The following is a 54,919-nucleotide window of genomic DNA, read 5'->3' as shown; positions in this document are numbered from 1 at the left end:
CCGACCAGCGGCACCCGGCCCACCTTGCCGCCCGCGTCGGCCAGGTTGTCGGCGATGCCGGTGCCGGCACCCTCCAGTTTCTGTCCGGGTACGCCCAGTTTGAGCACCAGGTCGTGGACCCACAGCCCGGCTCGGATCCAGGCGTACACCCAGATCACCACCGCGAGGTCGGTGAGCAGTTGTCGGATGGCGTGCGGCAGCCGGTCGGCGTAGAGCTTCACGCCGCCTATTTTGGTTCGGCGCAGCCGTTCGCGCAGGTTCCGAAGATCTCGAGGGTGTGCGACACGTCCGCGAACCCGTGCTGAGCGGCCACTTTGTCGGCCCAGGACTCGACCGCCGGACCCTCGACCTCGACCGTCCGGCCGCACGACCGGCAGACCAGATGGTGGTGGTGACCCTGGCTGCACCGGCGGTAGAGGTGCTCGCCGCCGGGCGGGCGCATCACGTCGATCTCGCCCGCGTCGGCCAGCCCCTGCAGGGTGCGGTAGACGGTGGTCAGCCCGACGCGTTCGCCCCGGTCCCGCAGCATGGCGTGCAGGTCCTGAGCACTGTGGAAACCCTCCACCTCGGCCAGCACGGAACTGACCGCGCTGCGCTGCCGGGTGTTGCGTACCACCTCATTCACGAACGGGCCTCCCTGGCATGGCTGACGGCGTCGGCGACGATGTGGGCGATGTGCTCGTCCACCAGCGAGTATGCGATCTCGCGCCCCCGTCGCGCACCACGCACCACCCCGGCGCCGCGGAGCACCCGCAGATGTTGCGACACCAGCGGCTGCGGGGCACCGAGCTTTTCCACCAGCTCGTGCACGCAACGCTCGCCAACACCCAACTCTGCCACAATCGCCACCCGGATCGGCGCCGAGAGCGCGCGCAGCAGCTCGCCCGCGCCCTCGTAGGACTCGTACCCGGTGGTCGTCAGCTCAGCCATGCAGCACCACGTCCGGTGGCTCTTTCTCTTCGGTGCGGTGGCTGCGCGTGCGTTGCCTGAGCGCGCCGGCCACGGTCAGGGCCAGGAACAGGGCCAGCGCCACGATCACGATGGTCGCCCCCGGAGCGGTGTCGATCTCGACCGACACCAGCACGCCCGAGGCCGCGGCGACCACACCGCCCACCATCGCCACCGCCATCGTCGTCCGGAACCCGCGGGTCACCTGCTGCGCGGCCGCCACCGGCACCACCATCAAGGCCGAGATCAGGAGCAGGCCGACGGTACGCATGGCGATCGTCACGGTCACGGCCGTGGTCACGGCCAGGAGCAGATTGAGCGTACGCACGGGAAGGCCGGAAACCCGCGCGTACTCCTCGTCGTCGCAGACCGCGAACAGCACCGGCCGCAGCAGCAGCATGGCGGCGAGCACGGCCACGCCGAGCACCGCGATCACCACCAGGTCGGTGCCGGACGTGGTGGTCAGCGAGCCGAACAGGTATTGCACCAGGTTGGCGTTGCCGGCGTCGTCGGAGAGCCCGACCAGCACCACGCCGCCGGCGATGCCGCCGTAGAACAGCAGGGCCAGGGCCAGGTCGCCGGAGGTGCGTCCGCGTTCCCGGACCAGTTCCACGCCGACCGCGCCGACCGCCGAGACGATCACCGCGGTGAGCACGGGCGAGTTGTCGGTCAGCAGGCCCACGCCGACGCCGGTCAGCGCCACGTGCCCGATGCCGTCGCCGATCAGCGACAGCCGCCGCTGCACCAGGTAGATGCCGAGCGACGGCGCGGTGACCCCGATGATCAGGGCCCCGGCCAGCGCCCGGAGCATGAAGTCGTAGTGGAGCAGGTCCATCAGTTGCGTACTCGATCCGTCGGGGCCACACAGATGCCGGCGCGCTCCGCCTCGGCGTGCGGGTGGACGTGGTCGTGCCCCGGCTCGGCGTGGTGCCCGGCCGGGTCCGGCGCCGGGCCGTCGTGCGCGATCCGTCCCTCGTGGACGACCACGGCCCGGTCGATCAGCGGCCGGAGCGGGCCCAGCTCGTGCGCGACCAGCAGCACCGTCCCGCCGCGCTCCCGGAACCGGCCCAGCGTGGCCGCGAACGCCTCCTGGCTGGCCGCGTCGACCCCGGCCGTCGGCTCGTCCATGATCAGCAGGTCCGGTTCGCCGGCCAGGGCCCGGGCGATCAGGGTGCGCTGCTGCTGGCCGCCGGAGAGCGTCGACACCGGGTCGCCGGCCCGGTCGGTCAGTCCGACGTCGGCCAGCGCCGCGCGGACCGCGGCCCGGTCGGCCGCACCGGGGAAGCGCAGCACACCCCGGCGGGCCAGGCGACCGGCCGCGACCACCTCGCCGACCGTGGCCGGGACGCTGCTGCCGGCGCCGACCCGCTGCGGCACGTAGCCGACCCGGGCCCACTGGCGGAACCGGCGGCGCGGGGTGCCGAACAGCGCGATCTCGCCCCGGGACAGCGGCACCAGGCCGAGCACGGCGCGGACCAGCGTCGACTTGCCCGACCCGTTGGCGCCGAGGATCGCCACGACCTCTTTCTGAGCGACGTTGAGACTGACATCTCGCAGAACCTCGCGAGCGCCGTAGCCCACGGCGGCGTGATCCACCCGCACCGCATCTGTCATCTTGAGCACCCTAGAGCCTGAGTGAGCGCGGCGAGATTCGCCCGCATCATCGAGAAGTAGTCGGCGTTCGGATCGGTCCGGCCCTCGATCGGGTCGAGCACCGCGGTCCGCGCCCCGACCTCCTGGGCGATCGTCTCGGCGACCTTGGGGCTGACCAGGGTCTCGAAGAAGATCGTGGTGGCGCCGGTGGCCCGGGCCTCGCGGGCCACCCCGGCCAGCCGCTGCGGCGAGGCCTCGGCCTCGGGCGAGATCCCGGTGATGCCGACCTCGTGCAGGTCGTAGCGGGCGGCCAGGTAGGCGAAGGCGGTGTGGCTGGTGACGATCTCGCGGCGCTGGCAGGTCTTCAGCCCGGCCGCGTAGTCCCGGTTCAGCTGATCCAATTCGGCGTGTACGGCCTGAGCGCGTGCGCGGTGGTCGGCGGCGTGGGCGGGGTCGACCTGGGCCAGGCGCTCGCCGACCCGGTCGGTGATGGTGGCGAACCGTACCGGGTCGAGCCAGATGTGCGGGTCCTTGCCGCCCTTGAGGTGTTCGTGGTCGCCGGTCGCCGTCAACAGCTCCACCGTGCCACCGACGTCCAGGCTCTTGTCGTGGGCCTCCTGGGCGACGGCCTGGTCGACCGCCGGCTGGAAGCCCTCGAGGTAGACGACCAGCTCGGCGTCGCTGATGCTGCCGACCTGGCGCGGGTTGAGCTCGACGTCGTGCGGCTCGGCGCCCGGCTTGGTCAGGTCGGTGATCTGGAACTGGCCGCCGCCGACGCGCTCGGTCAGGAACTGCAGGGGATAGAACGCGGTGACCACCTGGGGCCGGTCGTCGCCGCTGCCGCTCGCGCCGGTGCCGCAGCCGGCCGCGAGCAGCAGCAGTAGGGCGGCGATCGCGAGGCGCGTTCTCATACCAGCCACTGTCGCCGACAATGACAATGATTGTCAAAAGCGCATGGGTCAGACGCTTTTGGCGACCACCGTCGCGAACAGCAGAACGAGCAGTACGACCCGGACGACGCGGGTGGCCGGCTTCTGCACCGGCCAGGTCGCGAACGTGAGGCCGGCCAGGCCGGCACCCAGCACGAACAGCACCGCCCCGCCGATGATCCCGGGCAGGAACAGGCCGGCCAGCAGCAGCGCCAGCGCGGCGACGAAAGCCTTGGTCGGGCTGACCCGGGACAGGCGGCGAAGCAGGTTGTCGGACGGTGTCAACGGGGGGCTCCTGATCTGACGTGCGTACGCTCGACGCCATGCTCGTGCTCAACCAGTTCGTGGTCCCCGACGGCGCCGAGGACGGCTTCGCCGCACGGGGCCACGCCGCCCTCGCCGCGCTCGCCGCCAGCCCCGGATATCTCTCCGGGCGCCTCACCCGTGCGCTGGACGATCCCGCGCACTGGGCCCTCGTCACCGAGTGGGAGTCCGTCGGAGCCTACCGGCGCGCCCTCGGACGCTTCGACGTCAAGGTGCACGCGACGCCCTTCCTCTCCGAGTCCCGCGACGAGCCCTCCGCCTTCGAGACGCTGGCCGAGGCCGCGCCCGGTGCCGAGGTGACAGTGGTCGCCAGCGACCGGGCCGCCGAACCGTGGCGCTGACTACTACGCTGGATTCATGACCCAGGTTCCGCCGGCCTATCCGGGCGCCCCTCCGGGCAGCGCCCCGCCGGCCTATCCGGGCGCTCCACCCGGCAGCGCCCCGCCGGCCTATCCGGGTGGTCCTCCCAGCAGCGCGCCGCCGGCACCGGCCCCCGCGCCGGTCACGTCGGCGCCCCCTCCGCCGCCCGGTCCTGGAGTCGTCCCCGCCTTCCCGGCCCCGCCGACCGAGGGCCGTCGCCGGCGCATCGGCCTGGGCCTCGGGCTCGGCGCCGGCATCCTGGTGCTCGCCTGCGGCGGCGGGGTGGCCATCCTGGCCGGGCTCGGCGTGGTCATGACCAACGCGCTCAACGAGCAGGCCAAAGTCGTCATCGGCAACTACCTCGACGACGTCAAGGCCAAGCGATACTCCGAGGCGTACGACTCACTCTGCGCCCGCACCAAAGCCACGGTCACCAAGAGTGAATTCACCAGCGACGCCCAGACCGCCCAGCCGCTGCAGTCCTGGCGGGTCGGCGACCTCGACCTGGCCAGCGTCGACCTGGCCGTGCCGGTCGAGGTGACCTACGCCGGCGGTGGCAGCGGGCGCCTCGAGGCCCACCTTGGCCAGAACCGCGAGACAGGCCAGTTCGAGGTCTGCTCGGTCGAGGAGTAATCTCCGGAGCTGTCCGTTTCCGGTAATCCGACGTCCCCGCCGACAATCCAGCCGGCGTAGGAGGAACATGCCCGCCGACCGTATCGACGCCGTCGTCAGCCTGGCCAAGCGCCGGGGCTTCGTCTTCCCCTCCAGCGAGATCTACGGAGGCACCCGTTCGGCGTGGGACTACGGTCCGCTCGGCGTGGAGCTGAAAGAGAACGTCCGCCGGCAGTGGTGGAAGGCGATGGTCCAGGAGCGCGACGACATCGTCGGCCTCGACTCCGCCGTCATCCTCGCCCGCGACGTGTGGGCCGCCTCCGGTCACCTCGACGCCTTCGTCGACCCGCTGACCGAGTGCCAGTCCTGCCACAAGCGCTTCCGGGCCGACCATCTGGAAGAGGCGTACGAGGCCAAGCACGGCAGCCTCCCGTCGTCGCTGCAGGAACTGAACTGCCCGAACTGCGGCAACAAGGGCACCTTCACCGAGCCGAAGATGTTCAACGGCCTGATGAAGACCTACCTGGGCCCGACCGAGAGCGCCGAGGGCCTGCACTACCTGCGCCCCGAGACCGCCCAGGGCATCTTCGTCAACTACAACAACGTGGCCACCGCCGCCCGCAAGAAGCCGCCGTTCGGCATCGCCCAGGTCGGCAAGAGCTTCCGCAACGAGATCACGCCGGGCAACTTCATCTTCCGTACGCGCGAATTCGAGCAGATGGAGATGGAGTTCTTCGTCGAGCCCGGCAGCGACGAGAAATGGCACGAATACTGGCTCGAGCAGCGCTGGAACTGGTACCTCGGGCTCGGCCTGACCGAGTCCAACCTGCGCCGATTCGAGCACCCGCAGGAAAAGCTCTCGCACTACTCGAAGCGCACGGTCGACATCGAGTACCGCTTCCAGTTCGGCGGCACCGAGTTCGCCGAACTCGAAGGCATCGCCAACCGCACCGACTTCGACCTCACCACGCACAGCAAGCACTCCGGCGTCGACCTGAGCTACTTCGACCAGGAAAAGCAGGAGCGCTGGGTACCGTACGTGATCGAGCCCGCGGCCGGCCTCACCCGCGCGGTGCTGGCCTTCCTGCTCGAGGCCTACGACGAGGACGAGGCGCCGAACACCAAGGGCGGCGTGGACAAGCGCACGGTGATGCGCTTCGACCCGCGCCTGGCGCCGGTCAAGGTGGCGGTGCTGCCGTTGTCGCGCAACCCGGAACTGTCGCCCAAGGCCAAGGAACTGTCGGCCCTGCTGCGCAAGCGCTGGGTCGTCGAGTTCGACGACTCGCAGGCCATCGGGCGCCGCTACCGGCGGCAGGACGAGATCGGTACGCCGTTCTGTGTGACAGTCGACTTCGACACGCTGCAGGATGATGCGGTTACTGTGCGCGATCGGGACACCATGAAGCAGGAGCGGGTTTCGCTCGATCACATCGAGGATTATTTGATCAAGCGGTTGCCTGGCTGTTAGTGGTTGGGCTTTGGTGGCTGCGTTTTTGGTGGCTGCGTTTTTGGTGGTTGGGCTTTTGGTGGTTGGGCTTTTGGTGGTTGGGTCTTTGGTGGTTGGGTCTTTGGTGGTTGGGCTGGTTGCATACGGCTGCTGAGTTTGCTGGTCGTCGCTTCGCTCCTCCGGCATTTCGCCCTAAGGGCGGCCGGCGACTTGGCCACGAAAAGCACTTCGGCTGTGCCTCGTACTTTTCGCGGCCAAGTCGCCGGCGGGGCGAAATGCGACTTTGGTTGCGGTTGCGCCGGCGTGGGTGGGTGGGGAGCTTGTCGCGCGCTCGCGCTTGGTTTGCGTACTGAGTGGCGAGGGTGACGCGAAGATGGCGGCGGGTTAGGAAGATGGCGGCGGGTTAGGTGGCGGTTCCACCCGCGGGCGTCCCACGGCCGTGCCGGTCGCGAGGTGCTCTACTGGCGCACCGCGCAGGCGTCCCACCCGCAGGCGTCCCACCCACGGGCGCGGCTACTCAGGCGGCGCGGGGGCTTGGGGTGTGCGGGGGAATTGAGGGTGAGGCTTGCGGGGGGCGAACGCGTTCGTTACGATCGTGTTCGTGAGTCCTCGACGGGAGCCGGTCAGCCGGCGGGAACGGCCGGCCAAGCCGGCGCTCAGTCGCGACGGGGTGGTCGGGCTGGCCTTTCGGATCATGCGGGAAGAAGGGCTGGAGCGGGTCACCATGCGGCGGCTCGCGAGTGAGCTCGACACCGGGCCGGCGTCGCTTTACGTGTATGTGCGGAATACCGCTGAGCTGCACGGCGCGCTGCTTGACGAGTTGCTGGCCGAGCTCTTCGTGGAGTCGGAGACGCTGGGGGCGCCGGCGGATTGGCGGGACCGGCTCATCGACCTGTTGAGCCGGTTCGCCGAATTGCTGTTCGGCTATCCGAGTCTGGCCCGATCGTTGCTCGTGCTGATGCCGCACGGGCCGCGCTACCTGCGGCTGGTCGACACCGTGCTCGGGCTGCTGCTCGAAGGCGGGGCGTCGCCGCGGGCGGCCGCCTGGGGGGTCGATGTGCTGGTCGCGCACGCGGTGGCCACGGCGGCCGAGCACGGGACCAGGGACGAGTCGGTGACGGGGGCGGACGAGTTCGACACACTGGCCACCGTGGCCGCGTCGGCTTCGGCGTCGGATTATCCGCACCTCGACCGGGTGCGGGACGAGTTGTTCTCCGGCACCGGCGGGGAACGGATGCGGTGGTCCTTCGAGGTTCTACTGCGCGGCATCGAGTCGGCTCCATAGCTAGAAGTGGTAGCCCTGGGCGGCGTTCGGGGCCCGGATACCGCCCAGGGCCACCGCTGGTTGGGTTTGGCCATTGGTGGGGTCCGGGGGCGGGTAACGCCCCGGGTTACCGCTGGATGTGTTGGCCGTTGGTGGGGTCTGGGGGCGGTAACGCCAGGGAATCACTGGCTTTTGGTTGGCCGTTTCGAACGTGTTCGTTACGAACGTATTCGTCAGGAGGTAGTCATGGAGAAGGTCACGATTGTGGGGGCGGGGCTGAGTGGGCTCGCGCTCGCGCGGGTGCTTCAGCGGCACGGGATCGCCGCCGAGATCTATGAGGCGGACGCCTCGGCGGCGGCCCGGACGCAGGGCGGCATGCTCGACATTCACGAGGAGAACGGGCAGGTCGGGCTGCGCGCGGCGGGGCTGATGGCCGAGTTCGAAGCGATCATCCACCGGGGCGGTCAGGCCGTCCGGGTCCTCGACCGGGACAACACGCTGCTGTTCAGCGAAAGCGACGACGAGACCGGCGGGCGGCCCGAGGTGGACCGGGGCGAGCTGCGGCGGATCCTGCTCGAATCGCTGCCCGACGGCACCATCCGGTGGGGCATGAAGGTCACGGGGGTGCGGGCGCTCGGCGGCGGGAAGCACGAGGTCTCGTTCGCGGATGGCACTCGCACCACGTCTGAGCTGCTGGTCGGCGCGGACGGCGCCTGGTCGCGGGTGCGGCCGCTGGTTTCCGGTGCTTCCCCCGCGTACACCGGCATCTCGTTCGTGGAGATCGACCACCACGAAGCCGACACCCGGCACCCGGGCCCGGCCCGCGTCGTGGGCGGGGGAATGCTCTTCGCCGTCGACCGGGGGCAAGGCTTTCTCGCTCACCGCGAGCCCGACGGCAGCCTGCACATCTACGCCGCGCTGACCAAGCCGGCGGGATGGATCGAAGACATCGACTTCACCGACCCGGCCGGCGCCAAGAAGCTGCTGATCGACGAGTTCGCCGGCTGGGCGCCGGAACTGCTCGCGCTGATCGCCGAGGGGGACGGCCCGCTGACCCCGCGGACCATCCACGCGCTGCCGATCGGGCACCGGTGGGATCCCGTGCCCGGCGTCACATTGTTGGGGGACGCGGCCCATCTGATGTCGCCGTTCGCGGGGGAGGGGGCCAACCTGGCGCTGCTCGACGGGGCGCGTCTGGGCGAGGCGATCGTCGCGCACCCGGATGACGTGGCGGCAGCGCTGGCCGCGTACGAGGAAGAAATGTTCTCGCGCAGCGAGCAGTCGGCCCGGGAGGCGGCGATGGGGCTGGACGCGGTCCTCGGCCCGTCCGCGCCGCACGGGCTGGTCGCGTTCTTCGCCTCCGGGGAGGGCGCGTGACCGCGATCGCGGTGATCCTGGCCAGCACCCGGCCCGGCCGCAGGGGCGAGGCGGTCGCGCGCTGGGTGCTCGACCAGGCCACGACCCGCGACGACGCGACCTTCGAGCTGGTCGACCTGGCCGAGCACCACCTGCCGGCGGTCGACGAGCCGTTCCCGCCCGCGCTCGGCCGCTACACGCTCGACCACACCCGGGCGTGGGCCGCCACGGTGGCGCGCTTCGACGGCTACGTCTTCGTCACGCCCGAGTACAACCACGCGATGCCCGGGACTTTGAAAAACGCCCTGGACCGGGTGTACGCCGAATGGAACTCGAAGTCGGCCGGTGTGGTCTCGTACGGTGTCGAGGGCGGCATCCGCGCGGCCGAGCAGCTCCGCCTGGTGCTGGGGGCGCTGCGGGTGGCCGACGTGGGGCCGCAGGTCGCCTTCAACGTCTTCACCGACTTCGAGGGGCCCGATCTCCGCCCGTCCGACCGTCATGCCGGCGCGCTCAGTGCGGTCCTGGACGACGTTGTGACCTGGGGCTCCGCCCTGGCGCCGCTCAGGTCCCGTTCTCGGGGCTGAACTCGAAGCCGCCGGGGCGGCCGTTGCGGTCGGCGATCAGGCCGGCCAGGATCGCCACAGCGATCTCGGGTGGGGTCCTGCTGCCGATGTTGAGGCCGGCCGGGCGGTGTACGCGGGCGATCTCCCCATCCGGTACGCCCAGATCGCGCAGCAGGGCCACGTGCGGGCCCTCGTGGTGGGGGTTGCCGAGGATCCCGATCCAGCGGGTACGCGCGGCCAGCGCCTCCTTGAGCAACTGGCCGATCTCGGGCCGGTGGTGGTCGGTCAGGATCACGTCGGTGTGCTCGTCCAGGCCGGCCGCGGCCAGGTCGTGAACCAGCTGGTCACCGTGCGGGCGGGCGACCGGCGGGACCTGCGCCGGGTCGGGCTCGACCAGGATCGAGTGGAAGCCCAGCTCCACCGCCAACCGCAGCATGAACTCCGACGTCGGGGTGTGGAAAACAGCCACGAGTTTGCGAGGGACCACACTGACACCCTTCCACAGCCACGTGGCAACCTTGAACGGTGACCGAGCACTCGTTGTCCCGCCATCCTCGCGGCTGCCGCCCCGGCCGGCCGTGTCTCGTGGGGCGGCCGCGCTCATGACGCTCGAGCTGGGCACGCATGCCGTGACGCCGCCGGTGGTGCTGGCGCCGATGGCGGGCATCACCAACGTCGCCTTCCGCCGGCTCTGCCGCGAGCAGGGCGGCGGGGTGTACGTGTGCGAGATGATCACCACGCGCGCGCTGGTCGAGCGGATCCCCAAGACGCTGAAGATGATCGCGTTCGCCGAGGACGAGTCGTTCCGCAGCCTGCAGCTCTACGGCGTCGACCCCGACGTCACCGCGGCCGCCGTGCGGATGATCGCCGACGAGGGCCTGGCCGACCACATCGACCTGAACTTCGGCTGCCCCGTGCCCAAGGTCACCCGGCGCGGCGGCGGTTCCGCGCTGCCGTGGCGGCGCAAACTCTTCGGCCGGATCGTCAAGCAGGCGGTCGAGGCGGCCGCTCCCGCCGGCATCCCGCTCACGATCAAAATGCGCAAGGGCATCGACGACAACCATCTGACGTACGTGGAAGCCGGCCTGATCGCCCAGGACGCCGGGGTGGCCGCCGTCGCCCTGCACGCCCGCACCGCCGAGCAGCGCTATTCCGGCAAGGCCGACTGGGAGGCGATCGCCACCCTGAAGCAGGCGCTTGATGTCCCGGTCCTCGGCAACGGCGACATCTGGGAGGCGAGCGACGCCCTCCGCATGGTCGAGCAGACCGGCTGTGACGGGGTGGTCGTCGGCCGTGGTTGCCTGGGCCGTCCGTGGTTGTTCGCCGACCTCGAGGCCGCCTTTACCGCGTCGGCCCCGGCTGCTCTTCCCGCTGCGTCGGGTGAGGCCGGTCTGGGGCGGGCCGACTCGGCCGGTCTGGGGCGGGCCGACTCGGCCGCTTTGGGGCGGGCCGACTTGGCGGCTTCGGGCGGGGCTGCTTTCGGCCGGGCCGATTTGGCGGCTTCGGGCGGGGCTGCTTTCGGCCGGGCCGATTTGGCGGCTTCGGGCGGGGCTGCTTTCGGCCGGGCCGATTTTGCTGCTTCGTCGGGCGAGCCTTTTGGTGCCGGCGTGCGTGGTCTGGCCGCGCCTGCCCCGACGCTGCCGTCGCTGGGCGAGGTCGCGAAGATCATGGCGCGGCACGCCGCGCTCCTCGTCGAGGCGCTGGAGGACGAGAAGCACGGTTGCGCCGACTTCCGCAAGCACGTGGCCTGGTATTTGAAGGGCTTCCCGATCGGCGGCGACCTGCGCCGCAGCCTGGCCATGATCTCGTCGCTGGCCGAGCTCGACGACCTGCTGGGCCGGCTCGACCCGTCCGAGCCGTTCCCGCGCGAGTCCCTCGGCCAGCCCCGCGGCCGGGTGAACGCGCCGGGCAAGGTGTCGCTGCCCTACGGCTGGCTGGACAGCCGCGACGACGACTCGGTGCCTGAGGGCGCCGAGATGGAGAACAGCGGCGGATGAGCAGGCTTCGGACCACGACGGTGGACGATCGGCGACCTACCACCGCTGGTCTGAGTGGTAGCTCTGGGCGGCACGGTGGTCCTGCGGAGTGGAGACGACGCTGAGCCCGGCACGCGAGACGGTGGCCGCGATTCTCGGCGGGTCCATCGGGTACGAGGCCGGGCTCGACCTGCTCACCGTCGGCCCGGTGACCGAGGTGGACGCCGCCCTGTGGACCACGATCGCCGACACGGTCGCGCGGCTCACCGACCACGGCTGGCAGCCGGCCGAACTGCACCGGGTGGTCGCCCGGCGCGGTGACCCGCACCAGGCCCGGCTGGTCGTCGACGCGCTCGCGGCCCGGCTGGCGTCGGTCCAGCCCACCAGCCCAAGCCCGTCGGATCAGGCGGGTGGTGCGCGTCGGTCGGATCAGGCGAGCGGTGGGCGTCGGTCGGACCAGGGGAGCGGTGGGCGTCGGTCGGACCAGGGGAGCGGTGGGCGTCGGTCGGATCAGGCTCGTGGCCGGGGTGGGCCGGAGCGGGTGGTCGATTCGCGGTGGTCGGAGCAGGCGCGTGAGCTGGGGGCCGAAGTGTGGTGGTCCGGGTCGGACGATCACCTGCGGGCGGCGGCGACGCGATGGCGGGTCGATCGGGTCGCGCTGCTCGACTCGGCGCTGGATATGTTACGTACGTTGCGGAGCCTTCCGGCGATCGAGGTGCTGATCCCACCGCCGGGGACGGTTGCGGCGCGGCCGGCCGGGGACGCCGACCCGCGGCTGCTGAACCGGGTTCGGGCGCTGCTCGCCAAGGCGGAGGCGACGGCGTTCCCGGCCGAGGCCGAGAGCTACACGGCGAAGGCCCAGGAGCTGATCGCCCGCTACAGCCTGGACGCCGCCCTCGCCGCGGCCGACGTCGCCGAGGTGGTTCCGTTCGCGCGGCGGATCGGTGTCGACCATCCCTACGAGAGTGAGAAGGCGTCGCTGCTCGACGCGGTCGCCCGGGCCAACCGCTGCCACACCGTGTGGTCGCCCGAGCTGGGCTTCAGCACGGTCTTCGGCTTCGACGCCGACCTGGCCGCCGCCGAGCTGGTCTACACATCGTTGCTGGTGCAGAGCCACCGGGCGATGATCGCGGCCGAACCCCGCACCGGCAAGGCGCGGATCAAGGCGTTCCGCCGCTCCTTCCTGATCTCCTACGCCGTCCGCATCGGCGAACGCCTGGAGTCGGTAACCGCCGCCGCGGCGGTCGAGGCCGGCACCAACGTCCTCCCGGTCCTGGCCTCCCGCGACGCCCAGGTCCGCGAAACGATGGACCGCGCCTTCCCGAAAACCGTCCGCGCCCGAGGTTTCCGCGTCGACAGCGACGAGGGCTGGCACTCCGGCCGCGAAGCCGCCGACCGCGCCAAGCTCACCTGACGGCGCGGAGGCCGGGACGGGAGGGACAAGGCGGCACGGCGCGGCGCGGCACCATACAGCACTCAACCAAAAGGAAGCGGGGAGGGCCGGTCCCCTCCCCGCCGGTCAGACGTCGAGATCGGCTTCGATCCGCTTGAGCTGGTGCCGGGCCATGGCCAGGTTGGACCGGTCCCGGCGCAGCGCCACGTAGAGGAACAGGCCCTTGCCGGAGCGGCTGGTCAGCGGCCGGATCAGGTGGTATTGCGTGTCGAGGGTGATCAGGATGTCCTCGATCTTCTCGGTCAGGTTGAGCATCTCCATCGCGCGGAGCTTGGCCCGTACGACGTCGGTGTTGCCCGCGGCCGCGACCGTCAGGTCGAGCTCCTTGCCGCCGCCCGCGGTGCCCAGGGCCATGCCGCTGGTGTGGTCCACGAGGGCGACGCCGATCGCGCCGTCGATGTCCATGATCTCTTTGAGTGCGGTGTCCATGTCGGGCATGGGAATTTCCTCCGTCTTGCTAAGGGGTCAGCCGGCGGCTTGCCGGTGCCGGATGCTGGTGGGCAGGGTGGCCATCGGGGTACGCCGGGCCAGCGGCGCCGACGGTCCGGGCTGGTGCGGGATGTCCGGCCGGGCGGGCCGGACGACGTCCAGGGTGAGCAGCGCGACCAGCCGCCGGACGCTGCGGCGGGCCTCCAGGTGGACCATCGCCAGGTTCGCGTTGCCGGTGGTCACGACCGTGAGCAGGGCGTCGGGGCCGGCGGCGTACGAGGTGATGTATCCGCCGTCGCACTGCACCACCGACTCGCGCAGCTCGCCATGGTCGACGGCGTGCGCGAAGCGGCGGGCCAGCGCCAGATGGGCGGCCGCCAGCGCGGCCAGACTGTCCGCCTCGATGCCCTGGGCGTCGTGCGCGACCACCATCCCGTCCGTGGTGGCGAGCACGCTTCCGGTCAGTTCCGGCAGCCTGTTCCGAAGATTGCCGAGCTCGTCGAGCACTGCCGGATTCACCATCCTCGGCCTCCTCTCTCGTTCGGTGGTGCGCGCGTCACCGCAGTGCCCGCAATGCGGTCCGGATGCGTTTCAGCAGGACCTCGTCGGCTCCGGCGGGCTCCGGAGGGGGTTCGCCGGCGAGGTCCTTGGGGAGCTTGGCGCCGGGTTTCCGGCGGGCCAGGCGCGGTGGGCGATAGACGGTGCCGTTGGTCACCGGATCACCCGTGTACGGGGGTTCCTCGATCGCCGTGGCGGTGCGTTGCCGGGTCACCACCGCGGGAGACAGTGGCGGGTCGTCCAGCGTTACCACCGGCCGGGTGGCCGGCGTCGCCGGTGCGCTGCCACGCGCACGTGGCAGGCGTACCCCCTCGGTCTTGTCGGTTTGAACAGGCCGTTCGATCAGGCCCAGCGCGGCCAGTCTCCGCAGCTCCTGGATGGTCGCGTAGCCGGCCCGGCCGAGCAGCTGGGCCAGATCGGCCGGCGTGCGCTGGCCGTCCGCGTGCACCAGCAGCTCCCACTGCAGGGCGGTGAGCGTGACCCGCTCCCGGGGCGCCCGCGGCACCGGGATGACCGGCGCCGCGTCGACCTTGCCGTGCGGGTAGATCTCGTCCAGCAGCCGGGCCCGCCGCCGCGCCTCCCGGTTGACCGCCGCGGCCTCGACCCGCACCACCGTGCCCAGCCAGTGCCCGGCGCCGGCCCGGAACTCGACCGGTGCGCTGGCCGGGGCGAGCGCGAAGTACGCGGCGTCGTAGATCGCCCCGAGCACGCACAACTCCAGCTCGCCCTGGGTCAGATGGCCCTGGTCGAGCAGCAGCCGGCCGACCCGCGCGCCGGCCGTACCCGCGTCCAGCGCCGCCTGCCAGGTGCGCCCGGCCAGCCGCCCGGACGCGGTCAGCAGCTCACCGACCCCGGGCGCGGCCGGCGACTCGGCGTAGACCACCGCGCCGTCGTGCAGGTAGACGGCACCCCCTGGAGAACCGCCGGGGTGGCCGTCGACCACCAGCGCTCCGGTCTGCCGCTCACCCGCGACCTGCGTGAGCAAGCGCCCGGGAGCCGCGGTCCTGGTGGGGCTCACGTCTATCCTTCCGGCCGAGGATGTACGGGTCAGGTGGCGACGAGCTCCGCCGCCAGGGTCTGCATGCGCCGCCGGGCCACCGCGAGGTTGCCGTGGATCCGGTCCAGCCACACGTACAGCACCAGGCGGCTGTCGAAGTCGGTCCGTACCAGCCGCAGCAGGTGGTACCCGCCCGCGGTGGTGATGATCAGGTCTTCCAGCAGGTCGTGCGGGACCGCCGAGACGAACAGGGATCGGCTCGTCGCGGCCTGGACCACGTCGGCCGTTCCGGCTGCCGCGGCCTCATGGTCGGAGTTGGGTGCGGCCCCGGTGGTGGCGACCGGGAACCCGGTGGTGTAGTCGACGATGCTCGCCCCGACCGCGCCGGGGATCGCCATGGCCTCCTGCAGGCAGTGCTCCACGCCGGGCACGTCTCTCCTCAGCGTTGTGTCCGTTCCTCCGATGACGGTCCGGCAGCCTCGCCGTCGCCGTCACCGTGGGCCATCCTGCGGGCACCGTGAGACGTGAAGTCGCACCCCGTGTGCGTCCTGTTCGGCCGGTTTCACGAAGCCTGGCCGACCGCGGCCCGGATCCGTTGCCGCGGCCCGGGATCCGCGGGGATGATGCCCAGCCAGTGCCGCTCGCCATCGACGAACCGCACGGTCGCGCCGTCACTGCGCAGCACCGCCCGGGTCGCCTCCCGGACGGCCGACGCCACGCGGCCGGCGAGCTCGTTCCGGCCCAGGTGCCCGTCCCGGATCAGGATCGGCCCGACCCGGCAGTCGAGGCTTCCTTCGGCGTACGCGGCCCGCCACGCCCCGGCGGCCAGCCGGCCCGACGACACCAGCCGCGCCCCGACGCCGGGGCAGGCCGGCGACTCGGCGTGCACGATCTGGCCGGCGAGGAGGAACAGCACCCCGCCGGGCGAGCCACCGACGTACAGGGCGCCGGACCGGCCGGCCCGGGCGAGCTGGTGCAGGACGCGCCGCAGGGACACGGAATCCACGTCGGCTCCTTGGGTAAACGGTGTTTCGAAGGCCGAAGGCATCGTGTTCGGCCATCGAGACTCGTCGCCGGACCGCCGGTGCGTTGTTCCGCGCGTAACCCGGCCGGTGATGGCGCGTAACATGATCGCCACCTTCGACAGGGCTGCAGGGGGATCTATGGGCGTTCGGTGGGAACAGATCGTGGTCGACTCGGAGGACCCGGCTCGGCTGGCCCGGTGGTGGGCCGAGGCGCTGGGCTATCGGATCGTGCACGAGGCGCCGGAGGAAGTGGAGATCCGGCGTACCCCCGACGAACTTCCCGGTCTGCTCTTCACTCCGGTGCCGGATGCCAAGACGGTGAAGAACCGGCTGCACATCGACCTGCGCCCGGAGGACCAGGAGTCCGAAGTGGAGCGGCTGGTCGACATGGGCGCCCGGCCGGTGGACATCGGGCAGAGCAACGTCGGCTGGGTGGTGCTGGCCGACCCCGAGGGCAACGAGTTCTGCGTGCTGTCGTCCCCCAAGAAGGACGCTCAGTAACGGAACTGGCCGATCAGGCCCTCCAGCTCACCGGCGGCCGAGCTGACCCGCTCGGCCGACGTGCGGGTGGTGTTGGCGTCCTCGGCGGTCGACTCGGACGAGCGGGTGATGTGCGCGACCGTGCCGCTGATCTCCTCCGCCGCCGCCGACACGTGACCGACGTTGCCGGTCATCAGCTCGGTGGTCGCCGACTGCTGCTCGACCGCCGCCGCGATGGTCCGCTGCCCGTCGTCGATGTGCTCGATGATCTCGGTGATGGTGGCGATGGCGGTGGCCGTACGCTCGGTCATCTCCTGAATCGCCCCGATCTTGGCGGTGATGTCGCTGGTCGCCTGCGCGGTCTCCTGGGCCAGGTCCTTCACCTCGGTGGCCACCACCGCGAAGCCCTTGCCCGCGTCACCGGCCCGGGCCGCCTCGATCGTCGCGTTCAGGGCCAGCAGGTTGGTCTGCTCGGCGATCTGGGTGATCAGCTTGACGATGTCGCCCACCTCGCCGCTGGCCGCGCTCAGCGCAGCCACCGCCGCCGCCGTCTCGGTGGCGTTCTCGGTCGCCCGGGACGTGGTCACCGCCGCGTCCGACGTCTGCCGGGCGATCTCCCGGATCGACTCGGCCAGCTCACCGGTCGCCGTGGTCATGTCGGTCACCGCCACCGACACCTGACGGGCGGCCGCGTCGGCGTTGCGGGCATGCGCCGACGTCTGCTCGGCCGACCCGTCCAGTTTCCCGGCCAGGCCGCGCAGGTCACCGCTGGCCGCGGTCAGGGCGGCCACGCTGTCCGCGGTCGCCGCGACCGTTGTACGGACCGCGCCCACCGCCTCGTTCAGCGCCTCGGCCATCTCCCCGAACTCGTCACGTTGCGTGACTTCGGCCCGGACTGTCAGGTCACGCTGCGCCATCGCCCGTAGTGCCTCCAGCATCCGGCGCATCGGCCGGCGGATCGCCCGGATGGTCAGCAACGCCGCCAGCACGTTGAGTACCACGCCGGCGGCCGTGCCACCGACCACGAACCAGGCCGCCTTGGTCGCCGACCGCCGGCCGTCCACGCCCGCCTCCCCGACCGCGGTCAGCATCGCGTCGTCGATCGCACCCAGATCCTTCTCCAGGGCCTCGAACTGGGTCAGGAAGCCGTCCAGCTGCGCCTTGTCGCCGGCCGCGATCTGCCGGGCGGTATCGCCGTAGGTGACCACGGCCGGACGGACCCGTGCGTATTCCGCGCGCAGGGACGCCGGGGCGCCGGCGGCCGCCGCGTCGAAGTTCGTCAGCATCGTGGTGGCATGCTCGTCCGCCTCGCCGGCCGCCGAATCCGTCCCGGTGTACATCGCCGTCATCACATCGGCCCGCAGACCGTCGTGCATCATGTCCGCGTTCCACTGATGGCTCATCGCGTCGCTGACCCGGGTGATCTGCCGCGCGGCCGCCGCCTGCCCGTTCGATCCCCAGGTGGCGGCCCCGGCGACCAGGAAGGCGGCGACGACACCGGCGATCGTCATCAGCAACAACCGGGCCACGATGGTCAGCTTGAGTCCCACAACTATTCAGTCGGCATGTCACGCCCGGCGCTTAGGCTGATCGCATGGATGGCGAGCGCTGGGCGCCGGAGCCGGCGAAAGACAGCGGGTACGGTCGCACCCAGTTCGAGCGTGACCGCGCTCGCGTGCTGCACTCGGCCGGGTTCCGCCGGCTCGCCACCAAGACCCAGGTGCACACGGCCGGGTCGGACGACTTTTTGCGTACCCGGCTGACCCATTCCCTCGAAGTCGCCCAGATCTCCCGCGAGATGGGCGCCCGCCTGGGCTGCGACCCCGACGTGGTCGACACCGCGGGCCTCGCGCACGACCTCGGCCATCCACCCTTCGGCCACAACGGTGAGAAGGCGCTCGACGAGGTCGCCCAGGCCTGCGGCGGCTTCGAGGGCAACGCGCAGACGCTGCGGGTGCTGACCCGGCTCGAGGCCAAGGTCCCCGGCGCCGGCCTCAACCTGACCCGGGCCTCGCTCGATGCCACCAGCAAATACCCCTGGCTACGCCAACCCGGAAACCACAAATTCGGGGTGTACGCCGATGACGTGCCGGTTTTCGAGTGGATCCGCCAGGGCGGCCCCGGTGGCGAGCGCCGTTGCCTCGAGGCCCAGGTGATGGACTGGGCCGACGACGTGGCCTACTCGGTCCACGACGTGGAGGACGGCGTACACGGCGGCTATATCACGCTGCGCCACCTGCTCGACGACGCCGACGAGCGGGCCGCCCTGGTCACCGACGTTGCCGAGGTCTACTCCTCGTCCCCGCCGGCCGAGCTGGCCGGCTCCCTCGACCTGCTGCTGGCCGACCCGGTGGTGACCGCGGCGGCCGACCATGACGGCACGTTCGGCAGCCAGATCGCCCTGAAGCGGATGACCAGCGTACTGACCGGCCGGTTCGTCGCCTCGGCGGTCGGCGCCACGATCAGCCGGCACGGCTCCGAGCGGATGCGCCGTTACGAGGCCGACCTCATCGTCCCGCGCACCGTCCGTAACCAGTGCGCCCTGCTCAAAGGCATGGCGTTGCGCTACGTGATGCGCCTCCGCGCCGCCGAGGACTGGTACGGACGCCAGCGCACCATCCTCAAGGATCTCGTGGCGGCCCTGTCCGAGCGGGCCCCCGACGGCCTCGACCCGGTCTTCGCCCCCCTCTGGAAGCAGGCCCCCGACGATCCCGCCCGCCTCCGCGTGATCATCGACCAGGTCGCGTCCCTGACCGACCACGCCGCCGTCGCCTGGCACCGCACCCTGGTCTGACCGCTCGCCGGCCGCCGTCTCGGTACGGCTTTCAGGCCGCCGTCTCAGTACGGCTTTCAGGCCGCGGTCTCGGTACGGCTTTCAGGCCGCCGTATCAGTACGGGTCTCGGGAAGCCGGCTCAGCACGGGCGAGTTCGTCCTCCACGAACGCCGGCCGGGCCAGCGTGATCGCCGGAATGGTCGCCGCGAGAGCGACAGCGAGCAGAAACAGCAGCGGCAGGGTCCACCCGCGGCTCGCGTCGTGCAGCAGCCCGACGAGCAGCGGACCGAGCGCGCCGAGCGCGTACGCGATCCCCTGGGCGAAGCCGCTCAGCGCGACAGTGCCCTCGTGGGTCCGGGTGCGATCGTTGATGAGCACGAGGCAGACCGGGAACAGGATCGACCCCGAGCCGATGAGCAGCACCCAGAGCAGGGTGAACGTCGCGGGCGCGAGCAGCAGGCCGAGGTAGCCGAGCGCGAAGCTCGCGACACCGGCGCCGATCAGCCCGCCGGCATTACCCAGCCGGGCCACGAGCAGCGGCGCGACGAGCGCGATGGGCGTGCTGACGATGCCGGTGACGGCGAGCAGCACACCGGCCTCGGTCGGCGTCGAGCCGGCGATGTCGCCGAGGATCTCGGGCAGCCACGCGAACGCCGCGTAGGTGCAGATCACGCTGGCCGAGAACACGACGGTGATCGACCGGGCCACGCGGGCCCGCCACAGCCGGGTGACCCGGGCGGGAGGCGGGGACCCGACGGCGGTGTCATCCGAGAGTCGCCGGCGGCGTTCCCGCGCGATGACGACGAGCCACGGAACGAGCGCGACCATCGAGGTCACCGACCACATGCCGAGCGAGAACCGCCAGCCCATCCGCTCGGCCACCGGAGCCGCGACCGCGGCCGGCGCGGCCGTGCTCACGCCCACGATGCCGACATAGACGGCGGTCAGCAGCGGAATCCGGTCGGGGAAGTAGCGCCGCACGATCGGCGGCAGCAGCACATTGCCGATGCCCGTGCCGGCGAGCGCGACGACACTGCCGGCGAGCAGCACCGCGAAGCCCGGTGCGAACGCGCGAACGACATGCCCGAGGGTCATGAGCAGCAGCGCGAGCACGATGCCGCCGCCGAGCCCGACGCTCCGGGCGACGCGCGGCGCGACGAACCCGGATGCCGCCAACAGGATCGGTGGCAACGTGCCGAGCAGCCCGACGCCGATGTCCGACATCGGGATGTCCGCCCGGATGTTGCCGAGGATCGGCGACATCGCCGCCACCGCCTGCCGCAGGGTGAGCGCGACGAGCACGATGCCCAGCAGCGCGGTCACGCGCCCGGCCCACAATGTAAGGACTGGGTGCCGTTGCATATCCTTACCCTAGTACGTGGCCGGGAGTCGGTGGCGGAGCCCACCGGACCCTCGTGGCGGTCGGCCGGGCCCGCGAGGCAGGATGTAGCGGTGGCCAGGGTCAAGGATGAGGACATCGCGCTGGTCCGCGACCGCACGTCGATCGCCGACATCATCAGCGAGACGGTGACGCTGAAGTCCGCGGGCGGAGGAAACCTGAAGGGCCTGTGCCCCTTCCACGACGAGAAGACCCCGTCCTTCACCGTCAGCCCCGCCCGCGGCGTCTACTTCTGCCTCGCGGGCGAGACGCGGGTGATCACGGATCAGGGCGTACGTGAGATCCGAGAGCTGGCCGGCGGCCGGCATCGCGTCATCACCACGCACGGCCGGTTCGCGGAGGCGCCGTTCCACTCGTTCGGCGAGCAGCCGCTGCTGCATCTCAAACTCTCGCGGAACGGGCAGAAGAAGACGATCCGCGCGACCGCCGAGCATCGGTGGTTCATCCGTGCGCGCACCACCAAGGGCGAGACGCGCGTCGAGCGCACCACCACCCAGCTCCGCGTCGGCGACCGCCTCGCCCACGTCTTCCCGCTGGCGCTGTGGAAGCGTGACGGTGGCCACCAGCGGAGCCTCTCACCATTCGGCGTGGCCCGGGGCATAGTCTTCGGCGACGGGACCCTGCTGGGCGAGGGCAGCGTCGCTTTCCTGTACGGCGGTAAAGACCGCGAGCTGCTCAAGTGGTTCCCGCTCAGCGACACGTACCAATCACCCGAGGGGTTGACCGTCGCGGGCATGCCGGCTTACTTCAAGACCGAGCTGCCACCTCTCACCGAGTCCCTGGCCTACCTCTACGGATGGCTGGCCGGCTATTTCGCCGCCGACGGTGACGTGGCCGCCGACGGCTGCATCTCGCTCAACTCGGCCAACCGGGAACATCTCGAGTACGTCCGTGACCTCTGCACCCGTATCGGTGTCGGCACCTATGGCATTCGCGAATACGCCCGGACGGGCTTCGCCGACGTCAAGCGTCCGAACGGGGAGATGGGCCACACCGGCCCGATCCACCGCCTGACCCTCATGAACAACGACTTGCCGGAGGAGTTCTTTCTCCTGAGCTCCCATCGCGACCGGTTCGCCAGCAACCGCAAGCGGGTTGAGCGACGCGGGTGGGTCGTCGAGGCGATCGAGGATCACGGCGAGGTCGAAGAGGTCTTCTGCCCGGTCGTCGACGGCACTCACGCCTTCGTGCTCGAGGACAACATCCTCACCGGCAACTGCCACGGCTGTGGCCAGGGCGGGGACGCGATCAAGTTTCTGATCGACGCGGAGCATCTGTCGTTCGTCGAGTCGATCGAGCGGCTGGCCGGGCGGGCCGGCATCCAGTTGCGGTACGAGGAGTCGGCGGCCGACAACCGGGGGGCGCCGCGGCCGCAGCCGGGGCAGAAGCAGCGCCTGATCGCCGCGCACGCCGCCGCCGCGCAGTTCTATCAGGAGCAGCTGACCACCCCCGGCGCGCGGATCGCCCGGGAGTTCCTGGCCCAGCGCGGCTTCGGGCGGGACGCGGCCGAGCGGTACGGCTGCGGGTTCGCCCCGGACGGCTGGGACCTGCTGACCAAGCACCTGCGGCAGAAGGGTTTCACGCAGGAGGAGCTGACCGCGGGCGGGCTGGCCAAGCCGGCCAAGTCGGGGTCGCTGATCGACCGGTTCCGGCGGCGGCTGGTCTGGCCGATCCGGGACCTGGCCGGCGACACGATCGGCTTCGGGGCGCGCAAGCTGTTCGACGACGACGACGGCCCCAAATACCTGAATACGCCCGAGTCGCCGCTCTACAAAAAGTCGCATGTGCTCTACGGCATCGACCACGCCAAGCGGGAGATCGCCAAGCAGTCGCAGGCGGTGATCGTCGAGGGCTACACCGACGTGATGGCCTGTCACGAGGCGGGCGTGCACACCGCGGTGGCCACCTGCGGCACCGCGTTCGGCACCGATCACATCGGGGTGCTGCGCCGGCTGCTGATGGACTCGGACAGCGTGGCCGGCGAGATCATCTACACCTTCGACGGCGACGCGGCCGGGCAGAAGGCCGCTCTGCGGGCGTTCGAGGAGGATCAGCGCTTCGTCGGGCGTACCTTCATCGCGGTCTCGCCGGACAACATGGACCCGTGCGAGTTGCGGCTGGCCAAGGGCGATCTGGCCGTGCGTGATCTGGTCGCGCGGCGGGAGCCGCTGGTCGACTTCGCGCTGCGGCAGATCCTGACCCGTTTCGATCTGGACACGGTCGAGGGGCGGGTCGAGGCGATGCGGCGTGCGGCACCCTTGGTTGCCAAGATCAAAGACCGGGAGAAGCGGCCGGAGTACGCGCGGAAGCTCGCCGGCGACCTCGGCATGGACCTCGACCCGGTGCTGCGGGCGGTGAACCACGCACAGCAGTCAGCCGAGCGGGCCGAGGCACCCGCGCAGCGGCAGGCGCCGGCCGTGGAGAGTCCGCAGCGCCTGGTCCAGCGGGAGGCGCTGAAGCTGGCCCTGCAATACCCGGTGCTGGCCGGGCCGATGTTCGACGCGCTGGGCACCGACACGTACGCCGATCCGGTCCTGCAGGCGATCCGGCAGGCGGTCGGCGAGGCCGGGGGCACGGCCACGGCGACCGGCGGCGCGGGCTGGATCGAGGCGGTCCGTGACCTGTGCGCCGACCTGAGCGGCAAGGCGCTGATCGGCGAGCTGTCGGTGGAGCCGCCCCGGGTGGACGGCGAGGTGGACCCGCAGTACGTGTCCACGGTGCTGGCCCGGCTGCAGGTGGGCGCGGTGGCGACCCGGATCCGGGACCTGAAGTCGAAGGTGCAGCGGATCAACCCGGTGGCCCACAAGGACGAATATCTTGCTCTGGCCGGTGAGCTGTTCTCGCTGGAGCAGCACGCGCGGGCGTTGCGGGAGCAGGCGGCGGGGGGATTGTGAGGCTTTTCGGGCGACCGCCCACGCGGGCGTTGCGGGAGCAGGCGGCGGGGGGATTGTGAGGCTTTTCGGGCGACCGCCCACGCGGGCGTTGCGGGAGCAAGCGGCGGGAGGACTGTGAAGCTTTTCGGACGACGGCCGAAACTGCCGGCGGCGTTGCGCCCGGCCCTGGAGCCGGACGAGCGGGTGCTGGCCTGGGCCGCCATCACGGACGACGCGGCGCTGGTCGCGACCAACCGGGGGCTGTGGCTGCCGGAACGCGGCCGGCTGGGTTGGCACGAGATCCACAAGGCGGCGTGGTCGGGCCGCGAGCTGCGGGTCATCCCGGCCGAGGTGGCCGAGGTCCGCGACGACTACGCGGTGCTGGTGGACGCGCCGCCGGTGACGTTCCTGCTGCTCGAGCCGGGGGAGTTGCCCGACCAGGTACGGACCAGGGTGACCCGGTCGGTGGCGTACACCACGCATCATCCGTTGTCGCCGGGCGGGGTGCGGGTGGTCGGCCGCCGGGTCAGCGGGGTGGACGGCCTGAGCTGGGCGGTGCGGTACGACTCGGGCACGCCGGTCGACGCCGAGCCGGTGATCGAGCTTACCGGCGAGCTGGTGCGCGCGGCGCAACAGGCCACCGCGCCACCGCCCTGAGCATGTCTCCGATGCACACAGGTCCCTGATGCATATTTGTGCTCAAAGCGCTTTGAGCACAAATATGCATCGCGGGTTGTCGTACCCCCTGTCTAGGGTTTGGCAGCGTGACCGATGAATCGCTGATCCACGCACGGGGGCTGGTGAAACGCTTCGGCGACTTCACCGCGGTGGCCGGCATCGATGTCGATGTGCGCCGCGGTGAGGCGTTCGGCTTCCTCGGGCCGAACGGCGCCGGCAAGAGCTCGACCATGCGGATGATCGGTTGTGTCTCCCCGCCGACCGACGGCGAGCTGCGCATCCTCGGCCGCGATCCGCGCACCGACGGCCCGGCGATCCGCGGCCGGCTGGGCGTCTGCCCGCAGCTCGACAACCTCGACACCGAGCTGACCGTGCGCGAAAACCTGACCACGTACGCCCGCTATTTCGGCGTCCCGCGCCGGGTGGCCCGCCGCCGGGCCGACGAGCTGCTCGACTTCGTGCAGCTCAGCGAGCGCGCCGACGCGAAGGTCGAGCCGCTGTCGGGCGGCATGAAACGGCGGCTGACGATCGCCCGCGCGCTGATCAACGAGCCCGAGATGGTCCTGCTCGACGAGCCCACCACCGGCCTCGACCCGCAGGCCCGGCACCTGGTCTGGGAGCGGCTGTTCCGGCTCAAGCAGCAGGGCGTGACGCTGGTGCTGACCACGCACTACATGGACGAGGCCGAGCAGCTGTGCGACCGGCTGGTGGTGATGGACGGCGGCCTGATCGTGGCCGAGGGCTCGCCGCGGGCGCTGATCGAGCGCTATTCCACCCGCGAGGTGGTCGAGCTCCGGTTCACCGCCGAGTCCCAGGAGATCTACGCCGACAAGCTGGCCGGTCTGGGCGAGCGGGTCGAGGTGCTGCCCGACCGCATCCTGCTCTACGTCCCGGACGGCGACGCCGCGGTGGCCGAGGTGCAGGCCCGCTCATTGAGCCCGGCGAGCGTGCTGGTGCGGCGCAGCAGCCTGGAGGATGTCTTCCTGCACCTGACCGGCCGGACGCTGGTGGACTGATGCGCGCCACCGGCTACGTCCTGGAATACCACCTGGTCAGCTACCGCCGCACGTGGCGGGGGAGCGCGCTCTCGTCGTTCCTGCTGCCGCTGCTCACCGTGCTCGGGTTCGGGGTCGGCGTGGGCGCTTACATCGCCGACGTCGACGGCGTGCCCTACCTCGATTGGCTGATGCCGGGCCTGATCGCGTCGACGGCCATGCAGGTCGCCTTCGGCAACGGGACCTGGCCGGTGCTCGGCGGCTTCGAGTGGCGGCGGATCTATTTCGGCCAGGCCGCCGCCCCGCTGCGGATCTCCGACATCCTGGACGGCCATCTCGCCTTCGTCGCCTTCCGGGTGCTGACCACCTGTGGCGTGTTCCTGCTGGTGGCGGCCGGCTTCGGCACGCTGCACTCGTGGTGGTCGCTGGTCGTGCTGCCGGTGGCGGTGCTGGTCGGGCTGGCCGTGGCGGCGCCGGTGTTCGCCTTCTCGGCCAGCATTCAGACCGAGAGCTACCTGTCGATCGTCATGCGGGTCGGGATGATCCCGATGTCGCTGTTCTCGGGGGTGTTCTTCCCGATCGAGCAGATGCCCGATCCGCTGGTCTGGCTGGCCTGGGTGCTGCCGCTGTGGCACGGCGTCGAGCTGTCCCGGGCGGCGACACTGGGCCTGCCGGCGGCCTGGCCGGTCGCGGCTCATCTGCTGGTGTTGTTCGTCTGGGCGGGCGGGGGCTGGGTGCTGGCGTGGCACCGGTTCCGGCGCCGGCTCGTGGTCTGAGGAGGGGGCGGGATGGTCACACTGGCGTTGCCGCGGCTGTTCGCGCCGGGCGGGTCGGCGCGGCGGTCGATGTCGATGGTCGAGCGCAACGTGTCGGCGCTGCGCGGGGCGTACTGGATCGTGGTCGCCACCGGGCTGGCCGAGCCGGTGCTCTACCTGTTGTCCATCGGCATCGGGGTGGGTTCCCTGGTCGGCGACATCGCGCTTCCGGACGGCCGCATGGTGAGCTACGCGTCGTTCGTGGCGCCGGCCATGCTCGCGTCGTCGGCGATGACCGGGGCGCTGTCCGAGACCACCTTCAACTTCTTCGGCAAGATGAAGTTCATGCGGTTGTACGACGGGATCCTGGCGACCCCGGTGCGGCCGATGGAGCTGGCGTTCGGCGAGCTGGCCTGGGCGATGACCCGGGGCAGCCTGTACGCGGCGGCGTTCTGTGTGCTGATGGTGGCGATGGGCCTGACCTCGGCCTGGTCGGCGGTGCTGTCGTTCGGAGCGGCGGTGCTGGTGGGGTTCGCGTTCGGCGGGGCCGGCATGGCCCTGTCCACGTTCATGCGCAGCTGGCAGGATTTCGACCTGATGGCGTCGGCGCAGTTCGCGCTGTTCCTCTTCTCCGGGACTTTCGTGCCGGCCGAGTCGTACCCGGCCGTGCTGCGCTGGCTGGTCGAGGCGACGCCGCTGTACCGGTCGGTTCACCTGATCCGGGGCATCAGTACCCAGACGTGGAGCTGGGTTCAGCTGCTCGACGTCGCGTACCTCCTCTTGCTGTTCCTCGCCGGCGTAGCTCTGGCCGGCCGCCGGATGGGGCGGCTGCTCCTGAAGTGATCCCGGCGCGCCGGTGCTGCCACTCGCTCTCGGGCGTCGGGTTCCGGTCGGGGAAGTCTGGCCTGAAGTGATCGCTGAACTGGGCTGATGCCCGAGATCGATGGGTTAGAGGCCGCGCCGGTGGGGCATCACCTCCCACAGAACGATTGAGGGATGCTGGGCGGAGGAACCCCCGATGAAGCTGCGCCACAAGGATGAGACGCACGAGGACAAGGAGCGCGCTGAGGCTCGTGCGGCCGCGAAACGGGACGTTGCCACCACCCGTACCGGTGATGATGTGTTCGAGCCAGGTGATCCGCCGGGGCCCGGCGACGGGCCGGACAGCCCGCGTGAGCTGCACGGCAAGGGCCTGTTGGCGGCGATCAAGCGGACGTTCAAGCAGTATTCCCAGGACAACCTGTCGGACTGGGCGGCCGCGCTGACCTACTACGGCATCCTGTCCATCTTCCCGGCGGTGATCGCCCTGATCTCGGTGCTCGGGCTGGTCAGCAGCGACGGCAAGGCGACGGTGACCAGCACGATCAAGGACGTCGTACCCAACGCCGACATCCAGAAGCTGGTCGACACCGTGCTGGGTCAGGTGAGCAACCCGAACACGGCCGGCGTCGCGGCGATCTTCGGTGTGCTGGTGGCCTTCTGGTCGGCGTCCGGCTACGTGGCCGCGTTCATGCGCGCCTCGAACGCCGTCTACGACGTGCCGGAGGGCCGGCCGATCTGGAAGACCCTGCCGATCCGGCTGGGCGTGACCGCCGCGGTCGGCATCATGCTGGTCCTGTCGGCCGTGATCGTGGTCTTCACCGGCGATCTGGCCTCGGCCGTCGGTGACCGGATCGGGCTGGGCGACCAGGCCGTGCTGGTCTGGAGCATCGTCAAGTGGCCGGTGCTGGTGATCCTGGTCAGCCTGATGTTCTCGATCCTGTACTGGGCGTCGCCGAACGCGAAGACCGGCGGTTTCCGCTGGGTCAGCCCGGGTGGCATCTTCGCGGTGCTGCTGTGGGTGGTGGCTTCGGCGGCGTTCGCGATCTATCTGGGCAACTTCGCCGACTACAACAAGACGTACGGCACGCTGGGCGGCGCGATCGCCTTCCTGGTGTGGCTGTGGATCTCGAACCAGGCGATCCTGCTGGGCGCCGAGTTGGATGCCGAACTGGAGCGTGGACGTGCGATCGCAGCCGGGCATCCGGCTGACGAGGAGCCCTTCCTGGAGCTCCGGGACGATCGGAAACTGAAGAAGGGGACCGAAAAGGGCCTCTCCTAGACGTAGCACCGTGGACAAAAGGGCGGCCGTCCCGGACCGGGGCGGCCGCCCTTGTCGTGCACGCGGTGTGTCAAGGCCACTTTCTTTCCGTGTTGGCGAAAGACTCTCGCAGGGCTCTGACGAGGGTTGTTTCAGCTGATCAACGTGTGTGCAGAAGGAACTGGGGGAGGGTCCACGGACTTTCGTTGAGGAAGACAAAAGTTGGTAGAGATCTTCTGGAAGGTATGGACTGGAGCGGCGGAAGGGGCCTAGTGTGACCGGCACGACACAGCATCGTTTCGTGGCTGTGAACCCCTGCCGGAGGTACCCGTGCACGTTGCCGACGCCCCCCACCATCGGGTGCTTCGCCTGCTGCGCGATGAAGGCCCGGTGTCCCGCGCCGAGTTGGGTGACCGGCTCGAGCTGACCCGTCCGCGCCTGCTCGCCGAAGTGGAACGTCTCGTGGCCGCGGGCCTCATCGCCGAGGCCGGGATGGCCGCGTCCCGTGGCGGCCGACGCTCCACCCTGGTCGAGCTGCACCCACGGCTTCGCTTCGCGGCGGTCGACCTGGGCGCCAGCTCGATCGACATCGAGGTCACCAACGGGCGGCTCGAGGTCGTCGCCGCCTATCGCGAGAACGCCGACATCAGGTCGGGACCGAAAGCGATACTGCATCGGGTCAACGAGCTGCTCGCCAAGGCTCGTACGGACGGTGCGTTCGAGAAGCTCGACGCGGTCGGCATCGGCGTGCCCGGCCCGGTCAGCTACCGCGACGGTGTTCCGGTGTCGCCGCCGATCATGCCCGGCTGGGACCGCTACCCGGTGCGCGAGGTGCTCGCCCGCGAGCACGGCTGCCCGGCGGTGGTCGACAACGACGTCAACATCATGGCGATCGGGGAGCGGCACGGCGGTGTCGCGCACTCGGTCGACGACTTCCTCTTCGTCAAGATCGGCACCGGTATCGGCTGCGGCATCCACCTGGCCGGTGACGTCTACCGCGGGGTGGACGGCTGCGCCGGCGACATCGGGCACATCCAGGTCGACGCGCACGGGCCGGTGTGCTCGTGCGGCAACGCGGGCTGCCTCGAGGCGCTGTTCAGCGGCTCGGCGCTGGCCCGGGACGCGGTCGCCGCGGCCCGCAGCGGCGAGTCGCCGTCGCTGGCCGAGCGGCTGACCGCCAACGGTGAGCTGGGCGCCCGGGATGTCGCCGAGGGCGCGGCCGAGGGCGACGTGACATGCATCCGGCTGATCCGCGACGGCGGACGCCGGGTCGGGTCGGTCCTGGCCACCCTGGTCAGCTTCGCCAACCCGTCGATGATCGTCATCGGGGGCGGGTTGGCGCTGCTGGGCCACATTTTACTGGCCGAGATCCGCAGCGTGGTCTATCGGCGTTCGCTGCCGCTGGCCACCGGCAACCTGCCTGTTGTTTTAAGCGAACTGGGCAGTCGAGCAGGCGTCACCGGCGCCGCCGTGCTCGCGTCGGACACCTGTTTCGAGCAGGCGTCATGACTTCTGTCCCGCAGCCCCGCGATGGTGAGGTGGAGGACCAGGTGGGCAGTGTTGCACCGGTTGTCCTGGAACTGACCGATGTGGTCAAGACATTCCCGGGTGTACGCGCGCTGGACGGCGTCCAGCTCGAAGTGCGCGCGGGCGAGGTGCACTGCCTGCTCGGGCAGAACGGCGCCGGGAAGTCGACCCTGATCAAGACCCTGGCCGGCGTGCACCGCGCCGACGAGGGCAGCATTCTGTGGCAGGGCGAGCCGTTCGCCCCGGCCAATCCGCAGGCCGCGATGAAGGCCGGCATCGCCACCATCTATCAGGAACTCGACCTGGTCGACGACCTGTCGGTGGCCGAGAACACGTTCCTGGGTCACGAGGAGCGGCGGTTCGGCTTCGTCCGCCGGGGCACGATGGCCCGGCGTACCCGCGAGATCCTGGGCCGGCTCGGGCACCCGCAGATCCCGCCTCGCCGGCTGGTCCGCAGCCTGCCCGCGGCCGGCAAGCAGATCGCCAGCATGGCCCGCGCGCTCTCGCACGACGCCAAGCTGATCGTCATGGACGAGCCCAGCGCGGTGCTCGCTCACGACGAGGTGGCGAACCTGTTCCGGATCATCCGGGAGCTCACCGCCCAGGGCATCGCGGTCATCTACATCTCGCACCGGCTCGAGGAGATCCGCGAGATCGGCGACCGGGTGACGGTGCTCAAGGACGGCCGCACCACCGCCGCGAACCTGCCCGCCCGCGACACACCGACCCGCGAGCTGGTCAACCGCATGACCGGCCGCAGCATCGAGTACGTCTTCCCGCCGCGAGTGGCCCCGGAGGACTCCGAGTTGCTGCTCGACGTGCGGGGGCTGACCCGAGAGGGCGAGTTCGCCAACGCCTCGCTGACCGTCGGCAAGGGCGAGATCGTGGGCATCGCCGGGCTGGTCGGCTCGGGCCGCTCCGAGCTGCTGGAGACCATCTTCGGCGCCCGGCCGGCCGACAGCGGCACGGTGATCATGGACGGCAAGCGGGTCACCTCGGTCGGTGGCGCCGTCAAGGCCGGCATCGGCATGGCCCCGGAGGAACGCAAGAGCCAGGCGCTGCTGCTGGACGAGCCGATCTACAAGAACATGACGTTGTCGTCGTTCGCGACGTTCGCCACCGTCGGGTTCACCGACGCCCGCGACGAGCGCAAGGCCGCCGACCGGATCGCCGACTCGCTCGAGCTGCGGCCCCGGGACACCGGCCGCGCCGTCCGCACGCTGTCCGGCGGCAACCAGCAGAAGGTCGTGGTCGGCCGCTGGCTGATCGGCCAGACCAAGCTGCTGCTGCTGGACGAACCCACCCGAGGGGTCGACGTCGGCGCCCGCGCGGAGCTCTACCAGGTCATCCACGACCTGGCCGCGAACGGGGTCGGCGTGCTGCTGGTCTCCAGCGAGGTGCCCGAGGTGCTGGGCCTGTCCGACCGGGTCCTCGTGATGCGCGAGGGCCACCTGATCCACGAGGCGCCGGCCGGCGACCTCGACGAAGCCGCTGTCCTGGACCTCGTCATGGCGGGGTCGCTGCTCGAGGGGGAGCCCGCATGACCGACACGCAGGTGGCGAAGCCGGCCCCGGCGCCGGACGCCCCGAAGAAAGCGCCACGTGAAAGCATTTTCAAAGGCGACGCCGCCGAACCGCTGAAGCGCAATCTCGGCCTGGTCGGCGTACTCGTCATCCTGGCCATCATCGGCGTCATCACCCGCCCCGACCTGTACGGCGACGCGACCTGGGTCGGCAACAACGTCTTCACGATCCTGCAGCAGGCGTCGGCCATCGGCGTCGTCACGGTGGGCATGACCTTCGTCATCATCGGCGGCGGCATCGACCTGTCGGTAGGCGCGATCGTCGCCATCGCGGGCGTCTGGTCGACCACGCTGGCCACCCAGAGCTATGGCGCGGTCGGCATGATCTTCACCGCTATCGTCGTCGGGGTCGTGGTCGGGCTGATCAACGGCGTGCTCATCTCGTACGGCCGCCTCGTGCCCTTCATCGCGACGCTGGCGATGATGGTGGCCGCCCGGGGTCTCGCCGCGCAGATCTCCGGCAAGCAGACCCAGGTGTCCTCGAACGACACGATCAACAGCATCGCCTCCACCAAGATCCTCGGGATCCCGATGCTGGTCATCATCCTGGCGCTGGTCGTCGCGGCCGGCTGGGTGCTGCTCAACCGCACCACGTTCGGCCGGCGCACGGTCGCGATCGGCGGCAACCCCGAGGCGGCCCGGCTGGCCGGCATCAACGTCAAATTCCACACCCTGCTGCTGTACGCGTTGTCCGGCCTCTGCTGCGGCATCGGCGCGCTGATGCTGACGTCCCAGGCGACCAGTGCACAGGCCGCCATGGCGAACCTCTACGAACTCGACGCGATCGCCGCGGCGATCATCGGCGGCACGCTGCTCAGTGGCGGCCGCGGCACCATCGTCGGCGCGCTGTTCGGCGTGCTGGTGTTCAGCACGATCACGAATCTCTTCGCGATCAACAACCTTCCCACCGAGGTCCAGAACATGGTCAAGGGCGGCATCATCGTCGCGGCCGTGCTGGTCCAGCAGTTCCGCTACAAATCGCTCACCCACCTCCTGGGACGCACCAAGAGCTAGATCCACTCCCCTTGAAAACAATCCGGCGACCGGTGTACGGCCGCCAGGTCACCCCTGGAGAAAACATGTCGAACTTCTCTCGTCGCCGCGTCCTCTTCGGCGGCGCCGCGGTCGGCGCCGGCGCCCTCCTCACCGCCTGCACCAGCAACTCCCCCGACAACACGGCGCAGATCAACACCGGCAACGAGGAGGCGAACCCCAACTCGGCCCCGGGCCAGAAGGTGGTCATCGGCTTCTCCGCCCCGGCCGCCGACCACGGCTGGATCGCCGCCATCACGAACAACGCCAAGGCTCAGGCCGGGGCGTACAAGGACGTGGAACTGCGCGCGGTCGAGGCCGGCGCCGACGCGGCGGCCCAGCGGGCCTCGCTGTCCACGCTGATCTCGCAGAAGCCCAACGTGATCGTGATCCTGCCGCACGACGGCAAGGAGCTGAACTCGGCCGGCCTGGAGGCGACCAAGGCCGGCATCCCGGTGATCAACCTGGACCGTGAGTTCCCCGACGCGCTGGCCTACCGCCTGCTGATCAAGGGCGACAACTACGGCATGGGCGTCGCCGCCGGCAACTACGTCGCCGCGCAGATGAAGGCCAAGGGCGTCAGCGCCCCGATCATCGGCGAGATCGCCGGCATCGACGCGCTGCCGCTGACCCAGGAGCGGTCGAAGGGCTTCAAGGACGCGCTCGCCACGGCCGGCTTCAAGGTGGCCAACCGCCGCGCGGCCGAGTTCACCGCGGACAGCGGTCAGCGTGAGGCGGCCGGCCTGCTCCAGGCGCTGCCCAAGATGGACGCCCTCTGGAACCACGACGACGACCAGGGCATCGGTGTGCTGGCCGCGATCAAGCAGGCCAACCGCAGCGAGTTCATCATGGTCGGCGGCGCCGGTTCGAAGACCGCTATCGACGCGATCACGGCCGACAACAGTGTGCTCAAGGCGACGGTCACGTACAGCCCCTCGATGGCCTCCTCGGCCATCTCCCTGGCCCGGTTGATCGGGCAGGGCAAGGGCATGTCCGACCTGGTCGAGCTCCAGGTGCCCAAGGAGATCACCCTCTCCTCGGAGACGATCACGAAGGAGAACGCGAGCAAGTACGGCAAGCTCGGGTTCTGACCAACCGCGACCAAGGGAGTTCAAAGATGGGGCAGCTGCGGGTCGGCATGGTCGGCTACGCGTTCATGGGCGCCGCGCATTCTCAGGCGTGGCGTACCGTCAACCACGCCTTCGACCTGCCGCTGTCGGCTCAGCTGTCGGTGGTGTCCGGACGGAGCGAGGCGGGCGTCGCCGAGGCGGCCGCCAAGCTCGGGTGGGCCGAACACACCACGGACTGGCGGTCGCTGATCGCTCGGGACGACATCGACCTGATCGACATCTGCACCCCCGGCGACAGCCATGCCGAGATCGCGCTGGCCGCGCTGGCCGCCGGCAAGCACGTCCTCTGTGAGAAGCCCCTGGCCAACTCGGTCGCCGAGGCGCGGGAAATGGCCGCGGCGGCCGAGCAGGCCAAGATCAATGGGGTACGCGCGATGTGCGCCTTCAACTACCGCCGGGTGCCCGCCGTGGCCCTCATGCGGCAGCTGATCGCCGCCGGCCGGATCGGCACCATCCGCCACGTCCGGGCCGTGTACCTACAGGACTGGATCGTCGACCCGCAGTTCCCCCTGGTCTGGCGCCTGCAGAAGGACAAGGCCGGCTCCGGCGCCCTGGGCGACATCGGCGCGCACATCGTCGACCTGACGCAGTTCGTCACCGGTCAGCGGATCTCTTCGGTCAGCGCGCTGACCGAGACGTTCGTCAAGGAGCGCCCGCTGCCGGCCGAGTCGTCCGGGCTGGCCGCGGCCAGCAACGGCGGCGGCACCGGCCCGGTGACGGTCGACGACGCCGCGCTGTTCCTGGCCCGGCTGGACGGGGGAGCGGTGGCCACCTACGAGGCCACCCGGTTCGCCACCGGCCGCAAGAACGGGCTCCGAGTGGAGATCAACGGCTCGCTCGGGTCGCTGGCCTTCGACTTCGAGCGGATGAACGAGCTGGAGTTCTACGACGCCCAGTTGCCCACGGCCGAGCAGGGATTCAGCGTCATCCAGGTGACCGAGCCGGACCACCCGTACATGTCGGCGTGGTGGCCGCCCGGGCACGGCATCGGGTACGAGCACTCGTTCACCCACGAGATGCGTGACCTGATCGAGGCGATCGCCACCGGCCAGGACCCCACGCCGTCGTTCACCGACGCGCTCGGTGTGCAGCTGGTGCTGGACGCGGTCGAGCGGTCGGCCGAGTCGTCGAGCTGGGTCGAGGTGGAGCCCTCGACGGTCGCCATGGCCTGAAACGAGTCAGTCAGTCTTCCTGTCGCGGGCTAGCGAGGGACGGTGCGGTTGCGCCCCGCACCGGCGAGCCCGCGGCAGGTGCAACCCCGGTGTGCTCGGGTCGGGCCGAGCACACCGGGGTTCAGGCATTCTTACGGACAGTGACGTGCCAATGCACGCGGAGATCCGCACGTGAGATCGTTTCGTGCACGTCCGTTCGTGCAGATGGTGAACGCGTAGAACGCTCTGATGTAACGCTGAGTTGACATTCAAGTGACGTGTCCGGGCAGCTCACACCCCGCGCGGGCATTGGTGAAAGCCGATGAATCGGAGCTCGGTGGATCATGTTCTCGCCGGTCAACGCGTCGCACCCCCCGTACGCCGCTGATCCGTGGGTAAGCCGAGTCTCGTATCCGGGACCGGAGAACCCCCATGGATGGAGGCGGCATGACAGCCCGGCGGACGACGGAACGTCGATCATGGCCGATCCGGTATCTGGTCCATACTGGAGCCGTCCGCACGAGCGGATGCACGTGCACTTGCACCCGTGCACTGGGAGGAGGGCTCTGATGCGTCTGCGTCACCGTTCCGGCCGCCTCGTCCACCTGAGCTCCGGCATCGACGTCCACGGGACGCGAGACCTGGCCACCGTGGTCGAACGGATCGACGCGTACGCCACGGAGGTCCGCGGCCGGATCGACGCCGGCCCCCTCACCGTGAGTCTGTGGCTGCCCCCCACCCTCGCCGCCGCCCTCGCCGTCGACGGGCGACTCCGCACCCGGCTGCGTGCCGAACTCGACGCCCGCGGGCTCGAGGTCGTCACGTTGAGCGGAATGCCCTACGCCGGGGGCGGCGGCGAGAATCCCGCCGAGGAACCGGACTGGAGCGACCCGGCCCGCCTCGAATACACCCTCGACCTGGCCCGCATCCTGGTCGACCTGCTGCCCGACGACGCCGTCCGCGGCGCGGTCACCACCATCGGCCTGGGCCGCCGGGCCGGCTGGGACGACGGCAAGAAGAAGGCCTGCGCCCGGATCCTGGGCCGGCTCTCGGGCGGACTGGCCGAGGTCGCCTGGCACACCGGCCGGGCCGTCCGGGTCGGCCTGCAGCCCGAGCCCGGCGGCGTCCTGGACGCCACCGACGAGACCGTCGAAGCGCTGGCCGGCGTCGGCCGCGACCGCATCGGCATCTGCCTCGACCTGGCCAACCTGGCCTGCACCTGGGAGGAACCGGCCGACGCGCTGGACCGGCTGGCCCAGGCCGGGCTGTCGATCATCCAGGTGCGGATCGCCGCCGCGGTCGAGGTACGCGACCCGTGGGCCGGCGCCGACGCGCTGCGCGGCTACCTGCCCGCCGGGCAGCGCTGCCCGATCACCAACGCCGAGGGCGCGTACCTGGAGACGCTGCCGGCGGCCACCGACGAGTTCCCGCCCGGGCCGTGGCGGGTACGCCGGCACGTGCCGCTGGCCGAGGCGCCGCCCACGCCACTGACCGCCACCACGGACGTCTGGCGCGCGGCACTGCGGCATCTGATGGGCGGGGCCCAGCCCGGCACCGAATACCTGGACGTGCACGCCGCCCCCCGCGACGGGACGCCGCCCGACCGGCCCGCCGGGGCGCCCGCACCGGCCGACTCGATCGCGTCGGAACTGGCGTACGCGAGCCTCGAACTCGCCAACCTCGGCCTCACGCCCCCCGCACAGGCTCGCGCAGCCTGACCCTCTCCTACTAGAGTCGAAAGCGGCTCGGTCCCGGGAGGCGCAATCCCGGCCGGTCCTGTCGCTCTTACGCACGACCTTCGTTCGGTTGCCCTCGCCGTTCTGTTCCAAGCAACGCACTTCCCGCTTTCACATTCAACCCCGAGGCGGATCCTCGCGCGGCGAATGTGGACGTGGGAACTCGACGAGGGAGATTTCCGTGGCGCGACCCATCACGCTCTTCACCGGCCAGTGGGCCGACCTGCCGTTCGACGAGGTCTGCCGGCTGGCCTCCGAGTGGGGCTACGACGGCCTCGAGATCGCCTGCTGGGGCGACCACTTCGAGGTCGACAAGGCGCTGGCCGAGGACGACTACATCGACCGCAAGAAGGCCCAGCTGGAAAAGCACGGCCTGTCCGTGTACGCGATCAGCAACCACCTGGTCGGCCAGGCCGTCTGCGACCACCCGATCGACCAGCGGCACCAGGACATCCTGCCCGCCTCGATCTGGGGCGACGGCGACCCCTCGGGCGTCCGCGAACGCGCGGCCGAACGGATGAAGGACACCGCCCGGGCCGCCGCCAAGCTCGGCGTCAAGACGGTCGTCGGCTTCACCGGCTCGTCGATCTGGCACACCGTGGCGATGTTCCCGCCCGTACCCGAATCGATGATCGAAGCCGGCTACCAGGACTTCGCCGACCGGTGGAACCCCATCCTGGACGTGTTCGACGAGGTCGGGGTGCGCTTCGCGCACGAGGTCCACCCCAGCGAGATCGCGTACGACTACTGGACGACCCGCCGCACGCTCGAGGCCATCGGCGACCGCCCCGCCTTCGGGCTCAACTGGGACCCGTCACACTTCGTCTGGCAGGACCTCGACCCGGTGAACTTCATCCTCGAATTCAAGGACCGGATCTACCACGTCGACTGCAAGGACGCCAAGGTTCGCACCGGCGACGGCCGGCGCGGGCGGATGAGCTCTCACCTGCCCTGGGCCGACCTGCGGCGGGGCTGGGACTTCGTGTCCACCGGCCACGGCGACGTCCCGTGGGAAGACTGCTTCAGAGCCCTCAACGCCATCGGGTACGACGGACCGCTCTCGATCGAGTGGGAAGACGCCGGGATGGACCGGCTGGTCGGGGCCCCCGAGGCACTGAAGTTCGTGCGGGGGCTCGCCTTCGACGCGCCCTCGGCGGCCTTCGACGCCGCCTTCTCGTCCAACTCCTGACGCTTTCGTTCAGCACGGTGCCCTGATGCATCGGTGTACTCAAAGGCTTTGAGCACACCGATGCATCGGGGCGAGGGCCTGTCAGCCCCCGCCCCGATGTCTCAGTACGTGCTGCTGGAGCTGGTGCTCGTGCTGTTCAGCTCGGTGGTGCTGTCGGCGCTGTGCAGCTTCTGACCCAGCTTCGACTGGTCCAGCTTGTCCTTGCCCTCGCTGTACAGCTTGGTGGCCTGCGCCTGGGCGACGCCCGCGGCCTCCTGCACCGTCGGGTGCTCCCACACCTTCTTGGCGTTGGCCCGGATCTCCTCGTACTTCTCTCGGCCGGCCCGGCTGCCCAGGACGAAGCCCGCCGCCAGACCGCCAAGGAACATGAGCTTTCCGCGCATGGCGGCTCCTTCCGTCGTGTCTTACGTCTGCGACCCCTGCATACCCATCGTGCCCGCCGCTCATACCTGCTGCCGGGTTTCAGACGATTGGCGCGCCGCCGCCTTACCCCGTGGACAAGTGGGGTGGGGGGTCATGTACTGTAGTCCCGGTCGCCAGGGGAGCAGTCCTCTGCGGCGACGGCCTTCCCCGATAGCTCAATTGGCAGAGCAGCCGGCTGTTAACCGGCAGGTTATAGGTTCGAGTCCTATTCGGGGAGCCTCCAGACATCGGGATCCGCCGCGGCGGGTCCCTTTTCTTATTAGGCTGGGCGGGTCGCCAGTTGCCGTGTGAGGTGTCTGTGTCCCAGCCCGTGAAGGTGGACGTCGTCATCGTCGGCGGCGGTCTGGCCGGGCTGGCCGCTGCCCGCCGCCTGGACCGCGCCGGCGTCGAATGGCTCCTGGTCGAGGCGAGCGATCGTGTCGGCGGCCGGGTCGCCACCGATGTCGTCGACGGCTGGCACCTCGACCGGGGCTTCCAGGTGCTCAACACCGCGTACCCCCGGCTCCCCGCCTTGGTCGACCTGGACGCGCTCGACCTGCACTACTTCACCTCCGGGGTGCTGGTCCGCAGGGCCGGTGAACTGCACCGCCTCGAGAACCCGCTGCGCGAGCCCCGCACCTCGCCGCAATCCTTGACATCTTCCGTCGGCACGGTGTCGGACCGCCTCCGCTTCGCCGCGCTGGCCTTGAAGTACGCCACCACACCGGTGCCACGGTTGCTGGCGGCGCCGGAGTGCACGACCCAGGAGGCGCTGCGACGGGCCGGTCTGTCTCACCGCATCATCGAGGAGGTCCTGCGCCCGTTCCTCTCCGGCGTCTTCGGCGACCGCTCCCTCGACACGTCCAGCCACGTGCTGGCCATGGTGCTGCGCTCGTTCGCCCGGGGCCGCATCGGCGTACCCGCGGCCGGAATGGCGGCGCTGCCGGCCGCGATCGCCGGCCCCCTCCCGTACCCCCAGCTCCTGGTGAATGCCCGCACCATCGGCGTCGGCCGCGGCCGGGTCATCACCGAGGGCGGCGAGATCAGCTGCCGGGCCGTCATCGTGGCCACCGACCCCGTCACCGCGGCCACCCTGCTGCCGCGCCTGCCCACACCGGCGATGAACGGCCTGACCACGTTCTACTTCGGCGCCGGCCACGCCCCCCTGGACGAGCCCACCCTCCTCCTGGACGGCGACCGCCGCGAGATCATCGCCAACACGGTCGTCCTGAGCAACGCGGCCCCCTCCTACGCCCCCCTGGGCAAGAGCCTGATCGCGGCCTCGGTGGTCGGCGTGTCGGCCCCCTCCGGCGCGTCGGAGCAGGTGATCCGGGTCGAGCTGTCCCGGCTGTACGGCGTACCCACCGACGATTGGGACCTGCTCAGCGTCGTCTCGCTGCCGCATGCCCTGCCGGCGGCCCCCGCCCCCCAGGGCGACCTGCGCAAGCCCGTGTCCCTCGGCGACGGCCTGTTCGTAGCCGGCGACCACCGCGATACGCCCTCCATCCAAGGCGCACTGGCCGGCGGCTGGCGCACGGCCGGGGCGGTGCTGACGGCCCTGGGCGCGGCGGCCGTGCCCGCATAGCTCAGTGGCTCGGGGTAGCTCCCGGAGGATAGGATCGCCGCCGGTACGCGGCGTCCGATTTTTCCCCGGCGCCGCGTTCCGGGGCGGTAGCTCAGCAGGTTAGAGCAGTCGACTCATAATCGATCGGTCACGGGTTCGAGTCCCGTCCGCCCCACTCTGACCAGCGACTCTGTCGCGGCCAAAGCCCGTGCCCGGGGCCAGTACAGCAGCAAAGTACAGCAACGCCCTCTTAACCGAGGGATTCGCCCAGCCGCTTGAGGGCGTCGCGGGTCTTCTTCGACGAGACCGCCGTGTAGATCTCCATCGTCACCGAGAAGCGCGCGTGCCGGAGGATCTGCATGGCGACCCTCGGGTGGACGTCCAGGTCGGCCAGGAGGCTTCCGCAGGTCCGTCGCGCGTCCCGGACGGTGATGCGGGGGACGCCGGCCTTGGCGCACCGGCGGTCCCAGTAACGGTTGAAGTTGCGCGGCTCGATTGGCGTTCCGAACCGTGTCGTGAACAGAAGCTGGATGCCGTGCCAGAGCGGTCCGGCCTCTTCCCGGTCCCGTTCGATGTCCAGATGCCGTTGCCGCAGAGCTACCGCGCAGATCGGTGGGAGGGGAAGGCCGGCATCGCTCGTCGGCGTCTTCGTCTCCCGGTGAAGCAGCTGCTTACCCACCCGCTGAATCTGTGCCTTGACCTGAATGGAGACCTCGTATTCGGTCACACAGGCGACGCAGAACGGCTCGCTGTGCTTCGAGCACGGCTTGTCCCAGCCGTCCCAGTCGATGACGTCGTCGGTAGTGCCGAGCATTTCGCCCTTGCGCAAACCGAGCACGAGCACCAGGACGTAGGCGGCATAGAACGGGTCATCGTCGGCACGGGCCGACTCCAGGAACTTCCGGGCGTCGTCGGTCTCCCATGCTTTCCGTCGACGGACCCGGACGGTCGGCAGTTTGAGATGCCGGGCGACATTGCGGGTGATCAGGTCTTCGGCTTCGGCCTGACTCAGCATTGTCCGGAGGGTCCGTCGGAGATGAGCCAGGCTGTTGCTGGAGAGCCGTTCCCCGCAGCACTGCCCAATTCCGCAGCAGCGTTGTTTCTCCTTTGGCCGGCGTGCGTCTTTCTCTTGCTCGCAACACTGACAAGTCCGTCCGACCTTGTTGATCCAGGTCTGCACTTCGCTGGTCGGCGGACTCAGTTTCTTCTTGCCGAGTCCCGGCAGGATGTAGAGCCGACAGGCGACCTCATAGGCCGCGTAGGTGCTTGGCGCGAGGTTCGGCTTCACAATCTCTTCGAGCCAATACGGCGCGAAGGTGGCGAACGTCGGCGTCCTGGTCGCGACCGGACCATTGGCCGCCTGCCGGTGGAGCTTGACCCACTTCTCGTGGACTTCGTCGCGTTCCTTGCCGTAGACGTACTTCCGGCCCCGCTTGCCATTCGGCTTGGTCACCCAGACGTAGGCGGCGTAGCCATTCTTGTAGGGGTAGATCGACCCCTCGCCGTTGTGGCGGCGGCCGGTCATCAGGCGACGTCCTGACGCTCGACCTGGGCCTGCACGTAGTCGTCTATCCACTGCGGCAGGATGCGCCGGTGCTTGCCGTCCTTCACCGACCGGATCTCTCCGGTCGCAATCTTCATCTTCACTTTCGAGAGGCCGAAGCCGAGGATCACCGCGACTTCGGCGGGGGAGTGCCACTTACGTTTGAGTTCCAGGTCTCCGAGAACCATTGATCTCTCCTTGGTGGTTGGTTGGGGAACAGTGCTGCCAGGCCCCGGGTCACCGCTGTGGAGTTTTCAAGGTTCGACTGACACGTACGTGTCAAAAGGTGGTGGCTTCGCGCATTGCCTCGCGGGCGTAGGCGGCTCGGCTGCGTGCCGCGTCGGCGGCGGCGTTGGCGAGCATCGCGTCTCCGGTGTTGCGCCATCCCGCTCCGCTGTAGGCGAGGGTGCTGATCACGACCGTCGTCTCTTCGTCGTCCTCGGCCTGGTCGTCGTGCTCGACCGTGCGCCGCCAGATGACCCGTGCGTCGCGCAGGATGCGGAAGGTGACGGAGTAGCGGCGGCTCTTGGTGAGGAAGTGGCCGCCGAAGCCGAGCATGTGCGCCCAGTGGCGAAGGCCGGCCCATTCCTTCGTGCAGCCGAGGGACCACGCGGCGTGGACCAGCCGTTCCGGATGGGTGCCCTCCGGGTCGGCGTAGAGGTCGACAAGGTCGCCGGTGATCCGGCCCGAGACGTGCCCGGTCGCTTCCGTGCTCTTGGTGGCGTACTTGGCGAGGTACGCGGCGACCATTGCATCGGTGATATCGCCGTCGCCCGACGTCTTGACGGGGCGCAGGTCGGCGTACCGGCCCTGTCCTTCGTCACCCCACGCGATCAACCAGCCGTCAGCGCGGCGCGGGTGAGCCGCAGTGGTGAAGCGGGTTCGTTCCGCGGCTTCCGCGATCGCGGCCATCAGGTCGAGGGTTTCAAGCTCGGACGGGGGAGGCACGATCGCGCCGGGGCAGTCCGGGCTGACGCCGTCGAGGCGCACGATCACGTGGTAATGCACGACGCCCCGCCGCTGCATCTCGGCGACCTTGCCGAAGTTCAGCCGGAACTCACCGGCCTGGACGCCGACCTCGCGGGCGATTCGGGTGAGAGCGCGGCGGATGGCGATGGTGGTGCGCCGCCACAGTTCGGGGGCCTGGTGGTTGAAGACGACCTGGGCGTCGTGGTCGTAGCAGTCCAGACACAGCGGCGTGCCGAGGATCTTCTCACCGTCGGCGTGGATGCGCGGGCACCGCAGGTCGATCCCATGCGGGCACAGGTCCTCATGGCGGCGCGGACGGCACGGAATCTGCTTGCCCGCCTTGCTGGCGCGGCGCATGTGCACATAGCCGAACGACGGCGCGACGAACGTGGCGAAAACAGCCGGGTGACCAGCGACCGTCGCGGGGATGCCTTTGCCGCCAACGAGTCCGGCACGGATGAGTTGGTAGGCGTCCCGGCGGTAGACCTCGGCGCAGGACGGGCAGACCGAGGCGCGCCGGTTGCCGCACGCCTTGTAGATGACGCCGTCCGGCATCGTCGCTGTGTTCATGTAACCGACCAGCTCGCCGGTCCTCGCGTCAGCGGTAAGCCGTTCCCCGACGAGGCGGATCGGCCGGGAGCACCCTGCGGCCGGCGTTACGTGGCGTAGCCAGTCGAAGTAGCCGGGGTCCTGGGCGCGGAGCCGGGCGAAGTCGTCGGCGTAGATGGGGCGGCCGGAGCGGCGCGATTCGGCGTTCTCCCCCGTGCCCGCAACCGAAATGGTTGCGGGCGCGAGAGGCAGCGTCGAGGCGGTCACGCAGTTGCCTTCACGGTGCGGCCGTTGTGCGGCCTGTCGTTCTCCAGATGGGCCAGAACGTCCGTGGCGACCTGAGTCGGGACGCGCAGGCGTACGGCCATCTGGTTGGGGTTGATGTCCTCGCCGTGCTCCTCACGGTGCGAGGCGGCGATGGTCCGGGCGTTGGACAGCAGCGGAGCAGAGAACCGCTCAGCCACGGCAACGGGCGTCACCGTCTCAACCGGTGCGGCCGGAACGGGCTTCGGTGCTGCGGGTGCGGTGGTCTTCTTGGCCGGAGTCCGAGCGGGCGTCTTCTTCGCCGGTGCAGCCTTCTTGGCGGGCGTGGCCCTGGTCTTCTTTGCGGCGGCCGGGCGGACCTTCGCCTCTGCGTTGTCTGTCGACGGTGCGGGCGAGGTGGCCGGTACAGGTGCCGTGACCGGGTTGGTGGGCCGAACTGCGGTGGCGGTGAAGACGAGCTTGGACAGGGCGAAGAAGGCCAGCGCGGGCAGCGCGGAGACCATCCAGCCGAAGACGGTCGATTCGGCGACAGCGAGTTGCGCGGTGAGCGAGACGCTGACGGCGGCGACCAACAGGACCATCGGATAGCCGACCTTCGCAGCGTGACTGCGGCGGCGACGGCGGCCAATCTCGATCAGAGACGCGGTCGGGATCAGTTCACTGATGACGGCGTTGGCCCAGCCGAACCAGTCGGCGGTGCCGGGCGGGCTGTTCTCGAGCGTCCAATCGTGGACGTGATTGAACGACGCTGCGCCGGCCATGAGGCCGACCAGCAGCACGATGAGCAGAAGGGTCCCATCCTGGAGACGGGCGACGCGGGTGGGCGCCGAAACGGCGGTGTCCGTGCCGGACACGGGCTTGGTGGTCATGACGTCTCCTTTCGGGATCAGAGGGCGGTCAGCAGAGCTGCGACAGCCGCGAGCGCGAGGGCGGCACGCAGCAGGTCGACGGCGAGCCGAACGATCTGGTACTTGCGGCGCACGGACCGCGACAGCGACCAGAGGCGGTAGGCGTTGTAGTTGGCGCCGTCCTTGTCGGCGAGACGCAGATCGGCGTTCAGGTCGGCGAAGGTCTGGGCGTTGGCCCAGCGCATGAAGCCGTGATTGCCGCCGAGGGCCGGCCGGACAGCGGTGATGAGCAGTGCGGTTGCACCGCCGATGAGCGCGAGGGCGAAGATCGCGGTAACGACGACCGCGACGGGCAGGTGGGCTTTCGCCAGGATGGCGGCGCCTGCGGCCAGGACGCTGAGCGCTCCGGCGAGCAGCATGGAGGCTTTCGTGTCGACGCGCGCCAGCTGGTTCTGCACGTCGGTCAGGGCGTCGGCGACGACGCCGGTCGGGTTGGTGTCGGGCTTGGAAGTCACAGCGGTGTCCCTTCGCCGGGTCGGGCGGGGCCGAGAGAGATGACGGCAATGACGCCGAGGCAACCGGGGCAGAAGACCGGGCCGAGGCGGAAGGCGAGCAGTCCGAAGACGAGTTCGAGCGGGCTGTCGTAGCTCGCGTGGGGAAGACGGCGAGGCCGTCGCAGTCGAGGCATGAGGGGACGCACTCAGGGCAGCGCTCGAACAGCTCGCCCATGAAGTCGTCACGACCGGCGGGCATGTGCCCGTCGATGCAGAACAGGCAGTCGAGGGTGATCATCGGCCCTCCCTCAGTAGCCGTCGCAGTGACGGCAGAGGTGGCAGGTGTATGGGCCGGGTTTGGTCCGGCTGACGTAGAACTCGCCGTCACACCACTGACAGGCAATGCGGACGTTCCCGACCGAGGCTTGACGGAAGTCTTCGGCCTGTTCCCAAGCGATCTCCGCGATCTCCGTTGCCTGGAGCAGGAGCTCGTCGGTGACCTCTTTCAGCTGGTAGAGGACGAACGCGGTGTCGAAGCAGTTGGCGGTGAGTTCTTCGTGAAGATCGAGGATCTGCTCACGCAGCCTTCGGTTGGTGGTCATCAGGACACCTCTGGGTGGCAGTCGAGGCATGCGCCGGACGAGCGCGGGATCTGGTAGTCCTTGAGCTGGCCGCAGGCCGAGCAGACGCGCTTGGCGCGGTTGGCCTTGTCGAGGGCGGCGAGCTGTGCCGCCGTGGCAGTGCGCTTCGGCAGCGCCAGGTCGATGCGGTAGAGGAAGGCGACGCGCTTGCCGCGACGCCACATCACCTGCGCCGCAACGGATTGCCCGCCGGGACGCAGGTTCCGGGCCTGGAGCTGACGCCGCGTGGCGTAGCCGTCCGGGGCGAGCTTGAACGGGAACGTCGGAATGCCGAACCGCTCGCCGGTGGGGTCGTAGAACACCATCGGGTCCTCCGGGTCATCGGCCGGCATGACGTCGGCCTGGTCTTCGCCGTGGGTGCACGGCTGGCCGAACGTGGGGAACTCGTAGCTGTCGCGGTCGACGTCTTCGGGCAGGAACGCGGCTGCACAGACGCCGCAGACGACCGGACCTTCGTCGAAAGCCGTTACAGAGAGCCGAATTTTGCGCGGGCAGGCGCATTCGGCGGAGACGCCGTTGTTGTTGTTTGTGCGCTGCTTCCCTTCGCCCGTGGGCTCCGGGTGCCGGTAGGCGCTGAGCGCATTGCCGAGCTGGCCGATGGTGTCCGCGTAGTCAGCGGCGGCAGCGTCGGTGAGCGTGCAAGGCGAGTAACCGAGCTTGTCGTCCTTGGTTGCGGACAGACCCAGCTCGGCCGCGAGAGTGGCGAACTTCTTGTTGTGCCACCGGCCTTGGCGGCTGGTGTCCTGGACGCCTCGCACATCAGCGAGGCCGTGCGTCGCCTCGTGGAGCAAGGTGACGAGCACTTCGGCAGGGGTGCGTTGCAGCCCCTCGCCAGAGACCAGAACCTCGGGCAGCTGCGTCTCGCCGTGCTGCCAGCGCAGGGCCGCGAAGTGGCCCCACTTCATCGCAGCGTTCGGTTTGGCAGGCGAGCCCGAGCCGACGACGAGAACGACGTTGGGCACCTCCGGGTGCCGTGCGCGGATCGCGGACCACGCACTTTCGAGCACGGCCAGAAGGCCGGCCGAGGTGAACGGTTGACACGTACGTGTCATGTCAGCGATCTCGGCAGTCATCGCGCACCTCGCGAGGACCGGGTGCCGAGCGACACGACCTGGACGCCCTTGGGCACAGGCTGAGTTGTGGCGGGCTCGCTGTCGTCCCGGGAGTAGCCGAAGCCGAGTTCGGCGTTGTCGGCTTGGCGGCGGCCGAGTCGGTGAGTCTCGATGCGGCCGGTCATCGGGCGCCGCCGTGGGTGCGATCCCAGTCCTTGGCAGCGGCTTTCAACGCCAGGACGACGTGCAGTCCGTGCCGTTGCGGGTCGTCGTTCCACAGGAACGGCGACAGCTCCAGGTCGAGGTCGATGTCCTCATCCCCGGTTGCCCGGTGCACCGGCTCGTGACGGCCGAGGTAGTCACAGAAGTAGTCGACGGCCCGGCGGAACAGACGGGTCTCGTCGGCCGGTGCGGTGGAGGAGTAGAGGTGCTCCCGGTTGCCGTACGCGGCCATGCTGATCGCGCCGATTGCATCGGCGGGCGGGAACGGGTTGTCCTCGGCGCCGCCGTAGTAGACGCCGCGGTTCCAGCCGTGCTGGACGAGGTACTCGGAGGCTCCGCGCAGGATGTCGGCCGGGGTGACGAGAGTGAACCCGTCGGTCTCGGCAGCGGTGCCGGTCAGATTTTGGGTACGGTGCATGACGCCATGTCCTTTCGGGGGCGTTGGTGGTGGCCGACGGGCCGGGGTTGCTTTCTCAGGGCTGGTCCCGGTTCGTCGGCTGTTCCTTATGTGGTGGTGCGGTGGTGCCTCCTTCAGGCGACGGCCCGCAGCTCAGCGGTCGCGTCGGTGTCGGGTCGGTTGGTCCAGGCCGCGTAGTCGGCGACGCGGATGATGTCCGCCGTCGTCATGAACGCGCCCTTGATGAGGCGAGGGATTCCTTCCTCGCTGATCAGGAAGCCGACACCCTGGTTGGTGGGGTCGACGGTGTTCGCGGAGAAGCCTTTCTCGGCCCAGCCACGGCCGAGGATGATGTCCGACGAGGCGTCGGTCGTGCAGCGGCCGGCGAAGCGCCAGGCGAACAGATCCCGCAGCGACGTCGGGATGATGTCGAAGCTGGGCCGCTGGGTCGCGGCGACCACGATGATGCCGACGGCACGGCCACGGGCGACAACGTCCCGCAGCAGCGCGGAGAACAGCTCCTGGGTCTTCTTGTCGCCGACGGTCGCGGCGAAGTAGGCAATTTCGTCGCAGGCGACGAGGATCTGACCGAACACGTCGTTCGGGCCGATCTTCTGCCGCCGCTGCGACAGCAGGTACGCGTACCGGTTGTCCATCACCGTTTGCAGCCGCAGCAGGGTCGCGATGGCGTGTTCGAGGTCAGGTCCGACGAACACCTCCGCCCGCTCGCGCCAGAGGCCGAGTTCCACCTGCTTGCCGTCGATCAGGCACAGGGTCACGTCCGGGCACAGGGCAGCGTGGCCGACGATGGTATTGAGCAGGCACGACTTACCGGCACCGGGCTCGCCGCCGATCAGCATGTTGCGGTAGATCATCGGCACGTTGACGGCGGAGCCGTACTCGTCCATGCCGAGGAAGACGGGGTCGAAGATGGAAAGAGCAGGCCCGACCGGAACACTCGGCAGGCCGGTTGCAGCGCTCATGATGAGGCTCCGATCAAGGGGTGGAGTGCCCGGCGCGAGGCGGATGCCGGCAGGCTTGCTCGCGCCGGGGCACAGGGTCGTTTGACACGTACGTGTCAGGGGTTGGCGGGAGTTAGGCGTAGTCGCGGGGGTCGAAGCCGGACGGCTCGTCGTCCGACGGCGCGACGTTGGCGTTGCGAGGGCGACGGGTACGCGGGTCGCCCGGTGTGTTGATGTTGGTTGCCCGCGCACCACGCGGGTCCGGAACCTCGGCGAGGTTCACGCCGACCGGCGGGACCGCCGGGGACGTCGGCGCGTTGGCCGGCATGTCGTCCGGGACGAAGTCCGGCAGCGGTGAGACCACCGTGTGAGCCAGCGGCTCACGGCGGGTCACATCCACCCGCACGAGCGCAGCGTGCTTACGCGACGCGCGGGTCACGCGGACCTCGTTGGCCCAGCAGGCGACAGCCAGCTTCTGCACCTGGCCGTCCTGCTCCAGATCCTTGATCGACAGGCCGGGCCGCAGCCACAGCCAGACGCGCTCACCCGCCGGGGTCGGCCGGGCAGGCAGGATCAGCGGCAACGTGCCGGACCGGTTCGTCGCGATGAACGACGCGAAGCACACCCGCAGCCGATGCCGCACGACCAGGCACCACACGGGCGCGAGCACCCAGTGCCGGACCTGGTGGAACATCGCAGGGACACCGACCAGGACGACGACCAGGACCAGGGCCAGCCACAGGGGAGTGGCCTGCATGAGCCAGGTCCAGCCGTAGACCACGCCCAGTGCGAGCACGATCTCCGGCAGCCAGTGCCAGATGATCCGCAGAACCGGCCAGGCGATGATCAGCGCGAACACGATCCCGCCGAGCAGCACGCCCGCCAGCACGGCGAGCAGGCCACCCACGATCGGGTGCAGGTAGTGACTCGCGACCGTGCCGCCCAGCAGGGCGACCACGACGAGGGTGATCCAGAAGGCGACGATGGCCTTACGCCGCTGGCTGTGACGAGTCGGTGCCTCGATGACCGTCACCGTGTTGCCCCGGTTCGAGCTGCCGAACGGCACGCGGGGGCTAGATTTGGACACGACGATTCCTCCCTCTCAGAGGGCTGGTTTCGATTCGAGGGACGCGGGGCCGCACTGGACGCCAATCTCGTGGCGGCCCCGCATCCTGCGGTTGTCTGATGGCTCCGACCCTCAGGGCCAGCCGGAGCAGCGGACGTCAGGCAGAAGTGCCGGCCATGGCCGGAACCCGCGTCTCCACGGGCTCAAGCGCGGTGCACTTGAACGACACACCCGAGTTGATGTCGCCGTCCTTGCGCTTGTTGGCCCAGGGGAACGCCTCCAGGCCGGTCGGGATGACCTGCTCGCAGACGTCAGCGGTCGGCTTCTCGACGTTGCAGACGGCCACGTTGAAGACCGCGCTCCACCCGCGACCGCGGGCGTACAGCACGACCATCCAGACCGGCAGCTGCGTCTCGAAGTCCAGCTTCTGAACCTTCGTCTTCTCGTCCAGCTTCGGCGTCGCGACCTGCGAGACCTCGAAGATGACGTGCGTGGTGTCCAGCATCAGGCGGGGCTGGAGGTTGCTCGGCATTTCTGACTCCCTTTTGGTTGAGGCACCCGACGCGGGTGCCGGGATGCGCTTCAGGACAGAAGCGCAACTTTGTTGCGCAACAAGGTAGCGCAACGTGGGGAGTAAGCGCAACGGCGTTGCGATACTCTGTTCTGGTGACCGACCCTCGCGAGTCTCTTCGAGCTGCAACGCTGCGCTACCGCAGCACGGCGGCCGAGCATGAAGAGGCCCGCAAAGAAGCGATCGAAGCCGTCCTCGACGCCCTGAGGTCTGGCTTGGCACCCGTTGAGGTCGAACAGCTGTCGCCGTTCACCGGTGCCTACATCCGACGGATTGCCCGTGACAGCGGCATCCCGCCGGCAGCGCCCGGACCTAAGCGCGTCTGACTACGGCCCCTTCATAGGTCGCTCCCTAGATCGATCAGATCGACGTTGTTGATGTCCCAAGTCAACGCCGCACGGCACCTGATCTGCACGAACTCAGCCGGAACTGATCCGGAACTCGCGCGCACCACACGCGAATCCGCATCGATCGCCGTGGCTACACTCCGGTCAGGAACGCTCACGTTTGGGGGAGGTGGCAATGCACGTCGTCAGCAGGTGGTTGGGCAGCACAGCGACGTCGCTGCGCCTCGCCCTGCGGATGTCCTACGACGAGTTCGCCGGGAAGCTCGACATGAGCGCCCGAGGCGTAGCCAAGTGGGAGAGCCAGCCGGACAAGGAACTCGCCCTCCGCACGCAGCAGTTGCTCGACACGGTCCTGAAGCTCACCGACGACGACGTGCGCGCCCGCTTCGCGCTGTTGGAGACCGAGAACGCAGCGGCAGAGCGGGCCGTATCCGTTCCGGCGACGATCGAGCTGCCGCAGGCAACCCTGACTCGGGTGACCCCTGAACTCCTTAGGTCCCTCAGCGCAGGCCTGAACCACCATTACACCGCCGACAACATGCTCGGCCCCCGCACGCTGTTCCCCGTCATCAAGGCGCAGGCCGACACCATCGAGAACCTCGCCCAGGGCGCCAGCGGCAACATGCTGATGGAGCTTTTGGAGATCGGGGCCGGGTACGCCGAGTTCGCCGGTTGGCTGGCGCAGGATTCCGGCGATCCCCGCACCGCGACCGATTGGTACCGGCGGGCGCTCGAATGGGCCGAGGCGGCAGGAGACGACCGCATGGCCGGCTTTGTGCTCACGCGGCGTGCGGTCCAGGCCAACGGAGCCCGTCAGGGTGCCCACGCCGCCCAGCTCGCCCACGCGGCCCTCCGCAGCGACCACCCGAAGACGACTCGCGTGCGAGCAATCGCGGCGCAGACCGAGGCAGTCGGGTACGCGATCGCGGGTTCGAGCTCCGACGCCGACCGCGCTCTTGACCTGGCCGAGATCCTGGTCGACCAGTCAGCCGACACCGAGCCGGTAGTAGGGGACCCGTCCATCGGACGTTACTGCGCACCCAGGCTTTACCTCGACATCTCCAAGGCAAAAGTCCAGCTGGAGCTGGGCCGAGGCGACGCTGCAATCGCCGCGTTCATGAATGTCCTCGACCAGCTGCCGCCGGAGTTCCACCGAGACCGGGGTCAGTACCTCGCTCGCCTCGCGCAGGCATACGCAGTGGCTGGAGCACCGGGGGAGGCGTGCGCCACGGCCGAGGAAGCGTTGGCGATTGCGATCACCACGGGTTCATCTCGTACCATCAGGGACCTGCGGAGCCTCATCAAGCAGCTAGGTCCGTGGTCGACAACAGCGCCGGTCGTCAGACTCAACGGACTCTTGGCCGGCACGAAGTGACGGAGGTCCGACGAGCGTGTTCGCTCTAGCCACCGATGCCGCCCCCGGCCGCCCCAACGAGGATTTTGTGGTAGCGACGCCAGATATCGCCGTGGTCGTCGATGGTGCCGGTATCCCGTTCGGAGGCTGCCACCATGGTGTTTCTTGGTACTCGCAACAGCTGGGTGCTCGGACACTAGCAGCGTTGATACGCGAACCCCACAGTTCACTGACCGACGGGCTTGCCGCAGGCATTGAGGCGGTAGCAGATCTTCACCGCGACGAGTGCGACCTGACGGATCCCGGAACCCCGTGCGCCGCGATCGGGATTCTTCGAGTCGGTGATAAATATGTGGAAACACTCGCTCTATCCGACGTGAGCGTTGTCGTCGACCTAGAGACGGGGCTCGAAGTTACGTGCGACCTCTCGATTGAGGAGATAAGCGGAACCGAGCCGGATGCAGTCAGAGGACTTCGGTTCGGCGCCGCCGACCATACGGCAGCACTGGCAGCTCTCGTTGCCAATCAAACAGCAACACGTAACAGACCCGGTGGATGGTGGGTTGCAGCAGCGATGCCTGAGGCGGCGCAGCATGCGCGGGTTGCGAGATTCCCGCGTGTCAGTCTCCGACGGGCGGCCGTCTTAACTGATGGGGCGTCGAGACCGGTAGATCAGATGCATTGTTACACGTGGACAGATTTTCTGGATCTACTCGACAAACTTGGACCATCAGGCTTGATCAACCACGTGCGACGTATTGAATTGAATGACCCTGAGGGAGATCGATACCCTCGAACGAAAAGGCATGACGATGCCACCGTCGCACAATACGGCTTTCCGAATTAAGTCATCCGTAAGGGCAATAGGTAATTCCCAAAAAGGTGTGCGGAGGCGGACCTTGCGCGGCGACACGCGCGCTTGGTCATTGACTCAGCGGTGCGCGCCTGTTGTTATGGTACCGAGCGGCATTTACGTCAGGTTGACAGCAGAGTACCATCGATCTTATGGCAGAACGTCCAGGAATGCTAGACGAAGATATAAGAGTCACCACAGACATCGCAATATTCACCATTCTTGAGGGGCATCTCAAGGTCCTTCTGATTCGCCGACGTGATACGCCTTTCCGGAATAAATTAGCTCTCCCTGGCGGGCACGTGCGGCGAAACGAAGACGTTAAAAGCGCAGCGGACAGAGAGCTAGGCGAAGAAACAAACATTCCCGGCAAGACACTTATTCTCGACCAATTGGCAGTCAAGAGTGAGCCAAAAAGGGATCCTAGGACGCGAGTCATTACCGTGCCCTTCGTTGCTATTGCTCCGGATGTCAGCACGCCGAAAGCGGGATCGGACGCGCTCGAAGTGACGTGGGTAGACGCGGATGGAGTGGTCGATGGCTCGGTCAAGGTTGCGTTTGATCACCGCGAAATTGTGAGGGACGCCCGCGAGCACGTCCGAGCAAAGCTAGAAAGTACCACTATTGCAACCGGCTTTTGCGCAGACGAATTCACAATCGGTGATTTGCGAACCGTCTATGAAACAGTCTGGGGAATTCAGCTGGACCCGCGAAACTTCAACAGGAAAGTTTTGCACACCATCGGCTTCGTGAAACCCACGGGGAAGCAGAGGTCAACCGGTCTCGGCAGGCCAGCAATGTTATATCGCGCCGGTGGCGAAAAGATCTTGCGTCCACCCATGTTAAGGACAGAAGAATCGCGAGGCTAAATTTTACAGTGTCCGAGTCCTTCGCCTATGATATAGCCTCGATTGCCCGATAAGGCTAAGAGAAGTAGCGCTCACTTTTAGGGATGGATAGCGAGATATGCGAATTTTCCTCGCAAGCTCGACAGAGGCTCAGCAGTCTGGTCATCTCTTGAAGGTTGCTTCTTGGATAGAGAAGCGCGGGCACACACCTCTGCCGTGGGATAGCCCAGAACTATTCTCACCAGGCGAATACACCTTCGATACGTTGGGAGTACTAGCCCGAGAGGTCGATGCGGCAATCTTTATCTTTTCCGAAGATGATCGCATCTGGTATCACGGACGCGACAGCATGAAGCAGCCTCGCGATAACGTCCTGATTGAGTACGGGTTATTCACTGGGGTTCTTGGTAAGGAACGGGCAATCGTATGTCGAGTCGGCAGTCCGAAGATGGCTTCTGATCTCGGGGGCCTGACGAACGTCCGTCTAGACTCAGAAATCCGCGCCGAAATCCAGATCGCTCAATGGCTCTCGAACCTGCATCGATCCTCCTTGGCGCAGAACATTTATCACATGGACTCCCCATTTCAGTCACTTGGAAAGGAGTCCCTCTTCAGACAGGGCACAATGCTCATCAAGCAAGCCAGGCGGCAGATTGCCTTGGTTGCGAAAACCCCTATTGTTCTTGTCGGCTGCCGGCCGTATGACGACTCCCAGAAGCCCAAGTCGTATGAACAAGAGCAGTTTGATGAATACTGTTCAATTGTCGAGAGAAGCTCCACATCGTCCCTAAATCCGTTGAACTTCGTTTGTGTTAGCTCGAAGCCAGCGGTCTTGAATGAGCTTGAAACGCGGGGAGGATCGCTCCCGTTCGCTCGAGTGAGGGCGAATCATACCAGACTGGCTGAGGCTGAGGACCGAGACGGTTCCCGCTTTAGACTTCGGTGGCACGATGACCTAAAGCCGATGAGTTTCTTGGTAGCCGATGATAAATTCATTATTTGGTTCAAAGATGGTAGCGGTGACAGTGTTTGGATCACGGCGCATAATGAGACAATATCCAGCGCCCTATACTCAAGGGCAAACAAAATTGGAGTTCGCTTAGATCCAGGAGCCGTCGCGAGTGATTTTGGCTCTGCGTCCTAGGCCGGAATGGCGAGGTAGATTCATGCCGAAAGTCGACTACGACTTTGCTGTAATCGCCGTCCAAGAGGACGAGCTGAACGCCATACTACAGCGCGTGACCCTAATAGGCATACGATCGTACCGTGATAGAGATTATATTGACGTGACGGTCGATGACGCTAATGGTGCGGGTCGGCTCACTGGAGTGATAGTTCCGATGCATGACGTCGGACGCGTCGAAGCTGCTATCACAACAATGCGCCTACTGGAGCATGTTCAGGCGCGCCATCTCTTGCTTGTCGGGGTTGCAGGGGGTTTCCCAAGCAACGGTGTGGCCTTAGGCGACGTGCTGGTGGCAAGCTCGATTGTTGACTACGAGTTTCAGCGGGTCGCGAATCCAGTCGAATACCGGCTCCGAACATTCCTCGCGGACAAGGATCTGTTAGAAGCGAGTAGGGCCGTAAACGTCAAGAACGAATATAATGGAAGAGTTCCGAAGGTCCACTATGGATCGGTGATGTCGGGCGACAAAGTCATTGCTTCTGAAGCGGGAATATCTAATCTCCTGCACGTCGAGCCGCTATCTGTTGGCGTCGAAATGGAGGGTGCCGGAGTCGCTGCTGCCCTAATCGACAATGGGGGCGCCAAGCCGTTCCTAATGATTCGCGGTGTTGTAGACTTCGCCAATGATAACAAGCGTAGCGATTCAAAAGTGTGGATCGGTGCAGCATGCGCTGTTGTCGCTGATGTAACTCTTTCGACCGTCATTCTGGCTTGTGGTGCGTGCCGTGAAGATCCGCCGAAAGTCTAGATCGGATGTGGTCTACACCCGTCGACCAACATGTTTCCTTGTGTGGGCGGAACTTCCGTGGACATAATACGCTCTATGTTTAAAGGCAACCGCTTTCCATCTGGTTCTCGCAGTCAGGTGTCAATCGAAGAATTGCGAGACAGCCTCTGGACGTCTATAGATCCTGCGGCATATGAGGGATCGGGTGAAAAATATCAGGTATCGCTCATGGAGCAGTACAAGATTTACGTAGAAATGACGGACCGTGTAAGCGCTCGGAGGAGCTTGAATAATACCTTCTTTCTAGTGGTCAATGCTGGAATTATTGCTGGATTTGGTCCTATCGCGTCGTACCTGGAGCGAGGGGGAGTCGTTGTTTTGATCCCTCTCGTCATGCTCATATTTCAATGCGCAGTGTGGTACTTCACCCTTCGCTCCTATCGACAACTTGGCTCAGTAAAGTATCGCGTGATAGGGGTTCTGGAGGAACGGCTTCCCGCTTCCCCGTACTGGAGTGCGGAGTGGAAAGCAGTCGGGCAAGGAAAAAGACAAGGCCTTTACCTCCCGATCACCCGTTTGGAGCAAGTCACTCCAGCCATATTCGGAATCGCATACCTCGTTGTGTTGCTTTTAGTGGCTACCTAAGGATGCGGGTATCTCATCCCAGCCTCTGTTCGCTCCCGTGACTGACGATGAGATTTACTGTTCATCCCTAGAGCAGGTTCTGGCCGTCAGGCTGCCCGAGTGACCCTAAAAGCTCCTATCACGATCTCTGTTTGGTCCAGTTGATCAAGCGGCGCCAGCAGATCAGGGCGCAGGCGAGACCGACGAAGCCGTCGTGGATA

The 54,919-nt window shown here is 68.5% G+C and carries 58 protein-coding genes, 2 tRNA genes and 2 pseudogenes (1 of these 62 cut by a window edge); 35 read left to right on the top strand and 27 right to left on the bottom strand.

Features of this window, described 5'->3' with window-relative positions; all coding sequences use genetic code 11:
* The 7 genes in view from ACGFIO_RS35280 to ACGFIO_RS35250 are tightly spaced (at most 48 nt apart) and all read right to left on the bottom strand, a layout consistent with a single transcriptional unit that may run on beyond the window.
* A protein-coding gene (locus ACGFIO_RS35280; protein ID WP_392833339.1) for a hypothetical protein crosses the window boundary here: on the bottom strand, positions 1–221 show its start. Its footprint begins 394 nt before the window's first position; only the first 221 of its 615 coding nucleotides appear in the window; the start codon lies at positions 219–221; its stop codon lies beyond the left edge, outside the window.
* 5 nt (positions 222–226) lie between these two features.
* Entirely contained in the window at positions 227–625 is a 399-nt protein-coding gene (locus tag ACGFIO_RS35275; RefSeq protein ID WP_392833337.1) for a Fur family transcriptional regulator, read from the bottom strand.
* The gene (locus ACGFIO_RS35270; RefSeq protein WP_392833334.1) at positions 622–930 is read right to left on the bottom strand and encodes an ArsR/SmtB family transcription factor; all 309 of its coding nucleotides are present in this window, start codon (positions 928–930) and stop codon (positions 622–624) included. Before ACGFIO_RS35270 ends, ACGFIO_RS35275 begins: the two co-directional genes overlap by 4 nt.
* Positions 923–1,783: a metal ABC transporter permease gene (locus ACGFIO_RS35265; protein ID WP_392833332.1), complete on the bottom strand. Its 861-nt coding sequence runs from the start codon at positions 1,781–1,783 to the stop codon at positions 923–925. The genes ACGFIO_RS35270 and ACGFIO_RS35265 overlap by 8 nt, the downstream gene beginning before the upstream one ends.
* Positions 1,783–2,562 (bottom strand): metal ABC transporter ATP-binding protein, encoded by a 780-nt coding sequence (locus tag ACGFIO_RS35260; protein WP_392833329.1) that lies wholly within the window; start codon positions 2,560–2,562, stop codon positions 1,783–1,785. Before ACGFIO_RS35260 ends, ACGFIO_RS35265 begins: the two co-directional genes overlap by 1 nt.
* On the bottom strand, positions 2,559–3,452 hold the full coding sequence (locus ACGFIO_RS35255; RefSeq protein WP_392833328.1) for a metal ABC transporter substrate-binding protein: 894 nt from the start codon (positions 3,450–3,452) through the stop codon (positions 2,559–2,561). The genes ACGFIO_RS35260 and ACGFIO_RS35255 overlap by 4 nt, the downstream gene beginning before the upstream one ends.
* Before the next feature lie 48 nt (positions 3,453–3,500).
* Positions 3,501–3,755 (bottom strand): DUF6703 family protein, encoded by a 255-nt coding sequence (locus ACGFIO_RS35250; protein WP_392833327.1) that lies wholly within the window; start codon positions 3,753–3,755, stop codon positions 3,501–3,503.
* A 38-nt stretch (positions 3,756–3,793) separates the two neighbouring features.
* On the opposite strand from ACGFIO_RS35250, the gene ACGFIO_RS35245 reads away from it, so the two are divergent.
* The 6 genes from ACGFIO_RS35245 to ACGFIO_RS35220 all read left to right on the top strand — a co-directional run bounded on the left by ACGFIO_RS35245 (position 3,794) and on the right by ACGFIO_RS35220 (position 9,417).
* Entirely contained in the window at positions 3,794–4,135 is a 342-nt protein-coding gene (locus ACGFIO_RS35245) for an antibiotic biosynthesis monooxygenase family protein (protein ID WP_392833326.1), read from the top strand.
* Positions 4,136–4,151: 16 nt separating this feature from the next.
* Entirely contained in the window at positions 4,152–4,787 is a 636-nt protein-coding gene (locus tag ACGFIO_RS35240) for a hypothetical protein (RefSeq protein ID WP_392833324.1), read from the top strand.
* Positions 4,788–4,854: 67 nt separating this feature from the next.
* Positions 4,855–6,234, top strand: coding sequence for a glycine--tRNA ligase (locus tag ACGFIO_RS35235; protein ID WP_392833321.1), 1,380 nt, complete (start codon positions 4,855–4,857; stop codon positions 6,232–6,234).
* A gap of 580 nt (positions 6,235–6,814) precedes the next feature.
* Complete coding sequence (locus ACGFIO_RS35230) at positions 6,815–7,498, top strand: TetR/AcrR family transcriptional regulator (protein WP_392833318.1); 684 nt, start codon at positions 6,815–6,817, stop codon at positions 7,496–7,498.
* Between the two features lie 225 nt (positions 7,499–7,723).
* Positions 7,724–8,854 carry an FAD-dependent oxidoreductase gene (locus ACGFIO_RS35225; protein WP_392833315.1) on the top strand — a complete coding sequence of 377 codons (1,131 nt, stop codon included), beginning with the start codon at positions 7,724–7,726 and terminating at the stop codon, positions 8,852–8,854.
* Positions 8,851–9,417, top strand: a complete 567-nt coding sequence (locus ACGFIO_RS35220) for an NADPH-dependent FMN reductase (protein WP_392833312.1) — start codon at positions 8,851–8,853, stop codon at positions 9,415–9,417. Before ACGFIO_RS35225 ends, ACGFIO_RS35220 begins: the two co-directional genes overlap by 4 nt.
* Here ACGFIO_RS35220 and ACGFIO_RS35215 read toward each other — a convergent pair.
* Complete coding sequence (locus ACGFIO_RS35215; RefSeq protein ID WP_392833310.1) at positions 9,395–9,883, bottom strand: XdhC family protein; 489 nt, start codon at positions 9,881–9,883, stop codon at positions 9,395–9,397. The genes ACGFIO_RS35220 and ACGFIO_RS35215 overlap by 23 nt on opposite strands.
* Before the next feature lie 115 nt (positions 9,884–9,998).
* Between ACGFIO_RS35215 and dusB the strand changes: the two genes are divergently transcribed.
* Positions 9,999–11,393, top strand: coding sequence for a tRNA dihydrouridine synthase DusB (dusB, locus tag ACGFIO_RS35210; RefSeq protein WP_392833308.1), 1,395 nt, complete (start codon positions 9,999–10,001; stop codon positions 11,391–11,393).
* Between the two features lie 88 nt (positions 11,394–11,481).
* Positions 11,482–12,786, top strand: a complete 1,305-nt coding sequence (locus tag ACGFIO_RS35205) for a DUF2786 domain-containing protein (RefSeq protein WP_392833305.1) — start codon at positions 11,482–11,484, stop codon at positions 12,784–12,786.
* A gap of 105 nt (positions 12,787–12,891) precedes the next feature.
* Here the strand turns inward: ACGFIO_RS35205 and ACGFIO_RS35200 are convergent, their stop codons facing one another.
* The 5 genes from ACGFIO_RS35200 to ACGFIO_RS35180 form a co-directional block, all read right to left on the bottom strand.
* Entirely contained in the window at positions 12,892–13,263 is a 372-nt protein-coding gene (locus ACGFIO_RS35200) for a hypothetical protein (protein WP_364320699.1), read from the bottom strand.
* Between the two features lie 27 nt (positions 13,264–13,290).
* Positions 13,291–13,776, bottom strand: a complete 486-nt coding sequence (locus ACGFIO_RS35195; protein WP_392833303.1) for a roadblock/LC7 domain-containing protein — start codon at positions 13,774–13,776, stop codon at positions 13,291–13,293.
* Positions 13,777–13,810: 34 nt separating this feature from the next.
* Entirely contained in the window at positions 13,811–14,830 is a 1,020-nt protein-coding gene (locus ACGFIO_RS35190) for a MarR family transcriptional regulator (protein ID WP_392833300.1), read from the bottom strand.
* Positions 14,831–14,859: 29 nt separating this feature from the next.
* Entirely contained in the window at positions 14,860–15,240 is a 381-nt protein-coding gene (locus tag ACGFIO_RS35185; protein WP_392833298.1) for a hypothetical protein, read from the bottom strand.
* A 131-nt stretch (positions 15,241–15,371) separates the two neighbouring features.
* A complete protein-coding gene (locus ACGFIO_RS35180; protein WP_392833296.1) occupies positions 15,372–15,815 on the bottom strand; it encodes a DUF4388 domain-containing protein in 444 nt (147 codons plus the stop codon).
* Between the two features lie 157 nt (positions 15,816–15,972).
* Here ACGFIO_RS35180 and ACGFIO_RS35175 point away from each other — a divergent pair, with 157 nt between their 5' ends.
* On the top strand, positions 15,973–16,335 hold the full coding sequence (locus ACGFIO_RS35175; RefSeq protein WP_392833294.1) for a VOC family protein: 363 nt from the start codon (positions 15,973–15,975) through the stop codon (positions 16,333–16,335).
* Here the strand turns inward: ACGFIO_RS35175 and ACGFIO_RS35170 are convergent.
* The gene (locus tag ACGFIO_RS35170) at positions 16,329–17,864 is read right to left on the bottom strand and encodes a methyl-accepting chemotaxis protein (protein ID WP_392833291.1); all 1,536 of its coding nucleotides are present in this window, start codon (positions 17,862–17,864) and stop codon (positions 16,329–16,331) included. The genes ACGFIO_RS35175 and ACGFIO_RS35170 overlap by 7 nt on opposite strands.
* Before the next feature lie 44 nt (positions 17,865–17,908).
* Between ACGFIO_RS35170 and ACGFIO_RS35165 the strand changes: the two genes are divergently transcribed.
* On the top strand, positions 17,909–19,108 hold the full coding sequence (locus ACGFIO_RS35165) for a deoxyguanosinetriphosphate triphosphohydrolase (protein ID WP_392833288.1): 1,200 nt from the start codon (positions 17,909–17,911) through the stop codon (positions 19,106–19,108).
* 94 nt (positions 19,109–19,202) lie between these two features.
* On the opposite strand, the gene ACGFIO_RS35160 is transcribed toward ACGFIO_RS35165, so the two are convergent.
* The gene (locus ACGFIO_RS35160; protein ID WP_392833285.1) at positions 19,203–20,450 is read right to left on the bottom strand and encodes a CynX/NimT family MFS transporter; all 1,248 of its coding nucleotides are present in this window, start codon (positions 20,448–20,450) and stop codon (positions 19,203–19,205) included.
* 90 nt (positions 20,451–20,540) lie between these two features.
* Between ACGFIO_RS35160 and ACGFIO_RS35155 the strand changes: the two are divergent.
* The 15 genes and pseudogenes from ACGFIO_RS35155 to ACGFIO_RS35085 form a co-directional block, all read left to right on the top strand.
* Positions 20,541–20,723: pseudogene (locus tag ACGFIO_RS35155) on the top strand (CHC2 zinc finger domain-containing protein); the annotation flags it as partial.
* Between the two features lie 498 nt (positions 20,724–21,221).
* Positions 21,222–21,410 (top strand): annotated as a pseudogene (locus ACGFIO_RS35150) (LAGLIDADG family homing endonuclease); the annotation flags it as partial.
* A gap of 129 nt (positions 21,411–21,539) precedes the next feature.
* The gene (gene dnaG, locus ACGFIO_RS35145) at positions 21,540–23,381 is read left to right on the top strand and encodes a DNA primase (RefSeq protein WP_392833539.1); all 1,842 of its coding nucleotides are present in this window, start codon (positions 21,540–21,542) and stop codon (positions 23,379–23,381) included.
* Between the two features lie 114 nt (positions 23,382–23,495).
* Positions 23,496–24,017: a hypothetical protein gene (locus tag ACGFIO_RS35140; protein WP_392833282.1), complete on the top strand. Its 522-nt coding sequence runs from the start codon at positions 23,496–23,498 to the stop codon at positions 24,015–24,017.
* Between the two features lie 107 nt (positions 24,018–24,124).
* Positions 24,125–25,054: an ABC transporter ATP-binding protein gene (locus tag ACGFIO_RS35135; protein WP_392833280.1), complete on the top strand. Its 930-nt coding sequence runs from the start codon at positions 24,125–24,127 to the stop codon at positions 25,052–25,054.
* Positions 25,054–25,809, top strand: coding sequence for an ABC transporter permease (locus ACGFIO_RS35130; RefSeq protein WP_392833277.1), 756 nt, complete (start codon positions 25,054–25,056; stop codon positions 25,807–25,809). The genes ACGFIO_RS35135 and ACGFIO_RS35130 overlap by 1 nt, the downstream gene beginning before the upstream one ends.
* A gap of 12 nt (positions 25,810–25,821) precedes the next feature.
* The gene (locus ACGFIO_RS35125; RefSeq protein ID WP_392833274.1) at positions 25,822–26,631 is read left to right on the top strand and encodes an ABC transporter permease; all 810 of its coding nucleotides are present in this window, start codon (positions 25,822–25,824) and stop codon (positions 26,629–26,631) included.
* Between the two features lie 175 nt (positions 26,632–26,806).
* The gene (locus ACGFIO_RS35120; protein ID WP_392833271.1) at positions 26,807–27,889 is read left to right on the top strand and encodes a YihY/virulence factor BrkB family protein; all 1,083 of its coding nucleotides are present in this window, start codon (positions 26,807–26,809) and stop codon (positions 27,887–27,889) included.
* A gap of 309 nt (positions 27,890–28,198) precedes the next feature.
* Positions 28,199–29,377 carry an ROK family protein gene (locus ACGFIO_RS35115; RefSeq protein WP_392833268.1) on the top strand — a complete coding sequence of 393 codons (1,179 nt, stop codon included), beginning with the start codon at positions 28,199–28,201 and terminating at the stop codon, positions 29,375–29,377.
* The gene (locus ACGFIO_RS35110) at positions 29,374–30,939 is read left to right on the top strand and encodes a sugar ABC transporter ATP-binding protein (RefSeq protein ID WP_392833265.1); all 1,566 of its coding nucleotides are present in this window, start codon (positions 29,374–29,376) and stop codon (positions 30,937–30,939) included. Before ACGFIO_RS35115 ends, ACGFIO_RS35110 begins: the two co-directional genes overlap by 4 nt.
* Positions 30,936–31,991, top strand: a complete 1,056-nt coding sequence (locus ACGFIO_RS35105) for an ABC transporter permease (RefSeq protein ID WP_392833262.1) — start codon at positions 30,936–30,938, stop codon at positions 31,989–31,991. Before ACGFIO_RS35110 ends, ACGFIO_RS35105 begins: the two co-directional genes overlap by 4 nt.
* Before the next feature lie 65 nt (positions 31,992–32,056).
* Complete coding sequence (locus tag ACGFIO_RS35100; RefSeq protein ID WP_392833260.1) at positions 32,057–33,100, top strand: substrate-binding domain-containing protein; 1,044 nt, start codon at positions 32,057–32,059, stop codon at positions 33,098–33,100.
* Between the two features lie 26 nt (positions 33,101–33,126).
* Positions 33,127–34,311 carry a Gfo/Idh/MocA family protein gene (locus ACGFIO_RS35095; protein WP_392833258.1) on the top strand — a complete coding sequence of 395 codons (1,185 nt, stop codon included), beginning with the start codon at positions 33,127–33,129 and terminating at the stop codon, positions 34,309–34,311.
* A 548-nt stretch (positions 34,312–34,859) separates the two neighbouring features.
* Positions 34,860–36,008, top strand: coding sequence for a TIM barrel protein (locus ACGFIO_RS35090; protein ID WP_392833256.1), 1,149 nt, complete (start codon positions 34,860–34,862; stop codon positions 36,006–36,008).
* Positions 36,009–36,207: 199 nt separating this feature from the next.
* Positions 36,208–37,215, top strand: a complete 1,008-nt coding sequence (locus tag ACGFIO_RS35085; protein ID WP_392833253.1) for a sugar phosphate isomerase/epimerase family protein — start codon at positions 36,208–36,210, stop codon at positions 37,213–37,215.
* A 101-nt stretch (positions 37,216–37,316) separates the two neighbouring features.
* On the opposite strand, the gene ACGFIO_RS35080 is transcribed toward ACGFIO_RS35085, so the two are convergent.
* On the bottom strand, positions 37,317–37,598 hold the full coding sequence (locus tag ACGFIO_RS35080; RefSeq protein WP_392833251.1) for a hypothetical protein: 282 nt from the start codon (positions 37,596–37,598) through the stop codon (positions 37,317–37,319).
* A gap of 184 nt (positions 37,599–37,782) precedes the next feature.
* Here ACGFIO_RS35080 and ACGFIO_RS35075 point away from each other — a divergent pair.
* From ACGFIO_RS35075 to ACGFIO_RS35065, 3 genes are all read left to right on the top strand, one after another.
* Positions 37,783–37,855 (top strand) — tRNA-Asn (locus tag ACGFIO_RS35075).
* An 81-nt stretch (positions 37,856–37,936) separates the two neighbouring features.
* The gene (locus ACGFIO_RS35070; RefSeq protein ID WP_392833248.1) at positions 37,937–39,202 is read left to right on the top strand and encodes an FAD-dependent oxidoreductase; all 1,266 of its coding nucleotides are present in this window, start codon (positions 37,937–37,939) and stop codon (positions 39,200–39,202) included.
* 80 nt (positions 39,203–39,282) lie between these two features.
* Positions 39,283–39,356: transfer RNA gene (locus tag ACGFIO_RS35065), tRNA-Ile, on the top strand.
* A gap of 75 nt (positions 39,357–39,431) precedes the next feature.
* On the opposite strand, the gene ACGFIO_RS35060 is transcribed toward ACGFIO_RS35065, so the two are convergent.
* From ACGFIO_RS35060 to ACGFIO_RS35010, 11 genes are all read right to left on the bottom strand, one after another.
* Complete coding sequence (locus ACGFIO_RS35060; RefSeq protein ID WP_392833245.1) at positions 39,432–40,706, bottom strand: tyrosine-type recombinase/integrase; 1,275 nt, start codon at positions 40,704–40,706, stop codon at positions 39,432–39,434.
* Positions 40,706–40,912, bottom strand: coding sequence for an excisionase family DNA-binding protein (locus tag ACGFIO_RS35055; protein WP_392833242.1), 207 nt, complete (start codon positions 40,910–40,912; stop codon positions 40,706–40,708). Before ACGFIO_RS35055 ends, ACGFIO_RS35060 begins: the two co-directional genes overlap by 1 nt.
* 91 nt (positions 40,913–41,003) lie before the next feature.
* Positions 41,004–42,509, bottom strand: a complete 1,506-nt coding sequence (locus tag ACGFIO_RS35050) for a replication initiator (RefSeq protein ID WP_392833240.1) — start codon at positions 42,507–42,509, stop codon at positions 41,004–41,006.
* The gene (locus ACGFIO_RS35045) at positions 42,506–43,375 is read right to left on the bottom strand and encodes a hypothetical protein (RefSeq protein ID WP_392833237.1); all 870 of its coding nucleotides are present in this window, start codon (positions 43,373–43,375) and stop codon (positions 42,506–42,508) included. Before ACGFIO_RS35045 ends, ACGFIO_RS35050 begins: the two co-directional genes overlap by 4 nt.
* A gap of 17 nt (positions 43,376–43,392) precedes the next feature.
* Complete coding sequence (locus ACGFIO_RS35040; RefSeq protein ID WP_392833235.1) at positions 43,393–43,869, bottom strand: Pycsar system effector family protein; 477 nt, start codon at positions 43,867–43,869, stop codon at positions 43,393–43,395.
* Between the two features lie 287 nt (positions 43,870–44,156).
* On the bottom strand, positions 44,157–44,450 hold the full coding sequence (locus ACGFIO_RS35035) for a hypothetical protein (RefSeq protein ID WP_392833232.1): 294 nt from the start codon (positions 44,448–44,450) through the stop codon (positions 44,157–44,159).
* Entirely contained in the window at positions 44,450–44,821 is a 372-nt protein-coding gene (locus ACGFIO_RS35030; protein ID WP_392833537.1) for an RRQRL motif-containing zinc-binding protein, read from the bottom strand. The genes ACGFIO_RS35035 and ACGFIO_RS35030 overlap by 1 nt, the downstream gene beginning before the upstream one ends.
* A gap of 901 nt (positions 44,822–45,722) precedes the next feature.
* Entirely contained in the window at positions 45,723–46,181 is a 459-nt protein-coding gene (locus tag ACGFIO_RS35025) for a hypothetical protein (protein WP_392833229.1), read from the bottom strand.
* A 113-nt stretch (positions 46,182–46,294) separates the two neighbouring features.
* The gene (locus tag ACGFIO_RS35020) at positions 46,295–47,143 is read right to left on the bottom strand and encodes an FtsK/SpoIIIE domain-containing protein (protein ID WP_392833226.1); all 849 of its coding nucleotides are present in this window, start codon (positions 47,141–47,143) and stop codon (positions 46,295–46,297) included.
* A 112-nt stretch (positions 47,144–47,255) separates the two neighbouring features.
* Entirely contained in the window at positions 47,256–48,209 is a 954-nt protein-coding gene (locus tag ACGFIO_RS35015) for a hypothetical protein (RefSeq protein ID WP_392833224.1), read from the bottom strand.
* 136 nt (positions 48,210–48,345) lie between these two features.
* Positions 48,346–48,720 (bottom strand): hypothetical protein, encoded by a 375-nt coding sequence (locus ACGFIO_RS35010; protein ID WP_392833221.1) that lies wholly within the window; start codon positions 48,718–48,720, stop codon positions 48,346–48,348.
* 134 nt (positions 48,721–48,854) lie between these two features.
* On the opposite strand from ACGFIO_RS35010, the gene ACGFIO_RS35005 reads away from it, so the two are divergent.
* From ACGFIO_RS35005 to ACGFIO_RS34975, 7 genes are all read left to right on the top strand, one after another.
* Positions 48,855–49,085: a hypothetical protein gene (locus tag ACGFIO_RS35005; RefSeq protein ID WP_392833219.1), complete on the top strand. Its 231-nt coding sequence runs from the start codon at positions 48,855–48,857 to the stop codon at positions 49,083–49,085.
* A gap of 196 nt (positions 49,086–49,281) precedes the next feature.
* The gene (locus tag ACGFIO_RS35000) at positions 49,282–50,481 is read left to right on the top strand and encodes a hypothetical protein (RefSeq protein ID WP_392833216.1); all 1,200 of its coding nucleotides are present in this window, start codon (positions 49,282–49,284) and stop codon (positions 50,479–50,481) included.
* Positions 50,482–50,497: 16 nt separating this feature from the next.
* Positions 50,498–51,307, top strand: a complete 810-nt coding sequence (locus ACGFIO_RS34995; RefSeq protein WP_392833215.1) for a hypothetical protein — start codon at positions 50,498–50,500, stop codon at positions 51,305–51,307.
* 158 nt (positions 51,308–51,465) lie between these two features.
* Complete coding sequence (locus ACGFIO_RS34990) at positions 51,466–52,182, top strand: NUDIX domain-containing protein (RefSeq protein WP_392833213.1); 717 nt, start codon at positions 51,466–51,468, stop codon at positions 52,180–52,182.
* A 97-nt stretch (positions 52,183–52,279) separates the two neighbouring features.
* Complete coding sequence (locus tag ACGFIO_RS34985) at positions 52,280–53,305, top strand: TIR domain-containing protein (protein ID WP_392833210.1); 1,026 nt, start codon at positions 52,280–52,282, stop codon at positions 53,303–53,305.
* 22 nt (positions 53,306–53,327) lie between these two features.
* Entirely contained in the window at positions 53,328–54,095 is a 768-nt protein-coding gene (locus ACGFIO_RS34980; RefSeq protein ID WP_392833208.1) for a hypothetical protein, read from the top strand.
* 75 nt (positions 54,096–54,170) lie between these two features.
* Positions 54,171–54,719 carry a hypothetical protein gene (locus tag ACGFIO_RS34975; RefSeq protein WP_392833206.1) on the top strand — a complete coding sequence of 183 codons (549 nt, stop codon included), beginning with the start codon at positions 54,171–54,173 and terminating at the stop codon, positions 54,717–54,719.
* Positions 54,720–54,919 lie beyond the last annotated feature (200 nt).

Origin of the sequence: Actinoplanes sp. NPDC049265, from assembly GCF_043197135.1 — a bacterium.
Classification (GTDB): Bacteria; Actinomycetota; Actinomycetes; order Mycobacteriales; family Micromonosporaceae; genus Actinoplanes.
The sequence above is the reverse complement of the archived record's forward strand: the minus strand, read 5'-3'. Positions and strand labels throughout refer to the sequence as shown.

Excerpts from the sequence above, each read along its gene's own strand:
- ACGFIO_RS35270 (WP_392833334.1), bottom strand. The coding sequence starts at position 930 with ATGGCTGAGCTGACGACCACCGGGTACGAGTCCTACGAGGGCGCGGGC.
- ACGFIO_RS35265 (WP_392833332.1), bottom strand. The coding sequence starts at position 1,783 with ATGGACCTGCTCCACTACGACTTCATGCTCCGGGCGCTGGCCGGGGCC.
- ACGFIO_RS35260 (WP_392833329.1), bottom strand. The coding sequence starts at position 2,562 with ATGACAGATGCGGTGCGGGTGGATCACGCCGCCGTGGGCTACGGCGCT.
- ACGFIO_RS35255 (WP_392833328.1), bottom strand. The coding sequence starts at position 3,452 with ATGAGAACGCGCCTCGCGATCGCCGCCCTACTGCTGCTGCTCGCGGCC.
- ACGFIO_RS35245 (WP_392833326.1), top strand. The coding sequence starts at position 3,794 with ATGCTCGTGCTCAACCAGTTCGTGGTCCCCGACGGCGCCGAGGACGGC.
- ACGFIO_RS35240 (WP_392833324.1), top strand. The coding sequence starts at position 4,152 with ATGACCCAGGTTCCGCCGGCCTATCCGGGCGCCCCTCCGGGCAGCGCC.
- ACGFIO_RS35235 (WP_392833321.1), top strand. The coding sequence starts at position 4,855 with ATGCCCGCCGACCGTATCGACGCCGTCGTCAGCCTGGCCAAGCGCCGG.
- ACGFIO_RS35225 (WP_392833315.1), top strand. The coding sequence starts at position 7,724 with ATGGAGAAGGTCACGATTGTGGGGGCGGGGCTGAGTGGGCTCGCGCTC.
- dusB (WP_392833308.1), top strand. The coding sequence starts at position 9,999 with ATGACGCTCGAGCTGGGCACGCATGCCGTGACGCCGCCGGTGGTGCTG.
- ACGFIO_RS35200 (WP_364320699.1), bottom strand. The coding sequence starts at position 13,263 with ATGCCCGACATGGACACCGCACTCAAAGAGATCATGGACATCGACGGC.
- ACGFIO_RS35195 (WP_392833303.1), bottom strand. The coding sequence starts at position 13,776 with ATGGTGAATCCGGCAGTGCTCGACGAGCTCGGCAATCTTCGGAACAGG.
- ACGFIO_RS35175 (WP_392833294.1), top strand. The coding sequence starts at position 15,973 with ATGGGCGTTCGGTGGGAACAGATCGTGGTCGACTCGGAGGACCCGGCT.
- ACGFIO_RS35165 (WP_392833288.1), top strand. The coding sequence starts at position 17,909 with ATGGATGGCGAGCGCTGGGCGCCGGAGCCGGCGAAAGACAGCGGGTAC.
- ACGFIO_RS35160 (WP_392833285.1), bottom strand. The coding sequence starts at position 20,450 with ATGCAACGGCACCCAGTCCTTACATTGTGGGCCGGGCGCGTGACCGCG.
- ACGFIO_RS35130 (WP_392833277.1), top strand. The coding sequence starts at position 25,054 with ATGCGCGCCACCGGCTACGTCCTGGAATACCACCTGGTCAGCTACCGC.
- ACGFIO_RS35125 (WP_392833274.1), top strand. The coding sequence starts at position 25,822 with ATGGTCACACTGGCGTTGCCGCGGCTGTTCGCGCCGGGCGGGTCGGCG.
- ACGFIO_RS35120 (WP_392833271.1), top strand. The coding sequence starts at position 26,807 with ATGAAGCTGCGCCACAAGGATGAGACGCACGAGGACAAGGAGCGCGCT.
- ACGFIO_RS35110 (WP_392833265.1), top strand. The coding sequence starts at position 29,374 with ATGACTTCTGTCCCGCAGCCCCGCGATGGTGAGGTGGAGGACCAGGTG.
- ACGFIO_RS35105 (WP_392833262.1), top strand. The coding sequence starts at position 30,936 with ATGACCGACACGCAGGTGGCGAAGCCGGCCCCGGCGCCGGACGCCCCG.
- ACGFIO_RS35100 (WP_392833260.1), top strand. The coding sequence starts at position 32,057 with ATGTCGAACTTCTCTCGTCGCCGCGTCCTCTTCGGCGGCGCCGCGGTC.
- ACGFIO_RS35095 (WP_392833258.1), top strand. The coding sequence starts at position 33,127 with ATGGGGCAGCTGCGGGTCGGCATGGTCGGCTACGCGTTCATGGGCGCC.
- ACGFIO_RS35090 (WP_392833256.1), top strand. The coding sequence starts at position 34,860 with ATGCGTCTGCGTCACCGTTCCGGCCGCCTCGTCCACCTGAGCTCCGGC.
- ACGFIO_RS35080 (WP_392833251.1), bottom strand. The coding sequence starts at position 37,598 with ATGCGCGGAAAGCTCATGTTCCTTGGCGGTCTGGCGGCGGGCTTCGTC.
- ACGFIO_RS35060 (WP_392833245.1), bottom strand. The coding sequence starts at position 40,706 with ATGACCGGCCGCCGCCACAACGGCGAGGGGTCGATCTACCCCTACAAG.
- ACGFIO_RS35055 (WP_392833242.1), bottom strand. The coding sequence starts at position 40,912 with ATGGTTCTCGGAGACCTGGAACTCAAACGTAAGTGGCACTCCCCCGCC.
- ACGFIO_RS35045 (WP_392833237.1), bottom strand. The coding sequence starts at position 43,375 with ATGACCACCAAGCCCGTGTCCGGCACGGACACCGCCGTTTCGGCGCCC.
- ACGFIO_RS35035 (WP_392833232.1), bottom strand. The coding sequence starts at position 44,450 with ATGACCACCAACCGAAGGCTGCGTGAGCAGATCCTCGATCTTCACGAA.
- ACGFIO_RS35030 (WP_392833537.1), bottom strand. The coding sequence starts at position 44,821 with ATGCCGGCCGATGACCCGGAGGACCCGATGGTGTTCTACGACCCCACC.
- ACGFIO_RS35025 (WP_392833229.1), bottom strand. The coding sequence starts at position 46,181 with ATGCACCGTACCCAAAATCTGACCGGCACCGCTGCCGAGACCGACGGG.
- ACGFIO_RS35020 (WP_392833226.1), bottom strand. The coding sequence starts at position 47,143 with ATGAGCGCTGCAACCGGCCTGCCGAGTGTTCCGGTCGGGCCTGCTCTT.
- ACGFIO_RS35010 (WP_392833221.1), bottom strand. The coding sequence starts at position 48,720 with ATGCCGAGCAACCTCCAGCCCCGCCTGATGCTGGACACCACGCACGTC.
- ACGFIO_RS35000 (WP_392833216.1), top strand. The coding sequence starts at position 49,282 with ATGCACGTCGTCAGCAGGTGGTTGGGCAGCACAGCGACGTCGCTGCGC.
- ACGFIO_RS34990 (WP_392833213.1), top strand. The coding sequence starts at position 51,466 with ATGGCAGAACGTCCAGGAATGCTAGACGAAGATATAAGAGTCACCACA.
- ACGFIO_RS34985 (WP_392833210.1), top strand. The coding sequence starts at position 52,280 with ATGCGAATTTTCCTCGCAAGCTCGACAGAGGCTCAGCAGTCTGGTCAT.
- ACGFIO_RS34980 (WP_392833208.1), top strand. The coding sequence starts at position 53,328 with ATGCCGAAAGTCGACTACGACTTTGCTGTAATCGCCGTCCAAGAGGAC.
- ACGFIO_RS34975 (WP_392833206.1), top strand. The coding sequence starts at position 54,171 with ATGTTTAAAGGCAACCGCTTTCCATCTGGTTCTCGCAGTCAGGTGTCA.